Raw genomic sequence first — 56,914 nt, 5'->3', positions numbered from 1 at the left:
GCCGCCCCCGGCTCGTCCAGCCGGGCCACCGCGCCGCCGGGGCCCAGCACCTCCCCGTCGACCAGCAGGAACCCGACCCCCGGATGGTTCGCCAGCGTGGCCAGCAGCGCCGGATGGGTCCGCTCGATCCACGCCCGGTCGGCCCGCCCGGGCAGGTCCGGGAAGGAGACCAGCCCGAGGTTCCCGGACGCCAGCACCACCGGGTCGGAGCCGCCCGTCGGGTCGGCCTCCTCGCCCTCCTCCACCGGCCGGTGCAGGGCCGCGCGGACCGCCGCGCGCGCCTCGGCACCGCTGCGGGTGCCGCCGGCCCGACGGGAGACCGGGAGACCGCATCCCGCCCGGACGAGGTCCTTGAGGGTGAGGCCGTACCGGCTCAGGAAGGTCTCCCCCGGGCTCTGTCCGTGGTCCGAGAGCAGCACGATCCGGTAGGCCCGGGGCGCGTGCTCGGCGACCCGGGCGATCAGCGCGAGGCTCCGGTCGAGGCGGGAGAGCACCCGGTCGGTGTCCCGGCCGTGCGGGCCGGAGTGGTGCGCGACCTCGTCGTAGGCCACGAGGTCCGCGTAGACGCAGGCGCGGCCGGCGAGCATGTCCCCGATCACCGCCGCGACGACCACGTCCCGCTCGACGACGGTGGCGAAGGCCCGGATCATCGGGTAGAGGCCGCCGCGGCCCACGCGCGGCACCTCGTGCCGGATCCGGGCGCGGATCGACTGGCCGATCTCGCGGCCCACCTCGGCGACGAAGGAGAGCGCGGTGCGGACGGCGTTGGCCGGGTCGGAGAAGTACGCGAAGTAGCCCGCCCGGGAGCGGTTGGCGCGGCCCCGCCGCGCGGACACCGACAGCACCAGGGCGAGCTGGTCGGCGCCGCCGCTGAACAGGTTGCCGCGGCTGGCCCCGTCCAGGGTGAGCAGTCCCCCGTCGCCGGTCCGCTCGATGGCGCGGCGCTGGAGTTCGGCCGCGCTGGTGGGCCGGTTGCACACCACGATCTCGCCGGTGTCCTTCTCGTACCAGCGGAAGGCGGGCACGTCGAAGTTCGAGCCGTGCAGGATGCCGAGCTGGCTGGCGCCCGTCTGGCTGGACCAGTCCGTGCGCCAGGACATGACGCGGTGGCCGCGCTCCAGCCAGTCGCCGACGGTGGGCATCGCCCCGGATCCCGCGGCCCGGCGCAGCACCTCGTACCCGACCCCGTCGAGCTGGAGGAAGACCAGCCCGGGGGGACTCTCGCCCGCGCCGGGGGCCCCCGAGCGCAGTTGCCTGCGTCGGCGCCGGTCGGCGAGCCGGTAGAGCCGGCGGCGGTACGCCTCGTCGTCGCGGACGGCCAGGGCCGTGGACGTGGCGGACGCCACGGCGGACATCACCGCGGCGACCACCACGGCGGTCTCGGGGGCCACCTCCCCGCGCCCGTCCGGGATCAGGTTGAGCGCGATCAGCAGCAGCGATCCGTTGAGGAAGAAGACGAGCAGCCCCAGCAGCAGGGCCGGCACCAGCAGCAGGGCCCGGACGAGCAGCGGCCACACCAGCGCGCTCAACAGGCCGAAGGCCCCGGCGCCCCAGGCGGCGGTCAGCGCGATGCGGGTGACGCTGTCACCGTCGTCGGACTGGAGCCGGAAGTCCGGCAGGATCCCGGCCAGGGCGAGCATGGTGAGCGTGGACACCGCCCACACGAGGATCACCCTCACCAGCGCGCCGCCCGCCGTGCGCCACCGTCCGCGCCACACTCCGTACCCCCGTTCGTGGTTCACTGCCAGCGTCGCACAGCGCCGCGGACGCGGCCGGGCGACACAGATGGCGCACGAACGTACGGAAGCCGCCGGTCAGGTCGTGTTACGTACCGTCGTAGCCCGCCGTCGGCATGGACAGCCGGCGGTGCACTTCCGCCTTCATCGCGGAGGTGTACGTCGGCTCCTCCGGCCCGGCGGTCTCCAGCCGGATCCCGCGCCGCTCGCACTCGGCGGTGAAGTCCTCGACGGAACACAGCGCCCGGGCCAGCACCCGGTGGTTGGCGGCGACGAACAGGTCGACCCGTCCCGCGTCGACGTCGGACCACAGTCCGCAGTGATCGTGGCGCAGGCCGTAGACCAGCAGGTGCCGTGTGACGACGTAGCCGCGGTCCGCGGCCCAGCGGGCGCACATCGCGTGCTGGCCGCGGGTGTCCACGGCGAAGGGGTCTACGTCGAGTTCCTCGAGCGGGGCCAGGCTGGCGATCGCGGCCACGCGCAACTCATCCATGGCGCCCGACCCTACTCCGATCCGCGGTCGTCGAGGAGAGGGCTGTCGGGTTCCGATTGCGCGCGGTGGGACGGGACAGGATCTAAGGTCGACAGGACCGATCGAGGGAGGGAGCACCGGTGCCGGTGGAGATCACCTGGTGGGGGCATGCGACGTGCACGGTGGAGGACTCCGGACTCCGGTTCCTGACGGACCCGCTGTTCGCACGACGGTTCGCACACCTGCGGCGGCGGCGCGGGGCGGTGCCGCCGCCGCAGGCGGCCGAGGCGGACGTGGCGGTGGTCTCGCACCTGCACTCCGACCATCTGCACCTGCCCTCCCTGGCCCGGCTCGCGCCGGGGACCCGGCTGTTGGTGCCCCGGGGCGCCCGCCGGGCCGTACCGGGGCTGGCGCGGGTGGCGACGTCCCGGGGGCTGGCGGTCACGGAGGTCGCGCCGGGCGACGTGGTCCCCGTACGGGACGACGTACGGGTCCGGGCGGTCAGCGCGCGCCACGACGGACGGCGGCTGCCGTACGGGCCGCGGCTCGCGCCGGCGCTCGGCTACGTGATCGAGGGCGCGGCACGGACGTACTTCGCCGGGGACACCGGGCTGTTCGACACGATGGCCGACGAGGTCGGACCGGTGGACGTGGCGCTTCTCCCGGTCGGCGGCTGGGGACCGTACCTGGGGGCGGGGCACCTGGACGCGGGCCGGGCGGCGCGGGCGCTGGCGGACCTCGCGCCGGCGGCGGCGGTGCCGGTGCACTACGGGACGTACTGGCCGATCGGCATGGACGCGGTGCGGCCGCACGAGTTCCACGCGCCGGGCGAGGAGTTCGCCCGGTTCGCGGGGCGGCTCGCGCCGAAGGTGACGGTACGGGTGCCGGACCACGGCGAGCGGGTGCGGCTGCCGTGACCTGGCGCGACCTCCTCGCGGCGGCGGTCGGGCAGGTCCCGCCGGACGGCACCCGGCAGGCGGTCGGGTACCCGGCGCTGTTCCTGCTCGTGGCGCTCGGCGCCCTGGTGCCGGTGATCCCGACGGGGGCGTTGGTGAGTTCGGCCTCGGTGGTGGCCTTCCACCAGGACACCCTGCCGTTCGGGCTGCTGCTGGTGTTCGGCGTCTCGGCGTTCGCGGCGTTCGTCGGGGACCTCGCGCTGTACTGGCTCGGGCGGCGCGGGGTGCACTCGCGGGGCGGCTCGCGTTGGCTGGAGCGGCTGCGGGGGCGGGCCACCCCGGAGCGGCTCGAACAGGCTCAGACGAAGCTCGACGAACACGGCGTGCTGGTGCTGGTCGTCTCGCGGCTGCTGCCGGCGGGGCGCATCCCGGTCATGTTGGCGTGCCTGCTGGCGGAGATGCCGCTGCGCCGGTTCGCGCGCGGCGACGCGCCGGCGTGCCTGGCGTGGGCGGCGACCTACGGCCTGATCGGGATCCTGGGCGGTTCGCTCTTCTCGGAACCCTGGAAGGGCGTGGCCCTCGCGGTCGGTCTGACCCTGCTGATCAGCGCGGCGCCGGCGCTCTGGCGTCGCGTCCGACGCGGTTCGGCCTGAGAGCGCGGGGCGGCGCACGCGGGCCCCGGGGGCGGTGCGTCAGAACGTGCGGGAGGCGCCGATCGGCAGGTCCCACAGCAGCTCGCGGTCCAGTCCGGCCCGCTCCCAGGCCGCGCGCACCCGGTGCAGGGGCTCCATGACCGGCTCGGCGGACAGGACGAAGGTGGCCCAGTGCATGGGTGCCATCCGCCGGGCCCCGAGGTCGAGGCAGGCCCGCACCGCCTCCTCCGGGTCGGTGTGCACGTCGCGCAGCCACCATCTCGGGGCGTACGCGCCGATCGGCAGCAGTGCCAGGTCCATTCCGGGGTGGCGGCGGCCGATCTCCGCGAACCAGTGCCCGTAGCCGGTGTCCCCGGCGAAGTAGACCTTCTTGCCGTGCTCCGTGTCGGTGAGGATCCACCCGCCCCACAGGGTCCGGCAGCCGTCGAGCAGCGACCGCTTCGACCAGTGGTGCGCGGGGACGAACTCGAAGCGGACGCCGCCCAGTTCGGCGCACTCCCACCAGTCGAGTTCCGTGACCCGCTCGAAGCCGCGGCGCCGGAACCAGCGCCCGAGCCCGGCCGGGACGAAGCAGGCCGTGTGGCGGGGCAGCCTTCTGAGGGTGGGCGCGTCGAGGTGGTCGTAGTGGTTGTGGCTGATCACCACCGCGTCGACGGGCGGCAGGTCCTCCCAGCGCACGCCGACGGGGGTCAGCCGGGCGGGGGTGCCCAGGATGCGCCGGGACCAGACCGGGTCGGTGAGCACGGTCAGCCCGCCGGTCCGCAGGACCCAGCCGGCATGGCCGACCCAGGTGACGGACACCGTCCCGGGCCGGGCCTCGGGCACCGGGGCGGGGGCGCAGGGCAGGTCGGGGATGCCGCGCAGCCCTTCCGGGCCGGGTCGCAGGGCTCCCTCGCGGGCCAGTCGGGCGAGCGCGCGGACGCCGGGCAGGGGGGTCGTCAGCCGGTGCGCGAAGGAACGCGGCCACCGGCGGATCTCACCGAGCGGCCGGGGCACGGCCGCCTCGGGCGGGGCGATGGGGGCGATGGGGGCGGTGGCGGCGGCCGGGGCGACGGGGGCGGGATGGTCGGGACGGGCGGGGTGGTCGGGGTGGTCGGGCCGCACCGGTGTCCACCGGGTCGCGCCCGTCCTCGCGGCCCGGCCGGCTCCACCGGCACCACCGACACCACCGGCCGCACCGGCATCCGTCCGGTCCGTCATCGGGGAGCCTCCGTTCGCCGGCGGGGGTTCACTCGGCCAACCCGGCCAGCACGGACCGCAGCCGGTCCAGCACCTCCCGTACGTGCGGCAACTCCAGGGGATCGGGGGCCGTGAGGGCGGCCAGCCGTTCCCGCGGGGTGGCCCCGAGCAGCGGGCCCGTCGACAACCGGACGCGCAGCCCGACGGGTTCGTCCGCGAACCGCTGCCCGCCGGGCGTGGGCGAGCCCAACCGGCCGCCCAACCAGTCCTCCAGCTCCATCGCGTCGCCCACGCCCTGTCGGGCCAGCCCGGCCCGCAGCGGGGTCAGGTCGGCGTACAGGTGCCGGCCGGCCTGCGGGGGTCGGGCGAGCGCCCCGACGGCGAGGATCTCCCGGTGCGCGGCGGCGGCCACGGCGCCGTGCAGGGCCGCCGCCGCGTAGGCCCGGGCGGCGACGGCGTCGGACTCGTCGAGCGCGTGCGCGGCGGCGCCGGCGACCGGACCGGCGACCAGGGCGCCGGTGGCGGTCAGCACGTCGAGGGTGCGGGCCCGCAGCCAGGTGCCGCGGGCGGTGGCGGGGAAGCGGATCACGGCGGCGGGCCAGCCGGCGGGCAACAGCGCCCCCGACAGGTCGACGAGGACGGCGGCCTGCTCGGGGAGCATCTCGGCGGGGCTGAGGATCAGCGTGTCGTGCGGCCGGTGGACGGTGTCGCGCCAGCTCTCGTCGCTGACGACGAACAGTCCCGCCTCCTCGGCCGCCTCGCAGGCCTCGCGCAGCATCTCGGGCGGCGGCACCGTCGCGGTCGGGTCGTCGGCGACGGAGAGCAGCAGGACGCGCGGGTCCCCGCCCTCGGCACGGACCCTTCGCACCGTCTCCAGCAGGGCGTAGGGGTCGGGTACGCCGCCGCACTCGGCCGGGGTCGGCACGTGGAACGCCCGCCGTCCGAGCAGGCGTACCTGCGGGGTCCACCAGGCGGGACAGGGGCGGGGGAGCATCACGTCGCCGCCGTACGCGCCGAGCAGCGCGAGCAGCAGCGACGCGGCGCCGGGTCCGGCGGCCACGTTCTCCGGCGCGGTGGGCAGGCCGCGTCGGGCCCAGTACCGGCAGGCGGCCTCGCGTACGGACGCGCCGCCGCCCGGCGGCTCGGGCGCGGAGCGGTCCGCGGCCGCGGCGAGCACGGCGGTCAGCTCGGGCAGGACGGGCAGTCCGGGCGGGGGCGCGGGCGGCACGTAGCGGACGGGGCCGCGCCCCTCCGCCGTCGTGCGCTGCCACCCCGCCGTCCCCGCCATCCCCGCCGCCCTTCCCGTGCACACCACCGACCAGCCATGCCCTTTATACGGTTATTCGACCGGTTTCGCCCGTCAACCCCCGGCACCCGAGCCGCACCGGCGCCCGAGCACTCACCCGCAGACCCGGCGGCGCGACCGAAGCGACAGCCCGGTCGCTCGGCCCCTTGAGCCACAAGGCCGATGTCCGCATGTCGAAACGCACATCTCACATGACGGGCGAGGGATTACGGTGATCACAGCGCTTCCCAGAGACAGAGACGAACTCGACGAGGAGGAGTCACCGCCATGAACGCCATGAAGGAGACCGCCGTCTACACGCACGGCCACCACGAGTCGGTGCTGCGGTCGCACCGTTGGCGCACCGCCGAGAACTCGGCGGCCTACCTGATCGGCGCACTGCGACCCGGCATGTCGGTACTGGACGTGGGGTGCGGTCCGGGCACCATCACCGCGGACCTGGCGGACCTGGTGGCCCCCGGCGGGCGGGTGACGGCCGTCGACGCGGCGCCGGACGTACTGAGCCAGGCCCGGGCCTACATCGCGGAGCGCGGACCGGCCGGATCGGTCGAGTTCGCCACGGCGGACGTCCACGCGCTGGACTTCCCCGACGACTCCTTCGACGTGGTCCACGCCCACCAGGTGCTCCAGCACGTCGGGGACCCGGTGCGCGCCCTGCGCGAGATGCGGCGGGTGTGCCGGCCGGGCGGGATCGTCGCGGCCCGGGACGCCGACTACGCGGCGATGACCTGGTTCCCCGGGACGCCCGGCCTGGAGGAGTGGCTGAGCCTGTACCGCGCGGTCGCGCGCGCGAACGGCGGCGAGCCGGACGCCGGGCGGCGCCTGCTGTCGTGGGCGCGGGAGGCGGGCTTCACCGAGGTGGCCGCCTCGGCCGGCGCCTGGTGTTACGCCGCCCCGGAGGAGGTCGCGTGGTGGTCCTCCCTGTGGGCGGACCGTACGACGGCGTCGACGTACGCGTCGATCGCCACGAGCGGCGGCCACGCGACACCGGCCGAGCTGACAACGATCGCGGAGGCCTGGCACGCGTGGGGCGCCGCGCCGGACGCCTGGTTCTCCGTCCTGAACGGCGAGATCCTGGCCCGCGCCTGAGCCGCCGGTCGGGGCGACCCGTAGGGGCGGGCGGCGCCACCGGGACCCGTGCCGTGGCGCCGCGGCCGGGCCGCCGTCTCAGGGTTACGGCTTCGGCGGGCGCATGCGGAAGTCGTACGCGGGGGGCAGCGGGCGGTCGGTGAGCGTGGCCCACACCTCGGCCAGGGTGTCCTCCCCTTCCCGGAGGTCGGCGACTTCGAGGCCCTCCTCGAAGACGCGGCGGGCCGCGGCCACATGGCCCTCGGCCGCGAGGAGCCGCGCCGCGAGGAGCCGGAAGCGGCCCTCCTCGCGCCGCGCCGGCCGCAGTCGGTCCCACACTGCGCGAGCCCGGTCCGGCCGGCCGGCCGCCAGCAGGGCGGTCATGGCCTCCCGCCCGAGCGCGGACTCGACGGCCGGCCAACCGGCCTCCGCCCCGCTCTCGTCGGCCAGGTTCGCGAAGGCCTCCGCGTAGCGGTCGGCCGCCCGGTCGAGGTCGCCGGCCAACGCGTCGGCCTCCGCCAGGCACCTCAGCAGCGGCCACCGCGACGCCGCCGGCGCGAGCCCGCGCTCCCAACTGCGCACGGCCTGCGCGATGTCCCCGGCGTGCCACTGGGCCACGCCCAGGTGGTACTCGGTCAGCGGGTCGGCGGGCGCGGTCTCCAGCATGTCCCGCCAGTGCGGGGCGACCAGGCTGGGGCCGGGCGGGGCGGCCCGCCCGGGCCGGGGGAAGGCCCCGGAGCGCCACAACTCCAGCCAGGGGGCCTGTTCCTCCCCCAGGGTCGATTCCTCGAAGGGGGTGCCGGGCAGCTTGAAGCCCGCGCGCAGCACCTCCAGCGCGCCCCAGCCGGAGCCCGTCGCGAGTCGCTCGCCCGGTTCGGTGTCCGCGGAGCCTCGCCAGGCCTCGTGGGCCGCGTCCAGGCGTTCCCGGGGCAGTGCCGTCTCCAGGGCCGCCCCGGCCGCGGCGCGGGCGGCGCCCCAGTCGCTCCCGTGCACCGCCCCGGCGTCCGCCGACAGGGCTCCGTACGCCTCCAGCCAGCTGAACTCCGCCCCGCCGTCCAGGCGTACGTGTTCGAGTTGGGTGCGGGCCAGGCCGGCCTGGATCTCGGCGTAGCCGACCGTGCCCGGCTCCGTCAGCCACTCCTGCCAGCGCCGGCCGCCGGTGCCCGCGCCCCACGTGAAGAGCTTGCGGCCGCGCAACCGCCCGGTCGAACTCTGGACGAGCCCCCGCCCGTCGGCGTCGAGCGAGGCGATCCAGGGGCGGTCCGTGTCCTGTACCTCGTAGAAGTAGTCGGCCGGGTACGTGCCGCGCGGCGGGTACGTACGGTCGACGCCCTCCCACTCCGGTACGGGGACGCGGCGCAGCTCGCGTTCGTACCCGAAGTGCCAGGCCTCGTCCGCCGGGGCGAGGACACGGGTGCCGGCGTCCTCGGGGACGGCGATGTTGGACCACCAGTAGAGGGGCGCGGGGCGTTCGTGCGGGTTGCGCACGCGGACGCCGACGTACAGGAACTCCGAGTCCTCGGGCAGCCACAGGTCCACCTGGAACGGGGTCTCGCGCAGCCGCTCCCACTCCCACAGCCGGAGCATCGTGGCGCCGTCGGGCCCGGGGACGAGCGCGGCGTGCAGCGGGGCGCAGGCGAGGGCGCCGTGCCCGGTGGCTCCGATGTTCCATTCGACGCCGCCGGAGAACCAGGCGCCGTTGAGGGCGAGGTTGGCGGGTTGGAACACCGGGTTGCGGTAGAGGAGTTCGCGTCCGGTCGGCAGGTGGACGAGGGAGTGGATCCGGCCGCCGAGCCCGGGCAGCACGGTGACGCGCAGGTGCGCGTTCTCGATGACGATCGCGTCGTACTCGCGCGGCGCCCGCTCCCGTCCGTAGCCGTCGCGGATCCGGACGGGCAGCAGCGAGCGCAGCGGCTCGTACCCGATCTGTCGCGCCATGTCGCGGGGCAGACCCCGGCGCGACCGCTCGTCCAGTTCGTGCGCCCCGTCGGGCGCGCGCAGGGCGGGCAGTGGGTTCTCGGGGCCCAACGGGGCTCCGGGGAGGGTCAGTACGGCGCGTCGGACGGTGGTGGCCATGAGGGAATGGAACACGCCACGGGGGTCGGTGCACAGGGGTTCCGCGGATCACCACCGGTCAGGATTACGCAAAGCCCTGGCCTGCGGATGACGGGATCGGTGTCAGGCGAACGCTCCCGCCACCAGGTCGGCGAGCAGGGCCCCCGCGCGCCCGTCGAGGTCGAGGTCCGGGTCGTAGATCGTGACGTTGAGTCCGACGCAGCGCGGCGATCGGGCCAACACGCCGAGCAGTTCGGCGAGTTCGTCGGGAATCAGCCCGCCCGGGTCGGGGCTGTCGACAGCCGGCATCACGCTCGGGTCCAGGACGTCGGCGTCGAGGTGCACCCAGAAACCGGCGGTGTCCGGCGGGTGGAGTCCTTCCAGGGCGTCCCGGGCGACGGGGCCGGCGCCGCGTTCGCGGATCTCTCCGACGGTGGCCACCCGGATCCCGGCGGCGCGCAGCTCCGGGAGGTCCTCGTCCCCGTCACGGACGCCGAAGAGACGCACGTCCTCGTCGCGCAGGTACGGGCCGAGCCCTTCGAGGTCGGCGAGGTCGCCCTGGCCGCGTCCCGTGGACAGGGCCAGCTCCTCGCCGCCGGCGGCGCCGACCGGTCCGTTGACCGCGGTGTTCCCGGGGTGGCGGAAGTCCGCGGAGCCGTCGATGGCGGCCAGTCCGTACCGGCCGAGGCGCCGCATGGCCAGTGCGGCGCCGAGCTGGATCGAGCAGTCCCCGCCGAGCACGACGGGGAACTCCCCGTCCCGCAGGTGCGCCTCGATGCGGTCGGCGAGGGTGACGGTGTAGCGGGCGAGGGAGGCGGCGTGGAAGACCCCGTCGCCCTCCTTCCAGTCGCCCCGGTCGTAGCGCGGCGGCACCACGACCCCGCCCTCGCGCGCGCCGAGTCGGGCGAGGAGCCTCTGTTCCCGCAGGGCTCCCGCCAGCTTGTAGACGCCGGGTACGGTGCCGGGCGCGGGCGGGCGCAGGCCGAGGTTGGAGGGGGCGTCGAGCAGCACGATGGTTCGCATGTCCTCATCCTGGGCGACGCGCGCCCCCGGGACCAGGCATTTCGGCGGTCAGGGCCCAGCGCTCGTGGTCGCGCCAGGCTCCGTCGATGTGCAGGAAGTCCGGGGAGAGGCCCTCCAGCCGGAAGCCGCGGCCTCGGACGAGGGCGAGGGAGGCGGCGTTGTCGGGCTGGATGTTCGCCTCCAGTCGGTGCAGGCCGAGGCCCTGGCCGGCGGGTGCGAAGGCGTACCCGATCACGAGGTCGAGGGCCTCGCCGAGGAGTCCCCGGCCGGCGGCGTGGGCGAAGGCGGCGTAGCCGAGGGCTCCGCACTGGAAGCCCCCGCGGACGATGTTGTTGACGTTGACGAATCCGGCGATGGCCCCGCCGGCGCGCTCGCAGACGAGGAATCCGACCCGGCTGTCGCCGTCTCCGAGCCGGGCCGCCCAGGGCTCGTACGCCTCGACGGTGTCGGGCGGGAACATCCAGGGGCGGTGCAGGGCGCGGCTCTCGTGGACGCGGGTGACGAACTCGGGTCCGTCGGCCGGCCGAAAGGACCTGATCCCGACCCTGGCCCCCGCGTCGAGGTAGGTGGCATGCGACATCGGCCCAGGCTAGTGCCCTGACCGCGGCGGGTCCCTCACGGCTCCAGCGGCAGCCGCGGCACGTCCGTCCGCTCGATCCCGAACACCTGCGCGTAGAGCGAGAGTTCCGCTTCCAGGGCGCGGACCATGGTGTCCGCGCGGCGGAAGCCGTGCCCCTCGCCCTCGAAGGTCACGTACGCGTGCGGTACCCCCCGGCCCCGCAGGGCGGCGAGCAGCCGTTCGGCCTGGGCCGGCGGGCAGATCGGGTCGTCCAGGCCCTGGAGCAGGACGAACGGCGCGGTGATCCGGTCGGCGCGGGCCACCGGGGAGCGTTCGCGGCAGATCAGGTCGAGGGTGGCCGGCGGTCCGGCGAGCCCGTCGATGTAGCGGGATTCCAGGTCGTGCGTCTCGGCCGCGAAGCCGCGCAGGTCCAGGACGGGGTAGATGATCGCCGCGCAGGCGTACAGGTCGGTGGCGGCCAGGGAGGCCGCGGCGGTCCAGCCGCCGGCGCTGCCGCCACGGATCGCGAGCCGGTCCGGGTCGGCGGTGCCCTCGGCGGCCAGGGCGCGGGCCACGGCCGCGCAGTCCTCCACGTCCACCACGCCCCACTGCTCGCGCAGCCGCTCCCGGTAGGCGCGGCCGTAGCCGGAGGAGCCGCCGTAGTTGACCTCGACGACGCCGATGCCGCGCGAGGTGAAGTAGGCGATGTGCAGGTCCAGTACGGGTGGCACGTGGTCGGTGGGGCCGCCGTGCACCCACACCACGTAGGGGGGCAGTTCGTCGGCGGGGGCCGGCCGGTCCGGGTGGTGCGGCGGGTAGACGTGGGCGTGGATCTCGCGGTCGTCCGGGCCGGTGAAGGTCCGGCTCTGCGGCTCGGGGTAGTAGGACGGGTCGACGGGGTCGGCCGCCCGGGCGCCGATCACCCGGGCGTGGCCGGTGGCGGTGTCGAGTTCCACCACCTCGTATCCGCTGCGCGGACTGGCGGCGACCCCGAAGACCCGCGAGTCGCTGACGGCCAGGGTGGGTTGCCAGGACGTCCAGGGCCCGGCGGCGTCCACCAGGTCCCCGCTCTCGGGGTCGAGTACGCCGAGCACCGAGGAGCCCTGGCCGTGCAGGACGGCGACGAGCCCGTCCGGCAGCGGGGCCAGCCAGCTCAGTCCGGGCTTCCACAGCGGGCCGCCGAACTCCTCTTCGCGGGGGCACAGGTTGACGGCCTCGCCGCCGCGCGGGTCCACCCGGTACGGGTTCCACCAGCCGCCCCGGTCGCTCACCGCGAGAAGGGTCCCGTCGGGCGCCCACTCCACCTGGGCCACGGCCTCGTCGGGTCCGCCGAGCACGGTGCGGGGGGCGCCGATCGTGCCGGCCCCGGTGACCTCGGCGAGCAGCAGCTCGGTGCCGTCCCAGGGCATCCGGGGGTGGTCCCAGACGAGTCGGGCCACGGTGCGCCCGTCGGGGGACAGTCGGGGTCCGGTGGTGAACCGGTGCCGGTCGTCGGTCAACTCCCTCACGGCGTGGCGGTCTTCGGCGGCCGAGCCGTCCAGGGGGACGGCGGCCAGGACGCGCCGCACGTCGGTCGGCGCGGGTCCGGTGAACTCCTCCAGCACGCACCAGACCTCGTCGCCGCGCAGCACCGGGTCGACCCAGCGCAGTCCGCCGCCGACCGTGCCGACGGGGGTGAGCGGTCGGGGGGACGGGGCGCCGGGCGCGTCCGGTTCGTAGGCGTACAGCCTCTGGTCGGCGAAGTGGACGAAGATCAACAGCGGTCCGCCGGAGGCCCGTTCGACGCCGGCCCAGGGGCGCCCCCCGTACTCGGTGACCCTGCTGCGGACGTTCCAGGGCGCGGGCAGCACGGGCCGTTCGGGCCGGCCGTCGGCGGGGCGGCGCACGAGGGTGCGGCGGCCCCCCTCCTGCGGCCGGGGCTCGGTCCACCACACCTCGGGGCCGATCGTGCCCACGTACTCGGGCCGCCCGTCGAGTGCGGCGGCGAGTGCGGCGTCGATGGGCGAGGGCCAGCCGCCGTAGGGCCTGGGCGGGGTGAGGGGCGCCATCACCGGGTCCCCGTCACAGCGCGCGCAGGGCGCGGTCGAGGACGCGGACGCCGAAGTGCAGGGCGTCGACCGGGACCCGCTCGTCCACGCCGTGGAAGAGGGACCAGTAGTCGAAGCCGGGCGGCAGCTTGAGCGGGGAGTAGCCGTAGCCGGTGATGCCGAGCCGGGAGAACTGCTTGGCGTCGGTGCCCCCCGCCATGCAGAACGGGACCACGTGCCCTTCGGGGTCGAAGTGCTCCACGGCCTCGCGCAGGATCCCGAACGTCCGTCCGTCCACGGGGGCTTCGAGCGCCACCTCGCGGTGGTGGAACTCCCAGTGCACGTCGGGGCCGGTGAGCGCGTCGAGGGTGGCGATGAACTCCGCCTCCCCGCCGGGGAGCGTGCGGCCGTCCACGTGGGCGGTGGCCTGGCCCGGGATCACGTTCAGCTTGTAACCGGCGCTGAGCATGGTCGGGTTGGCGCTCTGTCGCACGGTGGCCTGTACGAGGGCGGCGGCCGGGCCGAGGGCGGCGAGCAGCTCCGTCAGGTCGAGGTCCTCGGCGCGCGGGTCCACCGACAGGCCTTCCAGGGCGGCGAGTTCGGCGATGCAGGCGATCACGGTGTCGGTGAGGCGCACCGGCCACTCGTACTCGCCGATCCTGGTGACGGCGGCGGCGAGACGACTGACGGCGTTGGCCCGGTTGGGCTTGGAGCCGTGCCCGGCGGTGCCGTGCGCGGTCAGCTTCAGCCAGGCGGTGCCCCGCTCGCCGGCGGCGATCGGGTAGAGGGAGCGGCCCGGGGCGGGGTGGATCGTGAAGGCGCCGGACTCGCCGAGCCCCTCCGTACAGCCCTCGAAGAGCTCCGGGTGGTGGTCGGCGAGGAAGCCCGCCCCGTCGATCGCGCTGTCCTCCTCGTCGGCGGTGTACGCGATCACGATGTCGCGGCGCGGCTTCACGCCCGCCCGCGCCCAGGCCCGTACGACGGCCAGCACCATCGCGTCCATGTTCTTCATGTCGACGGCGCCGCGACCCCAGACGACGCCGTCGCGGATCTCGCCGGAGAAGGGGTGCACGCTCCAGTCGGCGGCCTCGGCGGGCACCACGTCGAGGTGGCCGTGGACCAGGAGCGCGTCGGCTGCGGGGTCGCTGCCCTCGATCCGGGCCACCACGTTGGTGCGGCCCGGGGTGCGTTCCAGCAGGATCGGGGCCAGGCCGGCGCCGGCGAGCCGTTCGGCGACGTACTCGGCGGCCGGTCGCTCGCGGCAGTCGCCGCCGCCGCGGTTGGTGGTGTCGATGCGGATGAGGCCGGAGGTGTAATCGACCACCTCGTCGAGTGCCGTCGGGTCCACGGCTTCGCGGGGGCGGGTCTCCGTTGCGTGCATGTCAGCCATACTGCTCCTCCACAGCCGCCGAGACGACCGTCGTGACCGCCTTGAAGGTCCGGATCCCCTCGTACATCGTCTCGTTGGTGTACGCGACCCTGCGTTCGCCCGAACGTTCGACACCGGGAACCACGGTGGCGGCCAGACCCAGGTGCTCGGCGTCGAACTCCAGTTCCACCGTGAACGGTCCTCCCACGACGGGCTCGTGGCGGACCGCGAGGGCGACGGCCTCCGTCGCGGCGGCCCGGATGTCCGCGGCCGTGCGGGCGGGTGTGCGACAGACGGCCGCGTACCGCGAGACGTGGTCCTTGACCGCGACGGTCACCGCGTCCGGGGCGTAGCCGGCGGCGTCGACACAGGTCAGGTCGTCGCCGGTGACGAGGATGACCGGGACTCCGTACTCGGCGACGACATGGGCGTTGAGCAGCCCCTCGCTGGCGCGCACGCCGTTGATCCAGACACCGGTGATCGAGTTCGCGAGGTAGGTGTGGGCGAGGACGCCCTCCGTGCCGGCCCCCGTGTGGTAGCCGACGAAGGCGACGCCGTCCACGTCGCCGTACTGGACGCCCTCGACCATGGAGAGCGACTTGTGCCGGCCGGTGAGCATCTCGGCGCGGGCGTCCAGCTTCTCCAGGAGCAGGTTCCGCATGGTCCAGTGGGCCTCGTTGACGAGGACCCGGTCGGCGCCGCCGTCGTAGAAGCCGAGCACGGCGGCGTTCACGTCGGAGGTGAACATCGACCGGCAGCGCTCCCACTGGGGGGTGCCGGGCAGCACGTCGGCGGGCCAGGTGACGCCGGTGGCGCCTTCCATGTCGGCGGAGACGAGGATCTTCATCGGGTCCCCCGGTGGGTCGGGTCGCGTCCCCGGTGGGCCGGGCCGCGGACTCCTCACCCTAACCGCCCGGGCCTCTCCCGCCCCGGGGGCCACGCCCGGGTTCCGGCGGCTCACCCCCGGACGGAAGACCACCCGAACCGGTGAGCCGCCCGGCGCCGCCGGCGGGCAACGGCCTTGCTCAGCCCTCGACTTCACCGGCCAGGTTGGCGAGCAGGGTGTCGTGGATGCGGGCGAGGCCCTTCGGGGCGAAGGTGCGCTCGAAGAAGCCGCCGATGCCGCCCGCGCCGTTCCAGACGGTGCTGACGACCACCTTCGACCGGCCCTCGCCGGCCGGGGTCACCGTCCAGGTGGTGACCATGGAGGAGTTGCGGTCCTTCTCCACGAGCCGGCCCTCGGTGGGCTCGGTGACCTCCAGCAGGCAGTCGCGCACCCGCTTGCTGGTCGCCTGGAGCTTCCAGTGGACCAGGGTGCCCGCACCGTCGCCGCCCTCGCGCACCTCGTACTCGCTGTAGTGCTCGGGGAGCAGCTTGCCCCGGGTCCCCGAGTAGTCCGCCAGCGCGTCGAAAACGGTCTCCGCGTCAGCCGCGATGATCCGCTCCGTGGTGGCCTCGACCTGCGCCATAGCTGTTCCTCCAGCAGTCGTGTCCGCTCGTCGCGGCTAGACAACCACCTCCGGGGCGGGGGCCCAAATCCGGGGCGGACGCCACGTGGACCGGGGCGGGCCGAGCGTTCCCGCCGGCCGGCCGGATTCCACCCCGCACGATCATGGGAACGTTTGTTCTATTCTCGGGCCCGAGCCACCAAGGGAGGCGCACCATGCGCTGGAACCATCTGACCGAGGACACCGGGACCGAGGACCGCCCGAGCTCCGGGCCCGCCGCGCTCTTCGGGGCGGACTCGGTCGTCACCCGCACCTTCGACACCCCCGAGTTCCGCGGGATCACCTTCCACGAGGTCCGCGCCCGCTCGATCGTGAACCGGGTGCCGGGTGCCTCGCGCATGCCGTTCGAATGGACGGTCAACCCCTACCGGGGCTGCAGCCACGCATGTGTCTACTGCTTCGCGCGCAAGACCCACGGCTACCTCGACCTCGACACCGGCATCGGCTTCGACTCGCAGATCGTCGTCAAGACCAACGCCCCCGAACTGCTGCGCCGCGAACTCGGCTCGCGCCGCTGGACCGGCGACCACATCGCCATGGGCACCAACGTCGACTGCTACCAGCGGGCCGAGGGCCGCTACAGGCTGATGCCGGGCATCATCGAGGCCCTGCGGGAGCACGCCAACCCCTTCTCCGTCCTCACCAAGGGGACCCTGATCCTGCGCGACCTGCCGCTGTTGCGCGCGGCCGCCGAGGTCACGGAGGTCGGCATCTCCGTCTCCGTCGGATTCACCGACACCGCGCTGTGGCGCACCGTCGAACCCGGCACCCCCTCCCCCGCCGCCCGGCTGAACGTCGTACGGACCCTCACGGACGCCGGCATCGAGTGCGGGGTGCTGATGGCCCCGGTCATCCCCTTCCTCGGGGACTCCCCGGAGCAACTGCGCGACACCGTCCGGGCCGTCGCCGAGGCGGGTGCCACCTCCGTGACACCGCTCGTGCTCCATCTGCGGCCGGGCGCCCGCGAGTGGTTCACGGCCTGGCTGGGCACGCACCACCCGCGGCTGGTCTCCCGCTACGAGCGGATGTACGCGGGCGGGTCGTACGCGCCCACCTGGTACCAGCGCCGGATCACCCGACACGTCCACGAACTCGCGACGGAGTACGGCATCGGCCCCTCCCGCAGGGGCGGGTCCCGCCGGATACCGGTGCCCGAACGGCCGGCCGAGCCGGCGCACGCCGGTCCGACCCAGCTCACCCTCCTGTGATCCCGGACGGCCCCTGAAGGCTCATCACATCGGACCAATCGGCAGCCCAATCCCGCATTCCGGCCTTGGTTTCCGGGACGATTCCGCCCAGAACCCTCGGCTGGGAGGCCTCATGCTGCACCCCGTGACCAAGCGCGGCCCGATGAAGAAGCGCGCCGCCGTCCTGCTGTCGATCTCCACCGTGGCCGCCGCCCTCGCGAGCCCGGTCACCGCCGCCCCGGCGGCCGCCACGGCCCCGACGGCCCCGGCCCTGCGCTGGACCGACTGCAAGACGCCCCGCCACCCCACGCTCCAATGCGCCTCCCTCAAGGTCCCGCTCGACCACGACCGGCCCGCCGGCCGGCAGATCGCCCTCGCGCTGACCCGCGTCCCGCACACGTCCGCGACCTCCCGGGGCCCCCTCTTGGTCAACCCCGGCGGCCCCGGTGGCAGCGGGCGCGCCCTCGCCGGGTACATCGCCTCCGCGCTGCCCAAGGACGTGGCCGGCTCGTTCGACGTGATCGGCTTCGACCCGCGCGGCGTGGGCAGGAGCGAGCCCGCCCTGGACTGCGGCGCCGGGCACTTCACCCCCGTGCGCCCCGACTCCGTGCCCCTGGACCGGGCGACCGAGCAGGCCAACCTGGAGCGGGTCAAGACCTTCGCCGAGTCCTGCCAGACCAAGCACGCGGACGTGCTCCCGTACATCGGCACCGTCTCGGCCGCCCGCGACCTGGAGGTGCTGCGCACGGCGCTCGGCGCACCGAAGCTCAGCTATCTGGGGTACTCCTACGGGACCTATCTGGGCGCCGTGTACGCCCGGCTCCACCCTGACCGGGTCGACCGGCTGGTGCTGGACTCCGTCGTGGACCCGGCCGGCGTCTGGTACGAGGACAACCTCGCCCAGGACCAGGCCTTCGACGCCCGCCACAAGGCCTTCCTCGCCTGGGTGGCCCGGTACGACGAGAAGTACCGGCTCGGCACCGACCCGGCCCGGATCGAGGCGCGCTGGTACGAGATGCGCGACGCGCTGCGCGCGGCGCCGGCGGGCGGCAAGGTGGGCCCCTCCGAACTGGAGGACACCTTCATGCCGGGCGGCTACTACAACGGCTACTGGCCCCACCTCGCCGAGGCCTTCTCCGCGTACGCGGTGGACAAGGACCCCAAGCCGCTGGTGTCGGCCTACGAACGGTTCGGCGCGGTGGAGCCCTCGGCGGGCAACAGCTACAGCGTCTACACCGCGGTGCAGTGCCGGGACTCGGCCTGGCCGCGGAACTGGAACCAGTGGCGCGCCGACATGTGGCGCACGCACACCAAGGCACCCTTCATGACCTGGAACAACGCCTGGTACAACGCCCCCTGCGCGTTCTGGCCGACGGAACCCCTGCAGGCCCCGGACGTGACCAACACCGAGCTCCCCCAGGCCCTGCTGTTCCAGGCGACGGAGGACGCGGCGACCCCGTACGAGGGCGCGGTCAGCATGAAGGGCAAGCTCAAGGGCTCGGCCCTGGTGGTCGAGCAGGGCGGCGGCAACCACGGGATCGCCCTGAGCGGAAACAAGTGCCTGGACGAGAAGCTGTCCGCGTACCTGCGCACCGGCAAGGCCGCGGACGCCTCCTGTCCCGCGCAGCCCGCACCGACGCCGGCCGCCGCGACGCGCGCGGTCCCGCCCTCGGCGGGCGGCGCGGCGCTGCACGGCCTGCTTGGCTTCCGCGGCTGAGCCCGGGAGGGCAGGATGGGCGCATGATCACACCCCGCACCGACCACCTCACCCGCGTCGCCGCGCCCGAGGGCGTCGGCCCGAGCCCCCAGTACAGCCATGTCGTCTGGGGCACCGGCCGGTTCGTCGCGATCTCGGGGCAGTGCGCCTTCGACGAGGAGGGCGGGGTGGTCGGCGTCGGCGACGCGGCGGCGCAGGCCCGTCAGGTGTTCGAGAACCTGCGCCGCTGTCTGGCGGCCGCCGGCGCGACCTTCGCGGACGTGGTGAAGCTGACGTACTTCGTGACGGACGTCGCCCACCTGCCGGCGGTGCGGGACGCCCGGGCCGCCGTCATCCCGGCGGACCGCCTCCCGGCCTCCTCGGCGGTCCAGGTCGCCGCGCTGGTCCACCCGGAACTCCTCCTGGAGATCGAGGCCTTCGCGGTGGTTCCGGTCTAGGCCGGCTCTTTCGGGTCCTGCCGGTCCCGGTCGACCCGCTCCGGGCCGGCCGGCTCCCTCCGCTCCCGGGTGGCAGGGGCCAGTCGGCGCAGTGCCTCCGTCGCGGCCACCGCCAGGCGGGGGTGGGACTGGGCGCGGGTGAGGACCTCTCGGGCACGGGGGTCGGCGAGGGCACCGAGGCCCTCCACGCACGCCAGGGCGACCCGCCAGTACGGGTCGTGGGGCGACAGGAGCCGGGACAGGGTGCGGATCAGCGCCGGAACCGACTCGGGGGCCCGCAGCGCCGCCAACAACCGGACCGGGTGGAGGGCGTAGGCGGTGCGGAGTTCGTTCGTCGCCAGGGCGGCCGCCGCCCGGGCCGTACGCGGGTCCCCGAGAACGGCCAGCGCCCGCGCGGCGGCCTCGCAGCGCGGCGGGTCCCGGTGGTTGAGGAGCAGTACCAGCGACTCGAAGGCCCGCCGGTCGCCGGCCAGCCCCAGCCGGTAGGCGGCCAGTTCGCGGGCCCACAGCGGCAGGCCGGCACGGGTCAGGGAGGCCGCCAGCGCGTCGGGGTCCGCCGCGAGCAACTCCTCGTACTCCGCCGACTGCCCCGACTCTGTCCGCAGGCGTTCCAGCACGTCGTTCACGCGGCCAACCCTAGGGGGACGGGGCCGCCGCCACTCCGGGTTCCCGAGATGTGCGCACCCCTGATGATCGATGATCGATGATCGGTACATTTAGGCGTTACAGGTCACATCTCCGCGCTATGGCGCGCCAGTTACCGGCGAGTTACTCTCGCTTCAACACGTACGGGGCAGGCCTGGTGACGCAGCCACCTCGTACCAGTCGGTTCAGTACCCCAGGTACCCCAGGTACCGCATGTTCGTGATCGGCGTGATCCCCGGGACAGGGTCCGCCGCTCCACGCCCCCTCTTCGGGCATCTCGTGCGGAAATTCCGGTCCGCGTGCCGTGCGGCCGCGCGCCTCCCCTCAGTCGTCACCCTCTTCCACTGGAGTCCCGCGATGGACCTTCCGTCCACGTCCAGTCAGTCCACCCTGCAAACCATCGCCGTCGTCGGCCTCGGCACGATGGGCACCGGCATCGCCGAGATCCTGGCCCGGGCCGGCCGCGAGGTCATCGGCATCGACGTCAGCGACGCCGCCACCCGTCGGGCCGGCGCCGCCCTCGCGGCCGCCACGGCCCGCTCCGTCGCCAAGGAGCGGCTGACCGAGGCCGAGCGCGACGGCGTGCTCGCCCGCTTCCGCACCTTCACCGAATTGAGCGCGGCCGCCGACGCCGACCTGGTGATCGAGGTGGTCCCGGAGGACTACGCGCTCAAGCAGCGGCTGTTCCGCGAGCTCGACGCGATCGTCCGCCCGGACACGATCCTGGCCACCGGCACCAACGCCCTGTCGGTGACCCGGATGGCGGCCGAGTCCCAGCACCCCGAGCGGGTCCTGGGCCTGCACTTCTTCAACCCGGCGCCGGCGATGAAGCTCGTCGAGGTCGTCTCGTGCGTGCTGACCTCCCCGACCGCCGTCGAGGCCGTCACCGAGCTGGCCCGCGACCTCGGCAAGCAGCCCGTCGCGGTCGGCGACCGGCCCGGTTTCGTGGCCGACGGCCTGCTCTTCGGCTACCTCAACCAGGCCGCCGCGATGTACGAGTCGAAGTACGCCTCCCGCGAGGACATCGACGCGGCGATGCGGCTCGGCTGCGGCCTGCCCATGGGTCCGCTGGCCCTCCTCGACCTGATCGGCGTGGACACGGCCCGGACCGTCCTGGAGGCCATGTACACCTCCTCCGGCGACCGGCTGCACGCCCCGGCCCCGATCCTCGGCCAGTTGGCCGAGGCCGGCCTGACCGGGCAGAAGTCCGGGCGCGGGTTCTACACGTACGAGGCCCCGGGCAGCCAGGTCGTCGTCCGTGACCTCCAGACCCCGCTGGACGGTTCCCTGCTCGGCTCGGGCCGTCCGGTCTCCTCGGTCGGCGTGGCCGGTTCGGGGACGATGGCGAGCGGCATCGCGCAGGTCTTCGCGCAGGCCGGGTACGCGGTCGTGCTGGCGGCCCGCAGCCAGGAGAAGGCGGTGGCCGCCAAGGCCGCGATCGGCAAGTCCCTGGGCCGTGCGGTGTCCAAGGGCAGGCTGACCGAGGCGGCCGCCGCCGAGACCATGGAGCGGATCACGCCGGCCGGTTCGCTGGACGCCTTCGCCGAGGTGGACCTCGCCGTGGAGGCCGTCGCGGAGGACCTGGCCGTCAAGCAGGAGCTGTTCGCCGGTCTGGACAAGGTCTGCAAGCCGGGCGCCGTCCTGGCGACCACCACCTCCTCGCTCCCGGTGATCGCGGTGGCGCGGGCGACCTCTCGTCCGCAGGACGTGATCGGCATGCACTTCTTCAACCCGGCTCCCGCGATGAAGCTGGTCGAGGTGGTCCGGACCGTCCTGACGGCGGACGACGTGCACGCCACGGTCCGCGAGGTCTGCGCGAAGGTGCGCAAGCACCCGGTGGACTGCGGGGACCGGGCCGGGTTCATCGTGAACGCGCTGCTGTTCCCGTACCTGAACAACGCGATCAAGATGGTCGAGCAGCACTACGCGAGCCTGGACGACATCGACGCCGCGATGAAGCTGGGCGGCGGCTACCCGATGGGGCCCTTCGAACTCCTCGACGTGGTCGGCCTGGACGTGTCGCTGGCCATCGAGAAGGTCCTGCACAAGGAGTTCCGCGACCCGGGTCTGGCTCCGTCCCCGCTGCTGGAGCACCTGGTGGCGGCGGGCTGCCTGGGCCGGAAGACCGGCCGCGGTTTCCGTGAGTACGCCCGCCGGTAAGCCGAGCCCGGACCGGCGGACACCCGAGCCGGATGCGTGGGGAGGGCTGCTCGGGCCTGCCGGACCCTCACGGCAGGCGAGCCCTCCCGACGAGCACTGTGTGCGCAGTGCCGGCTCTCCCCCGCATCCCTCCCCGTCCCACCCCCCTCAGGCGCGCCCTGCCGCGCGAATGAAGTACTTTCGCTCTATGTCCCAGCCCGCCAAGACCTCGCCCCGCGCCGCCGCGACCTCCGACGCCCCGGAGAGCACGGCCGGCACCAAGGCGGCCGCGCAGCGGCTCAAGATGCGCCGCGAGCTGGCCGCGGCCGCCATGGAGCTGTTCGCCACCAAGGGGTACGAGGCCACGACGGTCGACGAGATCGCCGCGACCGCCGGGGTGGCGCGCCGGACCTTCTTCCGGCACTTCCGCTCCAAGGAAGAGGCGATCTTCCCGGACCACGACGACACCCTGACCCGCGCCGAGGCCGTGCTGGACGTGGCCCCGACGCACGAGCACCCGCTCGACACGGTGTGCCGCGGGATCAAGGAAGTCATGAAGATGTACGCCGCGTCGCCGGCGGTGTCGGTGGAGCGCTACCGGCTCACCCGCGAGGTACCGGCGCTGCGGGAGCGGGAGATCGCCTCGGTGGCCCGGTACGAGCGGTTGTTCACGCGCTACCTGCTCGCCCACTTCGACGAGCAGGACCACCACGACGGCAATGACGACCCGCTGCTGGCGGAGGTGGCCGCCTCGGCGGTGGTCACGGCCCACAACCACGTGCTGCGGCGCTGGCTGCGGGCGGGCGGGCAGGGGGACGTGGAGGCGCAGTTGGATCACGCCTTCTCGATCGTGCGCAAGACCTTCGGGTCGGGGATCGGGGCCGGTCGCACCGCGGCGGGCCCGCCCGCCGCGCCGGCGGCGGCCGTCCGCGCTCAGGGCGAGGTGCTGGTGGCGGTGGCCCGCACGGACGCCCCGCTCGACGAGGTCATGCGGACCATCGAAGAGGCGCTCAGGAACAAGCAGGACAGCAAGCGGTAGGCACACGTCGTTCACGCGGGTTACCCGCGTCACAGTGGCCGCTCCCGTTCCGGGGGCGGCCATTTGCGTTTGTCCGAGTTGTCCCTACTCGCGGGTAACCCTGATCGATCATCGCTCATCTGCGCAGGTCAAATGGCAAATGAGAGAAAGTTTTGGCACGCGGTGCCTTGCTGAGTGACACGGGGTGCCATACGTTGAATCTTGTCCGGATGTCCCCGCGGTCCTCGCCCACTCGGCACGAACCGCGCCCCGGATGCCTGCGTCACCAGGCACCAGCACGCCTCACCACGGGCGTCGCAGCACCACCGCTTCGCCGAACCGACGGCACACACCACACCCGTTCCGCGCACCCGCGTACCCCTCAGCGCACCCTCATCAGCGCTCGCCGGAGGCAACACCGTGAAGGACATCCTGGAAGCCATCCAGTCGCAGGCCGCCACGCCCGACGACTTCGCGGCCCTGCCGCTCCCCGACTCGTACCGCGCGATCACCGTGCACAAGGACGAGGCGGGGATGTTCGAGGGGCTCACGACCCGTGAGAAGGACCCCCGCAAGTCCCTGCACCTGGACAACGTCCCGGTGCCGGAACTCGGCCCGGGCGAGGCCCTGGTCGCCGTCATGGCCTCCTCGGTCAACTACAACTCCGTGTGGACCTCGATCTTCGAGCCGGTCTCCACCTTCAGCTTCCTGGAGCGCTACGGGCGCCTCTCGGACCTCAGCAAGCGCCACGACCTGCCGTACCACGTCATCGGCTCCGACCTCGCGGGCGTCGTCCTGCGCACCGGTCCCGGCGTGAACTCCTGGCAGCCGGGCGACGAGGTCGTCGCGCACTGCCTCTCGGTGGAGCTGGAGTCCTCCGACGGCCACAACGACACGATGCTCGACCCCGAGCAGCGCATCTGGGGCTTCGAGACCAACTTCGGCGGCCTGGCGGAGATCGCCCTCGTCAAGTCCAACCAGCTGATGCCCAAGCCCGACCACCTCAGCTGGGAGGAGGCCGCCTCCCCCGGCCTGGTCAACTCCACCGCCTACCGCCAGTTGGTCTCCCGCAACGGCGCCGGCATGAAGCAGGGCGACAACGTCCTGATCTGGGGCGCCAGCGGCGGCCTCGGCTCCTACGCCACCCAGTTCGCGCTGGCCGGCGGGGCCAACCCGATCTGTGTCGTCTCCAGCGACCAGAAGGCGGACATCTGCCGGTCGATGGGCGCGACCGCGATCATCGACCGCAACGCCGAGGGCTACAAGTTCTGGAAGGACGAGCACACCCAGGACCCCAAGGAGTGGAAGCGCTTCGGCAAGCGCATCCGCGAGCTGACCGGCGGCGAGGACATCGACATCGTCTTCGAGCACCCCGGCCGCGAGACCTTCGGCGCGAGCGTCTACGTCACCCGCAAGGGCGGCACCATCACCACCTGCGCCTCGACCTCGGGCTACATGCACGAGTACGACAACCGCTACCTGTGGATGTCGCTCAAGCGCATCATCGGCTCGCACTTCGCGAACTACCGCGAGGCGTGGGAGGCCAACCGCCTGATCTCGAAGGGCAAGATCCACCCCACCCTCTCGAAGGTCTACTCCCTGGAGGAGACCGGCCAGGCCGCCTACGACGTCCACCGCAACCTCCACCAGGGCAAGGTCGGCGTCCTCGCGCTCGCCCCCGAGGAGGGCCTGGGCGTCCGCGACCACGAGCTGCGCGCGACGCACCTCGACGCGATCAACCGCTTCCGTAACGTCTGAGACCGTTCAAGGGCCAAAGGGACAGCCTGAGATGACAGAGCGCCAGAAGGACCGTCCGTGGCTCATGCGGACGTACGCCGGCCACTCCACGGCCGAGGCGTCCAACGAGCTGTACCGCCGCAACCTCGCCAAGGGCCAGACCGGCCTGTCGGTCGCGTTCGACCTGCCGACGCAGACCGGCTACGACCCCGACCACATCCTCGCCCGCGGCGAGGTGGGCCGGGTCGGGGTCCCGGTCTCCCACCTGGGCGACATGCGGAGGCTGTTCCAGGACATCCCCCTGGAACAGATGAACACCTCGATGACGATCAACGCCACCGCCATGTGGCTGCTGGCGCTCTACCAGGTGGCCGCCGAGGAGCAGGGCGCGGACATCGCCCTGCTCCAGGGCACCACCCAGAACGACATCGTCAAGGAGTACCTCTCGCGCGGGACGCACGTCTTCCCGCCGGGTCCGTCCCTCCGCCTGACGACGGACATGATCGCGTACACGGTCAACCACATCCCGAAGTGGAACCCGATCAACATCTGCTCGTACCACCTCCAGGAGGCCGGGGCCACCCCGGTCCAGGAGATCTCGTACGCGATGTCGACCGCCATCGCCGTGCTGGACTCGGTCCGCGACTCGGGCCAGGTGCCCGAGGAACGCTTCGGCGAGGTGGTCGCCCGCATCTCCTTCTTCGTGAACGCGGGCGTCCGCTTCATCGAGGAGATGTGCAAGATGCGCGCCTTCGGCCGCATCTGGGACAAGGTCACCCTGGAGCGCTACGGCATCGACAACGCGAAGCAGCGCCGCTTCCGGTACGGCGTCCAGGTCAACTCCCTCGGGCTGACCGAGGCCCAGCCGGAGAACAACGTCCAGCGCATCGTGTTGGAGATGCTGGCGGTCACCCTCTCCAAGGACGCCCGCGCCCGCGCCGTGCAGCTCCCCGCCTGGAACGAGGCGCTGGGCCTGCCCCGGCCCTGGGACCAGCAGTGGTCGCTGCGCATCCAGCAGGTCCTCGCGCACGAGAGCGACCTGCTGGAGTACGAGGACATCTTCGCCGGCTCGACCGTCATCGAGGCCAAGGTGGACTCGCTGGTGACGGAGTGCCTGGCCGAGATCGACCGGATCGAGGAGATGGGCGGCGCCATGGCGGCCGTCGAGTCGGGCTACCTCAAGTCCCAGCTGGTCTCCTCGCACGCCGAGCGGCGGGCCCGGATCGAGGACGGCGAGGACAAGATCGTCGGAGTCAACTGCTTCCAGCAGACCGAGGAGAACCCCCTCACCGCCGACCTGGACGGCGCCATCATGACGGTGGACGGGGCGCTGGAGGCGCAGACCGTCGAGCGCATCGGCCACTGGAAGGCCGAGCGGCAGGAGTCCTCCGACCGGCAGGGCGGCGGCGACCCGTTCGTCTTCCCGACGGTGCGCCAGTCCCTGGACCGGCTGAAGGACGCCGCGGCGGGGACCGAGAACCTGATGGAGGCCACGCTGGAGTGCGCCCGGGCGGGCGTCACCACCGGCGAGTGGGCCGGCGCGCTGCGCGAGGTGTTCGGCGAGTTCCGCGCCCCGACCGGGGTCTCCTCGGCCCCGGTGGCGGTCACGGCCGAGGCGGGCACCCCCATGGCCCTGGTCCGCGCGAAGGTCTCCCGTACGGCCGACGAGCTGGGCTCCGGCCGGCTGCGGCTGCTGGTCGGCAAGCCCGGCCTGGACGGTCACTCCAACGGCGCCGAGCAGATCGCCGTCCGGGCCCGTGACGCCGGCTTCGAGGTGGTCTACCAGGGCATCCGGCTGACACCCGAGGAGATCTCCTCGGCGGCGCTGGCCGAGGACGTGCACTGCGTGGGACTGTCCATCCTGTCCGGTTCGCACAGCGCCCTCGTCCCCGACGTGCTGGAACGCCTGCGTCTGGCGGGGGCGGGTGACATCCCCGTCATCGTGGGCGGCATCATTCCCAATGCCGACGCGGTGACACTGAAGGCGGCCGGCGTGGCCGCCGTGTTCACCCCCAAGGACTTCGGCATCACGGAGATCATCGGACGTATCGTCGACGAGATCCGCAAGGCCAACAAGCTCCACCCCCTTGACGACGCCGACATGGTCGACATCGCCGACACAGCTGACATCGCCGAAAGCACGGAGGTCCCCGCATGACCACGCCCACTTCCCCGGTCAACCGGCTCCGGCCGCGCCGCTCCTGTCTCGCGGTGCCGGGTTCCAACCCCCGGTTCCTGGAGAAGGCCCAGGGCCTGCCGGCCGACCAGGTCTTCCTCGACCTGGAGGACGCCTGCGCCCCCCTCGCCAAGGAAGGCGCCCGCCACACCATCGTGGACGCGCTGAACAAGGGCGACTGGACGGGCAAGACCCGGGTCGTGCGTGTCAACGACTGGACCACGCACTGGACGTACCGCGACGTCATCACGGTCGTCGAGGGCGCGGGCCAGAACCTCGACTGCATCATGCTCCCGAAGGTCCAGGACGCGCAGCAGGTCGTGGCGCTGGACCTGCTGCTGACCCAGATCGAGAAGACCATGGGCTTCGAGGTCGGCAAGATCGGCATCGAGGCGCAGATCGAGAACGCCAAGGGCCTGGTGAACGTCGACGAGATCGCCGGCGCCTCCCCCCGGCTGGAGACCATCATCTTCGGCCCGGCCGACTTCATGGCCTCGATCAACATGAAGTCCCTGGTCGTGGGCATGCAGCCGCCCGGGTACGGCGCGGACGCCTACCACTACATCCTGATGCGGATCCTGATGGCGGCCCGCATGCACGACCTCCAGGCGATCGACGGCCCCTTCCTCCAGATCAAGAACGTGGACGGGTACCGCGAGGTCGCCGGCCGCGCGGCGGCCCTCGGCTTCGACGGCAAGTGGGTGCTGCACCCCGGCCAGGTCGACGCCGCGAACGAGGTCTTCTCCCCCTCGCAGGAGGACTACGACCACGCCGAGCTGATCCTCGACGCGTACGACTGGTGCACCTCCGAGGCCGGCGGCAAGAAGGGGTCGGCGATGCTCGGCGACGAGATGATCGACGAGGCCAGCCGCAAGATGGCCCTGGTCATCTCGGGCAAGGGCCGCGCCGCCGGGATGCGTCGCACCACCAAGTTCGAGATCCCGGAGGCCTGATCCCCATGCAGTTCGGACGCACGTACGAAGAGTTCGAGATCGGTGCCGTTTACAAGCACTGGCCCGGGAAAACCGTCACCGAATACGACGACCACCTCTTCTGTCTGCTGACCATGAACCACCACCCGCTCCACATGGACAGCAACTACGCGGAGAACACCACCGACTTCGGCAAGAACGTCGTCGTGGGCAACTACATCTACTCCCTGCTGCTGGGCATGTCGGTCCCCGACGTCTCGGGCAAGGCCATCGCCAACCTGGAGATCGAGTCGCTGCGCCACGTGGCGCCGACCTTCCACGGCGACACCATCTACGGCGAGACCACGGTCCTCGACAAGACCCCGTCGAAGTCGAAGAACGACCGCGGGATCGTCTACGTGGAGACCAAGGGGTACAAGCAGGACGGCACCCTCGTCTGCGTCTTCCGGCGCAAGGTGATGGTTCCGACGGAGACCTACATCAAGGAGCGCGGCGGCGAACAGCCCGGCCGGCCCACGCTGAAGGAACAGGGGAAGTAGAACCATGAGCCGACTTGCCCAGACCGCCGGCCTGACGGACGACCAGAGGGACATCCTCAAGACCGTCCGGGAGTTCGTCGACAAGGAGATCATCCCGGTCGCGACCGAGCTGGAGCACCGCGACGAGTACCCGCAGCAGATCGTCGACGGACTCAAGGAACTCGGCCTCTTCGGCCTGATGATCCCCGAGGAGTACGGCGGCCTGGGTGAGTCGTTGCTCACCTACGCGCTGTGCGTCGAGGAGATAGCGCGTGGCTGGATGTCCGTCTCGGGCATCATCAACACCCACTTCATCGTGGCGTACATGCTCAAGCAGCACGGCACGCAGGAGCAGAAGGACCACTTCCTTCCCCGCATGGCGCTGGGCGAGGTGCGCGGCGCGTTCTCGATGTCCGAGCCCGGGCTCGGCTCGGACGTGTCGGCCATCACCTCGAAGGCGGTGAAGGACGGCGACGAGTACGTCCTGAACGGCCAGAAGATGTGGCTGACGAACGGTGGCACCTCGACGCTGGTGGCCGTTCTGGTCCGAAGTGACGAAGGACACCCCGAGGGCACCGCCCCGCACAAGTCCATGACGACCTTCCTGGTCGAGAAGGAGCCGGGCTTCGGTGAGGTCCGTCCGGGCCTGACCATCCCGGGCAAGATCGACAAGATGGGCTACAAGGGCGTCGACACGACCGAGCTCATCATGGACGGACTGCGCATTCCGGCCAATCGGGTGCTTGGCGGCCAGACCGGCCGAGGGTTTTACCAAATGATGGACGGGGTCGAGGTCGGCCGCGTCAACGTGGCGGCGCGTGGTTGCGGTGTCGCCCAGCGTGCGTTCGAGCTGGGTGTCTCCTATGCCCAGCAACGTCACACTTTCGGCAAGGCCATCGCCGAACACCAGGCCATCCAGTTCAAGCTGGCCGAGATGGCTACCAAGGTCGAAGCCGCCCATGCGATGATGGTCAATGCAGCACGCAAAAAGGACTCCGGGGAACGAAACGACCTCGAAGCAGGGATGGCGAAGTACCTCGCCTCCGAGTACTGCAAGGAGGTGGTGGAGGACGCCTTCCGTATCCACGGCGGGTACGGCTTCTCGAAGGAGTACGAGATCGAGCGCCTCTACCGGGAAGCCCCGATGCTCCTCATCGGCGAAGGTACGGCCGAGATCCAGAAAATGATCATCGGGCGACGCCTGCTGGAGGAGTACCGACTGCAGGGCTGAAAGTCCCTTTCGTGGGGAATCGAGCAAAGATTCCCCACGCAAGAGTCACTACCAGTGACCGACTTACGGCCATCGACTCGGCTTCTGGCTTGCCCAGTTGTTGCGCGCAACCGATAGCATTCCAGTAAAGCCGCCGTCCCGTCCCCCCGTTTGCGGCGCGGCAATCACCCGCTACGAAGGTCATCCATGCCCCACAGCCAAACCTCTGCACCTCGCGTCGGCCTCCTCGGTGGACGTCTCGCACGCGGAGCATCGCCGTGGCTTCTGCCGACCGTCGCCACCGCGGCGCTCAGCCTCACCCGGGCGCGCAAGTCCGGGCGCTGGGCCGCGGCGGCCGTGCCCGCCACCGCGCTCGCCGCGGGCATGCTGTGGTTCTTCCGCGACCCCGAGCGTGAGATCACGCAGGGTCGGGTCATCTCCCCCGCCGACGGTGTGGTGCAGAGCATCATGCCGTGGAAGGACGGACGGACCCGCGTCGCGATCTTCATGAGCCCGCTGAACGTCCACGTCAACCGTGCCCCCCTGGCGGGCACGGTGACGTCCGTGGAGCACATCCCCGGCGGGTTCGTCCCGGCGTTCAACAAGGAGAGCGAGAACAACGAGCGCGTCGTCTGGCACTTCGACACCGAGCTCGGCGACATCGAGATGGTGCAGATCGCCGGCGCGGTCGCGCGTCGGATCGTCCCGTACCTGCCGGCCGGCACCAAGGTGGAGCAGGGCGAACGCATCGGTCTGATCCGCTTCGGATCCCGCGTCGACATCTACCTCCCCGAGGGTGTCGAGGTCGCGGTCGAGGTCGGACAGGCCACCACCGCGGGGGTGACCCGAATTGACCGTGACTGACCCTGAGACTCCTGCCACAGGCTGGGTGCCTGAGGCCAAGGACGAGGACGACGCCGAGGACATGCCGCTCTCCCTGCGGCTGTCGATAGCGGACACCCTCACCCTCGGCAACGCGACCTGCGGCTTCATGGCGGTGTACTTCACCACCACCGGGATCCTGATCCCGCACCTCACCGGCAGCGGCGAGTCGGGCATGGCCCGCAGCAGCGCCGCCACGGCGGTGATACTGATGCTGCTCGCCGCGGTCTTCGACCTGTTCGACGGGATCGTGGCCCGCAAGCTGCGCAGCTCGCCGATGGGCGCGGAGCTGGACAACCTGTCCGACCTGATCAGCTTCGGGCTGGCGCCCGCGTACTTCGTCCTCGTCTACGGCATGGTCGCCGACGACGCGGTCCAGAAGATGTCGGCGCTGGCGGCGATCGTGGTGCTGCTGGCCGTGGTGCTGCGTCTCGCGAGATTCAGCTGCGTGACGATGAAGGACGGCATGTTCCAGGGCATGCCGAGCCCCTTCGGCGCCCTGACGGTCGTCTCGATCGTGCTGCTGGAGCTGCCGTTCGTCCCGACGCTGCTGGCGATCGTCGGCGTGGCGTGGCTGATGGTGAGCCGGGTCGAGTACCCCAAGCCGCGGGGTGTCCTCGCGGTGGCGATGCTGAGTTGGATCGTCGCGGCGATGGGCCTGTTGGCCGCCTGGGCGTTCGACGCCCCCGGTGGTCAGCTGCTGCTCCAGACCGGCTGCGCGCTGCAGATCGCCATGGCGGCCACGATCCCGCTGTTCGCGACGACCCGTCGCGCGAACACCTTCCGCCACAACCGGCGCGAGGCCCGGGCCACCCAGGCTCCGTAGGCTCCACGCCGTGAAGCTGTCCGAGATGGCCCCCGATGCCGCCGAGGCGCCGGGGGCCCTTCTCGTGTCCCCGGGGGCCTGACGCGCCCGCGGGGGCCTTTCCGGGGGCCGCGGGGGCCTTCCCGAGGCCCGCGCAGGGCGGGGCCGCGCAGGGCGGGGCCGCGGGGCTTCCCGGGGCCCGCGCCGGACGGGACGCGCCGGACGGGCCCGCGCCGAGCGGGGCGGCCCCGTCCGGCGGTAGGGTCTCGGGCCCGACGGCACCGCCGGGTTCCCGGTGCGGCGGCCTCCCGGACGGCGGCGGGCGTAGCCTTGATGTCGGAAAACCGCCAGCCCCGCCCCGTTCGCACCGGGATCCTGGAGCCATGTACACCGACACCGACCGCTGTGTCAGGGCCGTGCAGTCGAAGGACGCCCGCTTCGACGGCTGGTTCTTCACCGCCGTCCTCACCACCCGGATCTACTGCCGCCCCTCCTGCCCGGCCGTGCCGCCCAAGGTCGAGAACATGTCGTTCCTGCCCAGCGCGGCCGCCTGCCAGCAGGCCGGCTTCCGGGCCTGCAAGCGGTGCCGGCCCGACACCTCCCCCGGGTCCCCCGAGTGGAATGCCCGCGCCGACGCCGTCGCCCGGGCCATGCGGCTCATCCAGGACGGGGTCGTCGACCGCGAGGGCGTGCCGGGGCTGGCCACCCGTCTCGGCTACTCGACCCGGCAGGTGGAGCGACAGCTCAACGCCGAGCTGGGAGCGGGGCCGCTGGCCCTGGCCCGGGCCCAGCGGGCGCAGACCGCGCGGCTGCTGATCGAGACCTCCGAGCTGCCCATGGCCGACGTCGCCTTCGCCGCCGGGTTCTCCTCGATCCGGACCTTCAACGACACCGTCCGCGAGGTCTTCGCCCTCTCCCCCAGCGAGCTGCGCACCCGCGGCGAGAAGGCCCACCGCGACACGCCCCGGATCCCGGGGACCATAAGCCTGCGGCTGCCGTACCGGTCCCCGCTCAACCCCGACAACCTCTTCGGCCACCTCGCCGCGACCGCCGTGCCCGGAGTCGAGGAATGGCGGGCCGGAGCGTACCGCCGAACCCTGCGCCTGCCCTACGGCACCGGCGTCGTCGCCCTCACCCCGCGGCCCGACCACATCGGCTGCCAGCTCGCCCTGACCGACCTGCGCGACCTCACCCTCGCGATCAGCCGCTGCCGCCGGCTGCTCGACCTGGACGCCGACCCCGAGGCCATCGACGAACAACTGCGCGCCGACCCGCTGCTGACCCCGCTCGTGGACAAGGCTCCCGGGCGCCGGGTGCCCCGTACCGTCGACGCGGCCGAGTTCGCCGTACGGGCGGTCCTCGGACAGCAGGTGTCCACCGCGGCGGCCCGTACGCACGCGTCCCGGCTGGTCGTCGCGCACGGCGAGCCGGTGGCCGATCCCGACCCGGCGGGCGGGCTGACGCACGTGTTCCCCTCCCCGCAGGCGCTGGCCGGGCTGGACCCGGAGTCCCTGGCCCTGCCGCGCAGCCGCCGTACGACGCTGACCACGCTCGTGGCGGCGCTGGCGGACGGTTCGCTGCCGCTCGGCATCGACAGCGACTGGGAACTCGCCCGGGCGAGGCTCGCCGAGCTGCCCGGGTTCGGTCCGTGGACCATCGAGGTCATCGCGATGCGGGCACTCGGCGACCCGGACGCGTTCCTGCCGTCCGACCTGGGGGTCCGGCGGGCCGCGCGGGGGCTCGGTCTCCCGTCGACGCCCGCGGCGCTGACGGCCCGGGCGGCCCGCTGGCGGCCCTGGCGCGCGTACGCCGTGCAGTACCTGTGGGCCACCGAGGACCACGCCATCAACCACCTGCCCGTCTGAAGGAGCCCGACCGTCATGACCAGCAAGCAGCACACCGTCGTCGCGAGCCCCTACGGCCCGCTGACGCTCGTCGCCACCGACGGCGTCCTGAGCGGCCTGTACATGGTCGGGCAGCGACACCGACCGGCCGAGGAGTCCTTCGGCGAGCGGGTCGCGCCGACCGAGTCGCCGTTCCCCGAGGTGGTGCGGCAGTTGACCGCGTACTTCGCCGGGGAGCTGAACGAGTTCACGCTGCCGCTGCGCATGGAGGGGACCGACTTCCAGCGCAGCGTGTGGGAGCAGCTGGTGCGCATCCCGTACGGCGAGACCTGGTCGTACGGACAGCTCGCGGACAAGCTGGGCAAGCCGGGCGCCTCACGCGCGGTGGGCCTGGCGAACGGCAGGAACCCGATCGGCATCATCGTCCCCTGCCACCGCGTCATCGGGGCCTCGGGCGGCATGACGGGCTACGGCGGCGGGGTGGAGCGCAAGGTGAAGCTGCTGGCCTTCGAGTCCGGCGCCCCCACCCAGGAGGAACTGGGCTGACCCGCCCGGGTCGCCCGGCCGCCGTCCCATGGGCCGCCGGATCCGGTGGCTATATGACGACCAGCGGCACCAACAGGGCGAAGCCGGCGCCGGCTTCCACCGCGTAGGCGTACAGCGAGGGGTGTTGGACGGGGGCGGCGAGCAGCACCACGCTCTGCTGCTCGCCGGCCGCGGCCACCCACGCGGCGTCGGCGCCGAGTTTGCCCTGGTACCAGCCTTCGCAGGCGCCGGGGCCGGTGACGGCGAGGAGGTCGTCCTCGCGGCGGTAGAAGGCCTGCCAGCCCTCGGCGGGGGTCGACCACCCCTCGAAGTCGCTGAACTCGGCCCAGCCGCCGTCGCGTATCGCGCCGTCGAACATCCACACCGGGGTTCCCTCGGGGGTGAACTCGCCGCTGGACTGGTCGTCGGTGGTGAAGTGGACCATGGGGAGGGCGTCGGGACCGTCGGCCGTGCTGGGCCAGGCGTACATCGTGATCATTCGCTGAATTCTGTCCTGGTCGAAGTAGGCCTGAGGTAACGGTGACTACGCGGCCGCCGGGCGGCGGCCGTTCTCCAGCTCGGCGGTGCTCTCGCCCGACTCCTCTACGCGGTACGCCTCTTGGGTGCGCAGGCCGAGCGATCCGAGCAGGTGGGAGGTGAGTTCGGCGGGCTCGACCAGCTTCCAGGAGAGCAGTTCCTCCTCCTGGAGCCTGATCGAGGCCAATTGTCCGGCGTCCAGCACGCCCCCGTCGTAGACGTAGGCGACCATCGGCGGGCGGCCCGGGCCCACGCTCCAGTCGACGGCGAGCAGCCTGCCGAGCGGGAGGTCCAGACCGATCTCCTCGGCGCTCTCGCGGCGGGCCGCCGTGCGCGGGGACTCGCCGGTGTCCGACTCGATGGTGCCGCCCGGCAGGGCCCAGCCCGCGCGGTAGTTCGGCTCGACGAGCAGCACCCGTCCCTCGGCGTCCCGGAAGAGCGCGGCGGCGCCGGCCAGCACCCTGGGCAGGCTCGCGATGTAGGTGGCGTAGTCATGGGTGGTGGTCACGCCCGCAACCCTACCCAGCCGCCGACGGTTGTGTGGATCACGTCCCGGAGGGGCCGCCTTCGCCGTCCGTACCGTCCCGCCCCTTGGACTCGGCGACCCGCCTGAGCCGCCGGTGGCCCGCCCGGCCCTGTTCGGTGACGGCGTCGCCGACCATCGCCTTGACGGCGTCGCGCATCCCGTGGAGCGGGTGCGTGCGGGCGGGGCCCGCGCCGGGGTCCTCGCGCAGTTCCCTCACCAGGGCCCAGCAGAGCAGCAACATGACGATGACGAAGGGCAGTGCGACCAGGATGGTCGCGGTCTGAAGGGATTTCAGACCGCCCGCGAGGAGCAGCGCGGCGGCCACACCGGCCATCAGGATGCCCTTGGTGACCACGAGCCAGGTGGGCGGGTTCAGGGAGCCGCGGCTGGTGAGCGAGCCCATGACCAGGGAGGCGGAGTCGGCGCTGGTGACGAAGTAGGTCATGACCAGGACCATGGCCACCCAGGAGGTGACGGTGCCCAGCGGCAGCGCGTCGAGCATCGCGAAGAGCGATGCCTCCACGCCCTCCCGGACCTTGCCCGCGAGGTCGGCGGCGCCGGTGGATTCGAGCCGGATGGCGGTACCGCCCATCACGCAGAACCAGATGACAGTGGCGCCGCTGGGCACCAGCAGGACGCCGATGAGGAATTCGCGGATGGTGCGGCCGCGCGAGATGCGGGCGATGAAAGTGCCGACGAACGGCGCCCAGGAGAGCCACCACGCCCAGTAGAAGATGGTCCACGCACCGAGCCAGGCGCTGTCGGTGAAGGCGCCGGTCCCGGTCGCCAGGGGCAGCAGTTGGTGCAGGTAGCTTCCGACGCTCGCCGGGATCACGTCGAGGATGTAGACGGTCGGACCGAGGACGAAGACGAAGAGCATGAGGACGGCGGCGAGCACGAGGTTGATGGTGCTCAGCCACTTCACGCCCTTGTGCAGGCCGGAGAAGGCGGAGAGCACGAAGGCGGCCGACAGCGAGCCGATGATGATCAACTGGACGGTGATCGTGTCCTCGACGCCGGCGGTGAGTTCGAGCCCCTTGGCCACCTGGAGCGCGCCGAGGCCGAGGCTGGTCGCGGTGCCGAAGACCGTGGCGAAGACGGCGAGCAGGTCGATGGTCCTGCCGAGCGGTCCTTCGGCCCGCCGCTCGCCGATCAGCGGGACGAAGGCGGAGCTGAGCCGGTTGCCGCGGCCCTTGCGGAACGTCGCGTAGGCGAGGGCGAGGCCCGCGATGCCGTAGATGGCCCAGGGGGTGAGGGTCCAGTGGAAGAAGGAGTAGTCGAGGGCCGCGCGGGCGGCGGCGCCGGTCCCGGGGGCCGCCCCGGAGGCGGGGGGCGGGTGCAGGAAGTGGGTGAGCGGCTCCCCCACGCCGTAGAACATCAGGCCGATGCCCATGCCGGCGCTGAACATCATCGCGATCCAGGACAGGTTCGTGAACTCGGGCTCGGAGTCGTCGGCGCCGAGTCTGATCCGGCCGAAGCGGCCGAGGGCGAGGACGACGCACATGACGAGGAAGACGTCGGCGGCGATCACGAACAGCCAGGCGAAGTTGCCCAGGACCCAGGCGAGCGCGGTGCTCGACGCGGTGTCGAAGGAGTCCTTGCCGAGCGCCGCCCACGCCACGACGGCGAGCACGGCGAGCACTCCGATCGCGACCACCTGGAGGTCGGGAGTGCCGCCTCCCGGGTCGTCCGGACCCGCGCCCGGAGGATCCGGACGTGGCTGTTCCAGCGAATCGGCGCTCATGCGGCCACACTATGCAGCCGTATATACCGATTTAGGGGATGCCGCGCCGGGTGTGGCCCAGGCCACCCATGGGCATAGGAGGATCCTCCGGATACGCTCATGGGGGCGCGACTGCACTGTTCGATAGCAAGGGATCAGCAAGGTGACGAGCGGAGCAGTAACTGAGACCGCGCGCGTGCTCATCGCCGCGGACAAATTCAAGGGCTCGCTCACGGCCGTTCAGGTCGCGGAGCGGGTGACGGCGGGCCTTCGCGGCGCCGTCCCGGGCGTGGAGATCGAAACCCTCCCCGTCGCGGACGGCGGCGACGGCACGGTCGCGGCCGCCGTGGCGGCCGGTTTCGAACGCCGGGAGGTACGGGTCACCGGACCCCTCGGCGACCAGGTCACGGCGGCTTTCGCGCTGCGCGACGGCACCGCGGTGGTCGAGATGGCGGAGGCCTCCGGGCTCCAACTGCTGCCCCCGGGCGTGTTCGCCGCGCTGACGGCGACCACGTACGGATCGGGTGAGGTGCTGAAGGCCGCGCTGGACGCGGGCGCCCGCTCGATCGTGTTCGGCGTGGGCGGCAGCGCCACCACCGACGGCGGCGCCGGCATGCTCGCGGCGCTGGGCGCGGTGTTCCTGGATGCGAACGGCGAACCCGTCGGTCCGGGCGGCGGCGCCCTGGCGTCACTGGCGTCGGCGGACCTGTCCGGCGTCGACCCGCGCTTCGCGGAGGTCGACTTCGTCCTCGCAAGCGACGTGGACAACCCGCTGACGGGCCCGAAGGGCGCGCCCGCGGTCTACGGCCCGCAGAAGGGCGCCTCGCCCGAGGACGTGGCGACGCTCGACGCGGCGCTGGCGCACTTCGCGGTCGTGCTGGAGAAGTCGATCGGCCCGAAGGCCGCCGAGTGCGCGGTGCTGCCGGGCGCGGGCGGCGCGGGCGGCATCGGCTACGGGGCGCTGCTCCTCGGCGCGACGTTCCGGCCCGGCATCGAGTTGATGCTGGAGGTGCTCGGCTTCGCGCCGGCCCTGGAGCGGGCCACGCTGGTCATCACCGGTGAGGGTTCGCTGGACGAGCAGACCCTGCACGGCAAGGCCCCGGCCGGGGTGGCGGCGGCGGCGCGCGCGGCGGGCAAGGAGGTCGTCGCGGTGTGCGGGCGGCTGCTGCTGGAGCGGGAGGCCCTCCAGGCCGCCGGCATCCGGCGGGCGTACCCGCTGACGGAGATCGAGCCGGACCCCGCGAAGTGCATCGCGAACGCCGGTCCCCTGCTGGAGCGGGTCGCCGCCAACATCGCCGCCGACGTGCTCTGACACCTCCGAAGGACCCGCGAGGCCCGGCCCCCGACCGACGTCCGGGGGCCGGGCCTGCGGCGTTCCGGCGTCTCCGGCAGCCGGGAGCCGGGAGCCGGGAGCCGGGAGCCCGCGAACAATGCGGTACCGGTCGGTCGGGCTCGGCTGGTAGGCAGGACCCGTGACCACATTGCCGACCGCGCGACTGCTGCTCGCGCCCCTGGACCGGGCCTCGGCCGAACACCTCGCGGCCGGGACGCCCCGGCCGCCGGACGACCGGTGGGGTCCGGGGTACCCGGATGCCGCGGATCGGGCGGGGGCGGAGCGGTTCCTGCGGCTGCTCGCCGAAGGCGGCGATCCGGGGCCGTTCGGCGCGTACGAGATACGGGGGCGCGAGGACGGCGTCGCGATCGGTGGGGCCGGATTCCACGGGCCGCCGGACGCGGCCGGACGGGTCACCGTCGGTTTCGGGCTGATCCCGGCGGCCCGGGGCCGCGGTCTTGCCGTCGAGGCGCTGCGCGCCCTGCTGGACCATGCCCGTTCGCACGGCGCCCGCGGGGTGGACGGGGACACCGACCGGGGGAACACGGCCTCCGGGCGGGTGATGGCCGCCGCCGGGATGCGGTTCCTGCGGGACGACGGCCGGCTGCGTCACTACGCGGTGACCTGGACCGGCTGACCCCACGGGCCCGGGACGGACCCACGCCCCCGGGCTACGCGGTGACCGCGCCCCGGACCGCGGAGAGGAGCCGGGCCGTGGTGGTCACGCGGGCGAACCCGCCGCCGTGGAGGTTGACGGCCGTGGCGGTGGCCAACGCGTCGGCGGTCAGGCTCAGGCCGTCCGGGCCTTCGAGGTCGAAGGTGTGCGTGGCGTCGAGGGGGACGAGGACCTCGTAGCCGAGGTTGCCGCCCACCCGGGCGGTGGTCTCGACGCACATGTTGGTCTGGATCCCGACGACGACGATCCCGCCGATGCCCTGGGCCTCGAGCCAGCGCGCCAGGTCCGGGGTGCCGTGGAACGAGGAGTTCACCGTCTTGGTGACCAGCAGGGCGGCCGTGTCCCGGCGGCTGTGGACGAAGTCCTTGAACGCGTGGCCGGGCTGGTCCTCGGCCAGGACGGAACCGGGGAGGACCGAGGTGTGCCGGACCAGGACCAGGGGGCGGCCCGTCTCCTGCCAGGCGTCCATCAGGTCGGCGATGTTGGCCTCGGCCTCCGGGTTGTTGCGCGGGCCCCAGAAGGACGCGTCGTCGAAGCCGCGCTGGACGTCGACGACCACCAGGGCGGTGTTGTCGGCGATCTCGATCGCGGGGCCGTTCGGGTTCGGGTTCTCGTTCGTCGTCATGGCCCCATCCTGTGCGCCGGGCGCCGGACCCGACAGGAGCGCCGCGGACCCGAACCGATGGGATCCTGCCACAATGGCAGTCATGCACCGGATCGCGATCGTCTGTCAGCCCGGCATCCGTGCCTTCGACCTGGCCGTCATCACCGAGGTCTGGGGGCCCGACCGCAGCCGCGCGGGCGTCCCGCACTTCGAGCTGCGGCGCTGCGCCCTGGACGACGGGCCGATCTCCCTGCCCGGCGGGCTGACGCTGGCGCCCGACCGGGGCCTGGACTGGCTGGCCCGCGCCGACCTGGTCGTCGTACCGGCACTGTCCGAGCCCTCCGACCCGACGCCCGAGCCCGTGTTGGCGGCTCTGCGGGAGGCTCACGCGCGGGGTGTGCCGGTGGCCTCGCTCTGTGCCGGTGCGTTCATCCTCGCCGAGGCCGGGCTGTTGGAGGGCCGCAGGGCCGTGACCCACTGGTGGCTCGCCCCCCGGTTGGCCGAGCGCCATCCCGGGGTGCTGGTCGAGGACGCACCGCTCTTCGTGGAGGACTCGGGCATCTGGACGTCCGCCGGGGTGGCCTCCGGCATCGACCTGTGCCTGCACCTGGTCCGGGAGGCGCATGGTTCGGAGGTCGCCGCGGCCATCGCCCGGTCCATGGTGACGGGGCCCTTCCGCACCGGGGACCACGCCCAGTACCTGGACCGGCCCACCCCCGCGGCGGACCGTACCGCCGAGGCGCTGGCCGCCGTACGCGAACGGGCCCTGCGCCATCTGCACGAGCCCCTGGACGTGGCCACGCTGGCGCGCTGGGCCGGCATGTCACCCCGCTCCTTCGCCCGGCACTTCGCGGCCGGGACCGGCACCACCCCGCACAAGTGGCTCCTCCACCACCGCCTGGACGAGGCCCGCAAACTGCTGGAGCGCACCGACCATCCGGTGTCGGAGGTGGCCCGGCGGGCCGGGTTCTCCGGCGAGGTGAACTTCCGCCAACGGTTCACCGCGCACGTCGGCATGAGTCCGCGTGCGTACCGCGCGGAAGCCGCCGCCACCCCCAAACCGCGGCGACAGTGTTAGAAATGGCTCATGACCGGACGTTCGGGTCGATCCCGGGGATCACCGCCGGCGGGCCACCCACCGGGCCTGCTCGCGCGTCTCTCCCTGGCCCCGGGCAGCGTCGCCGGTCAGGTGTTCGCGCTGCAGGCCGTGATCGTTCTGATGGTGATCGCCGCGGCGGCGCTGGCGCTGGTGTTCCAGGCCCGGTACGACAGCCGGCAGGACGCCGGCAACCGTTCGCTGGCGGCCGCCGAGGCCTTCGCGCGCGCGCCCGGCCTGCCCGCCGCGCTCAGGAGTCCCGATCCGACGGCCGTGCTCCAGCCTCTCGCGGAGGGCGCCCGCAAGGCCTCCGGGCTGGACTTCATCTCCGTCCTGAGGACCGACGGGGTGCGCTACACCGACTCCAGGCCCGAGCTGATCGGCCGGAAGGCCACCGGCGACCTCGATCGGGCCGTCCGGGGCGAGTCCTTCACCGAGTCCTTCAAGGGCGCCCCGAGCGACGCGGTCCGCGCCGTGGTCCCGGTGCGGGACGCGAGCGGCGCGGTCGTCGGCCTCGTCGCCACCGGCATCGAGGTCCAGAACGTCGGTGACGCGGTCGAGAACCAGCTCCCGCTGCTGATCGGCGCCGCCGCGGGCGCCCTGCTGCTCGGCACCGGTGGAGCCGCTCTCGTCAGCCGCCGACTGCGCCGCCAGACCAGCGGCCTGGGCCCCGCCGACATGGCGCGGATGAACGAGCACCACGAGGCGGTGCTGCACGCCGTGCGCGAGGGCGTGCTGATCATCGGGGCCGACCACCGGCTGCAGCTCGCCAACGACGAGGCCCGCCGGTTGTTGGGCCTGCCCGCCGACGCCGAGCAACAGCACGTGGAAGACCTCGGGCTGGACCCCCGTACGGCGGCCCTGCTGACGTCGGGGCGGGTGGTGACGGACGAGGTCCACCCGGCGGGTGACCGCCTGCTCGCGGTGAACGTCCGCCGCACCAAGCCGTACGCGGGGCGTCCCTCGGGCAGCGTGGTGACCCTGCGGGACTCCACCGAGCTCGCCGCGCTCTCCGGCCGGGCCGAGGTGGCCCGGGACCGGCTGCAGATGCTGTACGACGCCGGGGTGCGGATCGGTACCACCCTGGACGTGACGCGGACCGCGGAGGAGCTGTCGGAGGTGGCCGTCCCCCGGTTCGCGGACTTCGTGACCGTCGAGCTGTTGGAACCGGTGCTGCACGGCGAGGAGCCCTCGGTCCCCACCGGGACGTACACCGAGATGCGTCGGGCGGCCATGTCGGGGGTCCGCACCGACCAGCCGCTCCAGCCGGTCGGGGAGGTCATCCGGTTCGTCGTGCCGACCGCGCCGATGGCGGCAGCCCTGGCGGCGGGGAGCGCGGTGCTCGCGTCCGATCTGCGCACCGCCTTCGGCTGGCGGGCCCAGGACGCCGAGGGGACCCGGATCGCGCTGGAGTACGGGCTGCACTCGCTGATCTCCGTACCGCTCCAGGCCCGCGGGGTGGTCCTCGGAATGGCCAATTTCTGGCGGGCGGACACCCCCGAGGACTTCGACGAGGAGGACCTCTCCTTCGCCGAGGAACTCGGCGCGCGGGCCGCGGTGTCCATCGACAACGCCCGCCGCTACACCCGCGAGCACGCCACCGCCGTGACGCTCCAGCGCAGCCTCCTCCCCCGGGTGCTGCCCGACCTGACCGCCGTGGACGTCGCGTTCCGGTACCTGCCCGCGAAGGCCGGGGTGGGCGGGGACTGGTTCGACGTGATCCCGCTGCCGGGGACGCGGGTCGCCCTGGTCGTCGGCGACGTGGTCGGGCACGGCGTGCACGCGGCGGCGACCATGGGGCGCCTGCGCACCGCGGTCCACAACTTCTCCACCCTGGACATGCCGCCCGACGAGTTGCTCGGACACCTCGACGAGCTGATCGACCGGATCGACCGCAACGAGAACGGCCCCGACGCGGAGGACGGCGAGCCCGTCGAGGAGGCGGCCGGGGTCACGGGCGCCACCTGCCTGTACGCGGTCTACGACCCGGTGTCGGGCCGCTGCACGCTGGCGAGCGCCGGGCATCCCGGGCCGGCGCTGGTCCACCCCGACGGCCGGGTGGAGTTCCCGGAGCTGCCGACCGGGCTGCCGCTGGGCGTGGGCGGGATGCCCTTCGAGACCACCGAGCTGATGCTGCCCGAGGGAACCCGGCTCGCGCTGTTCACCGACGGCCTGCTGGAGGACCGCGACCGGGACTTCGACACCGGTCTGGGGCTGCTCGGCGAGACCCTGGCTCGGCCCGGGCGCAGTCCCGACCAGGCGTGCGCCGACGTGCTGGCGGCGCTGCTGTTCCCGACGCCGAACGACGACATCGCCCTCCTGATCGCCGACACCAGGCGGCTGGACGCCGGGCGGATCGCGGAATGGGACGTGCCCGACGACACGGCGGCGGTCTCGCGGGTGCGCAACGCGGGCTCGGCGCAGATCGCCGCGTGGGGACTGGAGGAGATCGCCTTCACTGCGGAGCTGATCCTCAGCGAGCTGATCACCAACGCCATCCGCTACGGGAGCGCGCCCGTCGGGGTGCGGCTGCTGCGCGACCGGACGCTGATCATCGAGGTGTCCGACGGCAGCAGCACGTCCCCGCACCTGCGGTACGCGGCCACCACCGACGAGGGAGGTCGGGGGCTGTTCCTCGTCGCGCAGTACGCCGAGCGGTGGGGCACGCGGTACACCGAGCGGGGGAAGGTGATCTGGGCGGAGCTCCCGCTGAGCGGGAACCCGGCGGAGCCGCTGGCGGCCCTCACGCTGGACCTGGACGAGCTGGAGGGCCTGGCCTGGTGACCGGGCCGCCGCGCCGGGTCAGGCGGGCGGGGGGTGCACCGTACGGGCCAGCAGGACGGCCACGTCGTCCTGCGGGGCGGCGGGCAGCAGGTCCAGGATGCCGTCGCAGAGCTGTTCCAGGGGCCGCCCCACCTGGCCCAGGGCGCGGGCCAGTCGTTCCATGCCGTGGTCGAGGTCGCGGTCGCGGGACTCGATCAGCCCGTCGGTGTACAGCGCCAGCAGGGTCCCCGGGGGCAGCGCCACCTCCTGGGTGCGGAAGTCCTGCCCGCCCGTGCCCAGCGGGGTTCCGGGCGGTCCGTCGAGGAAGGTGACCGTCCCGTCGGCGGTGACGACGGCGGGCGGCGGGTGGCCGGCGCGGGCGATCACACAGGTACCGCCGGCCGGGTCGTGGACGGCGTACACGCAGGTGGCCATCTCGTCCTCGCCCAGGTCGGCGACGACCGCGTCGAGGGAGCGGAGCATCAGGGCGGGCGGCACGTCGTGCCGCGCGAGGGTCCGTACCGAGGTGCGGAGCTGCCCCATGACGGCCGCGGCGTGGATCCCGTGGCCCATCACGTCGCCGATGACCAGGCCGGTCCGTCCGTTGGGCAGTTGGATGACGTCGTACCAGTCGCCGCCCACGTCGTGGTCGCTGGCGGGCAGGTAGCGGCCGGTGAGTTCGAGGCCGGTGACCTCGGGGAGGGCGCTGTTGGTGAGGCTGCGCTGGAGCGTGAGGGCCGCCTGGCGCTGTGTGGTGTACATGCGGGCGTTGTCGATGTTGAGGGCGGCGCGGGCCACCAGCTCGTCCACGAGCACGCTGTCCTGCTCGTCGAAGGGCTCGCGCTCGCGCACCCGGGTCACCGCCACGGCGCCGAGCACCTTGCCGCGCGCGACCAGCGGGACCAGCCGCGCCGACCCCAGGGTGGCGAGGTAGGCGCGCAGGGGCTCGGCCCTGGGGTCGGTGATCAGGGCCGGGATGTCGGAGAGGTAGAGGTTCATGGGCCGGCCGTCGGAGATGACCCGCTCGTAGACGGTCCCGACCGGGATCTGGAAGGTCTGCCCGGCGACGAGTTTCGCGGTGGGCGCGGTCGGGTCGGGGAAGGTGGCGGCCAGTCTGCGCAGGAGTCCGCGCGTGGAGGTCCCGCCGGTCATCTCGTCGGGGTCGAGGACGGCTTCCAGGAGCTGTACGTCGGCCGAGTCGGCGAGCTGGGGCACGAGCAGCTCGACGATCTCCCGGGCGGTCTGGTTGAGGTCGAGGGTGGTGCCGATGCGGGTACCGGCCTCCGCGAGGAGCGCGAAGCGGGTCCGGGCCCGTTCGGCCTCCAGTTGGGCGCGCTGGCCCTCGGTGATGTCGATGAGGGAGGCGATCAGGCCGAGCCTGCGACCGCTCCCGTCGAGCAGCGGGGCGTACGAGCAGGACCACGTCCGGTCGTGGTCGGGGTCGGCGGGGGTGCGGCCGGTGCGCCGGACGTCGACGACGGCGGTGCCCCCGTCGAGGACCTTGCGCATGGTGGCCTCAAGGGCCACCGCGTTGACCCCGGGGACCACCTCGGTGAGGCGCCGGCCGAGGTGCTCCGCCGCGGAGACCCCGTTCATCCGGGCGAGGGCGTCGTTGACGCGCAGGAACCGCAGGTCGGGGCCGAGCGTGGCGAGGCCTATCGGGGACTGGGTGAAGAGGCTCTGGAGGGCTACGAGGGAGTCCCGCATGTGCAGGACCTCGGAGGTCTCCACGGCGATGAGCATGGCGCCCTTGCGGCCCTGTGGGTCGGCGGCGGGCACGATCCACATCTCCATCGTCACGCGGTGCCCGTCCCGGTGGCGCACGGGGAGGGTGCCGACGACGGTCTCGCCCGCCTGCACCCGCCGGGTCAGGTCGTCGGCCAGCTCCCGGTTGGCGTCGGGGACCAGGACCGCGGTGCCGGGCCGGCCCAGGATGTCCTCGGGACGGTGGCCCAGCAGGTCCTGTGCGGCCAGCGACCACTCCACGACGCGGCCGTCGGCGTCCTCCCGCCACAGGGCGATGGGCAGCAGCTCGCGGAGCACTCCCGCATAGCCGACCGTCGCCACCGGCGGGTCCGGCACCTCGCTCGTCGACCGGTAAGTGTCCAACGCACCGACCTCGTCGCTGGTGGGCCTGTTTCCTTCCGAATCACCCTAGCCGAGGGCTCGCCCGGGGGCGCTGCGGTCGTGCCGGTCCGGGGCGCCCCGAGCCGGGCGCCCCGGCGCGGCGGCGACGGTCGGGGCCCGGCCCCGTCGGCCCGGCCCCGTCGGCCCGGCCCCGTCGGCCCGGCCCCGCAGCCGGTCGGGAGCCGCCGGCCGGCAGGGGCCCGTCAGAAGTCGGCGCGGACCAGGGCGTCGGCGCGGCCCACGGACTCCAGCTCCCAGGTCTTGCAGTACAGGCGGCGGATGTACTCGATGTCGGCGTCCCGCGCCCGGGCCTCGCCCACCGGGTAGAGGACCGTCAGCTCGTAGGACTTCTCCCGGTTGATGTCGCCCTCCTTGTCCCTCCACTGGCCGCGGGCCTCCTGGAGGGTGAGGCCGGACGGGAAGCGGGGGGTGATCACGTCGGTGACGAACTTGTCGAACTGCGCCTGCGTGATCGGCGGGTTGCCGTTGTGCCGCCCGGTGCCGAAGTAGAGGTGGGTGGACACGTAGGCGCTGCCCCGGGTGCCCGGCGCCTGCTCCTGGTTCGCCACCGAGGCGGCGGCGGGCGACTGCGGGGCCGTGTCGAGCGCGGGGCTGCCGGCGGCGAAGAAGAGCACGGCAGCCGTGAGGACGGCCGCCGCCGCGGGCATGGATATTCGGATGTGGCGCATGTGATCCCTGTCTGTGTGTGGGTCGCGATGATGCCCGGGGCGTCCCGGTAAGGGGATTCCCGGTGAACTGGTGGAGGAGGGGTCTCAGGCCGGGCGGTCGCTCCGCGCCGCCCGTGCGGGCAGGCACTCCAGGAGGTGGGCCGCCGCGTCCTTGAGCGAGGCGGGGACGCGCGGGCCTCGGCGCAGCCCGGTCGCGGCGTCGGCGAGGGTCCGGGTGGTGCGTACGGAACCGATGGCGGCGGCGCGCGGGGCCAGGTCCGCGATGAGGTCCAGCGCCTCGGTCCAGGCCCCGGCGCGGGCCAGGGCCGCGAGGAGCTCCGCGCCGAAGAGGTGTCGGTAGGACGGCCCGGGTGCGGTGGCCGCCCGGTGCAGCAGGGGCAGGGCCCGGTCCCAGTCGCCCAGCCGGGCCAGGACCCAGCCCTCGTGGCCGAGCAGTTCGCTCTCGTCGATCCACCAGGCCCAGTGCGGATCGCGGCGGGACAGGCCGTCGAGGAACCGGCTCCGGGCCCGCGAGATCAACCGGCGGGACTCGCGCCGACCGCCCAGCAGGGCGGTCGCGTGGGCCTGCCGGATCAGGACGAGGCTGTCCACCCGGGCGGGCAGGGGGCGCGGGCCGGCCACCCGGGCCGCCGTCTCCAGGGCGCCCCGGGGGTCTGCGGCGGCCGTCTGGAGCATGCTGTGGTTCAGCAGGGTGAGCCGCTCGGTCCAGCGGTCGCCGCAGAGCCCCGCGAGGGTGAGGGCCCGCGCGTTGGCGCGGTGGGCCTGCCGGTGGAGCCCCGCGTCGAAGAGGATCCAGCCGACGACCTCGCTCAGTTCGGCGAGGGCGGCGACCCGGTCGGCGTCCAGGGGCCGGGCGGACCCGGGATCGCCCGAGAGTTCGGGGAAGTCCCGCAGGGCCTCGCGTACGGCGGGCAGCGCGGCCGTCGCGCCGTGCGCGGCGTCCAGGGCCACGAGGCGCTCCACGGTGCGGGCGGCGGAGGGGGTCACGGCGTGCCGGTCCGCGCGGCGGGCCACCGGCCGTCCTGGCCCAGGGCGGTGAACGACGAGGCGACCTCGGTCAGCCACTGCACCTCCTCGCGGAAGTCCTCGTACGGCGGGCGGGCGGGGATCCCGGACGCGTCGTCCTGTTCCGTCCTCTCCTCGGGGGAACGGCTCAGGGCGGCCCGGACCTGGAGGGCTTCGCCCAGGGGCGAGGTCGGGTCGTCCGGGAGGTCCAGGGAGCGGGCGACCCGGGAGAACTCGTCGTAGGACAGCGACGTGCGCAGCATCAGCTGTCCGTCGCGTATCTCGATGACGCGCCGGTAGAGGCTGTAGTGCAGGTCCCTGGGCGGGAGGAGATCGCGCGCCCAGGACCTGGGCGGGGCCAGGGCGATGTCGGGCAGGGCCTGGTGGAGGGCCCCCCACAGGGGCCGCAGGCACAGGTACGCACGATAGCTGCGGACCCAGGCCCGTACGCGGGTGAGGTGGATCCCCCAGGAGGGGATGGTCCATCCGGTGACCTGGAGCAGGGCCCCGACGCTGCCGCACGTCCACTGGACGGGGTCGAGTGCCGCTCCGTCGAAGTCCAGTCGGGTCCCGGCGATCTGGATGCTCCGGGTGACGCAGTAGACCAGGATGAGGCTCGCGCCGAGGGTGACGGTGCGCATGCCGGCCGCGAGCCACTGCCGGTTGGCGACCTTGGTGAACCGCAGCGAGAGCCGCACGGTCTCCGCCTGCCCCACGGCGCAGATCAGCAGGTAGAAGAACATGTACAGCGCGTACCGGCCGTCTTGGATGCTCAGCAGGATCGTCGACGTCGCCGTCTCGGACTGTGCCACGGGGCCGACGGCGAAGGAGGCGACGACGAGCACGGCGAGCGCCGCGCCGAAGAACAGGACCCGCTGTCGGGCCATCCGTCGGGCCTGGTCGGGGGGCGCCGACCAGTGGACGAGCACGACCTGTTGCGCGGCCGTGAGGACGACCACCGCGACCTGCGTGATCAGCGAGGTGATGTTGGGCAGGCCGAAGAAACCGGAGATGTGCAGGCGGAGTTGGTCCAGGTCGACGAGGAAGCTGATGCCGGAGCACAGGAAGTACACGCACAGCGCCCACAGCGCGACGTCGTGCCGTCGGCGCAGCAGGTCCGGCAGCCGGTAGGCGAACGCGGCGAGTCCGACGAAGGCGCAGACCCAGGCGAGGACGGTGTAGAGGGTGGTCACTGCTGGTCCGGCTTCCCGAGGCCGCGTTCGATGCGGGCGAGGACGTCGGCGGCCTCCTCCGGGACGGCCCAGGCCTGTTCGACCCAACGCTTCGTGGCTCGGGCCAGGATGAGGGAGGCCATGGTCTCGGCCTCCTGCTCCTCGCCGTCGCTGTAGCGGGAGCGCATGAGCGCGCCCTGTACGGCCGCGGGGTCGACGTCCGCGAACAGCGGACCGGATTCGACGCCGTCCAGCCGCACGGACCCCCGGTGTGCGAAGGCGATGTGGGCCAGCTCGTGGGCGATGATGTGTTCCTTGTGGGCGGGCGAGGCCGACTTCTCGAAGGCAACCACGTCGAAGTCGTCCAACTTCAGCCAGATTCCGAGGAGATGGCGTTCGGGGAAGGTCGTCGGAACCAGGTGGATGGGCCGCCCGCGCCGTTCGCTCAGGTACCCGTGGAGTTCCTCGATTCCACAGCCGTGCTCCATGCCCCACTCCGCGAGCATCTCCTCGCAGGCGCGGCGGACCTTCTTGAGTCGCCGTCTGAGCCGCCTGTCCTCCGAGGCCGGTAACGCAGAGACAGGCACCTTCATCCTCAGTCCTCCGGCGAAACTCGGCGGCCGCCCTCGCGGCCCGAGGTTCGTGATCCCCGGGCAGACAACGCGGTCATGATGCCACACGCACAACTCACCGCCACGTGGCGTGGGTTCCATCCGGCCACGCGCGGACGCGGCCCGCCGTCGAGGGGCGACGGCGGGCCGGCCGGCGGGTCCGAGGAGCCGGCGCTCCCCCGCCGCCTACTGCCAGTCGTCCCAGGGGGCGTCGACCTCGTCCGTGTCGAAGGGCGGCTCGTCCTCGTCGCGCGGCGGCTCCGAGCCGTCCCGCGCCGACCCGTCCCGCGCGGGCGCCGCGGCTGCGGCGGTCGGGGCGTCCCGCGGGGCCGGCGGGGCCCCGCCGGATTCCGTCAGGGTGGCCAGGATGCCCTCGGCGTACTTGGTGAGCTTCGCCTCGCCGATGCCGTTGATCTCCCCCAGCTCGCCGGCGGTGCCGGGCAGCCGTGTCGCGATCTCCCGCAGCGTCGCGTCGTGGAAGACGACGTACGCCGGCACGCCCTGTTCCCGCGCGGTCTCGGCCCGCCAGGCGCGGAGCGCCTCGAAGACCGGTACGGCGGCCGCCGGCAGGTCGACGGGCACGCGCGCGCCCTTCCCGGAGCGGGACCCGGACTCCTTGCGGCCCGAGCCGGCCGGCGCGGCCTTCTCCTTGCGCAGCGGGACGGTGCGCCGGCCCCCCAGCACCTCGCCGCTGGCCTCGGTGAGGACCAGCGTGCCGTACTCGCCCTCCACGGCCAGCAGTCCGAGGGCGAGCAGTTGCCGTACGACCCCGCGCCACTCGGCGGTGCCGAGATCCGCGCCGACCCCGAACACCGAGAGGCCGTCGTGGTCGAACTGGATGACCTTCGCGGTCTTCTTGCCCTGGAGGATGTCGATGATCTGGCCGGCGCCGAACTTCTGCCGTCGCTCGTTGGCCAGCCGCCACACCGTGGACAGCAGCTTCTGCGAGGCGACCGTCCCGTCCCAGGACTCGGCCGGTGTCAGGCAGGTGTCGCAGTTGCCGCAGGGCTCGCCGGACTGGCCGAAGTACGCCAGGAGCCGCATCCGCCGGCAGTCGACGGTCTCGCACAACGCCAGCATGGCGTCCAGATGGGCGGCCAGCGAACGGCGGCGGGTGTCGTCGCCCTCGGAGCCCTCGATCAGCTTCCGCTGCTGGACCACGTCCTGGAGGCCGTACGCCAGCCATGCCGTGGCCGGCTCGCCGTCGCGGCCGGCGCGGCCGGTCTCCTGGTAGTAGCCCTCGACGGACTTCGGCAGGTCCAGGTGCGCCACGAACCGCACGTCCGGCTTGTCGATGCCCATGCCGAAGGCGATGGTGGCGACGACCACGACCCCGTCCTCCCGCAGGAACCGGGACTGGTTCGCCGCGCGGGTGCGGGCGTCCATGCCCGCGTGGTAGGCCACGGCGTCGATGCCGTTCTCCGCCAGGGCCGCCGCCGTCTTCTCCACGGAGGCACGCGACAGGCAGTAGACGACCCCCGCGTCGCCGGGGTGCTCGGTGCGGATCAGGTCCAGCAGTTGCCGGAGCGGGTTGTTCTTGGGGACGATCCGGTACTGGATGTTCGGCCGGTCGAAGCTCGCGACGAAGTGTCGGCCCTCCTCCAGCCCCAGCCGTGTCGCGATCTCGCCGTGCGTCGCCTCGGTGGCCGTCGCGGTCAGCGCGATCCGCGGCACCTTGGGCCAGCGCTCGTGCAGCATCGACAGGGCGAGGTAGTCGGGGCGGAAGTCGTGCCCCCACTGGGCCACGCAGTGCGCCTCGTCGATCGCGAAGAGCGACACCTTCCCCCGGTCGAGGAGCCGCTGCGTCCCCTCGGTGCGCAGCCGCTCGGGGGCCAGGTACAACAGGTCCAGTTCGTCGGCGAGGAAGGCCTGCTCGACCCCGCGGCGCTCGTCCGCGTCCTGGGTGGAGTTGAGGAAACCGGCCCGCACGCCGAGGGCGGTGAGCGCGTCCACCTGGTCCTGCATGAGCGCGATCAGGGGCGAGATCACCACGCCGGTGCCCTCTCTGACCAGCGCCGGGATCTGGTAGCAGAGCGATTTGCCGCCGCCGGTGGGCATCAGCACGAGCGCGTCGCCGCCGTCGACGACGTGCTCGATGATCTGCTGCTGCTCGCCGCGGAAGGAGTCGTAGCCGAAGACCCGGTGGAGCACCTGCAAGGCGTCGGGGATCTCAGTGGGCGCGTCCGAAAGGGTCATACCGGAAGCCTAGCGACCGTCTCCGACACCGGGGTCCATGATCGGCCGGCCCGCCGGTCCCGCCCGGTGCCGGGCGAGGCCCGCCGGCCGGTCGCGGTTCGGCCACACAGGCCGGACGCGGGCTCGGACGCGGGCTCGGACGCGGACCCGGACGCGGACGCGGACCCGGACGCGGATCCGGACGCGGACCGGGGCCCGGGCGCGGATCAGAGGGCCGCGGCGAAGGTCTCGTACGCCTCCGGCCCGAAGAGCACGAAGCGGACCTCCTCCACCGAGGTCCCGGACGCCCGCACCGTCTCGATCGCGATGCGCGCCCCGTCGTCCATGGGCCAGCCGTAGATCCCGGTGGAGATGGCCGGGAAGGCGACCGTACGGGCGCCCAGCTCGTCCGCGACGCGCAGCGACTCCCGGTAGCAGGACGCCAGCAGCTCCGAGCGGTCGTCGTCCCGGGACCAGACCGGTCCGACGGTGTGGATCACGTGTCGGGCCGGGAGCCGGCCCGCCGTGGTGGCGACGGCCCGGCCCGTCGGGAGGCCCTTGCCGTAGTGGGAGCGCCGCAGGTCCTCGCAGGCGGCGAGGATCTCCGGGCCGCCCCGCCGGTGGATCGCGCCGTCCACTCCCCCGCCGCCGAGGAGCGAGGAATTGGCCGCGTTGACCACCGCGTCCACCTCCTCGGTGGTGATGTCTCCCCGGACCAGGGTGATGCGCGTGGACATCAGGTCTCCTTCCGCAGGTGGCGCCAGACGGCCTTGGCGGCGTTGTGCCCCGACATTCCGTGGACCCCGGGCCCCGGCGGGGTGGCGGAGGAGCACAGGAACACCGCCGGGTGGGCGGTGGTGTACGGGGAGAGCGTGATCTTGGGGCGGAGCAGCAGTTGCAGGCCGGAGGCGGCGCCGCAGGCGATGTCCCCGCCGACGTAGTTGGCGTTGCGGGCGGCGATCCGGGGCGGGCCCGCGGTCGCGCGGGCCAGCACCAGGTCACGGAACCCCGGTGCGAAGCGCTCCAGTTGGCGCTCGACGGCGTCGGTGAGGTCGCCCTCCCAGCCCGCCGGCACGTGCCCGTACGTCCAGAAGGTGTGCTTGCCCTCGGGGGCCCGGCCGGGATCGACGAGGCTGGGCTGGGCCGTGATCAGGAAGGGGGTGCGGGGGGCCCGGCCGCCCGAGGCCAGTTGCAGGGCGGCGTCGATGTCGCGGGTGCGCGGGCCGATCTGGACGGTGCCGGCCCGGCGGGGTTCCTCGGCGGTCCAGGGCACCGGCCCGTCCAGGGCGTAGTCGATCTTGAACACGGAGGCCCCGTACCGGTAGCCGTCGTAGACGCGTCCCAGGCGGGCGATGCGGGCCAGCGCGGTCGGCGAGGTGTCGAAGACGTACGCGCGGGCCGGCGGCAGGTCGTCCAGCCGTTTGACCTCGAAGTCCGTGTGGACCCTTCCCCCGAGGTCGCGCAGGTACGCGGTGAGGGCGTCCGAGATGGACTGCGAACCACCGCGCGGCATCGGCCAGCCGCCCGCGTGTGCGGCGAGGGCGAAGACCAGTCCGACCGCGCCGGTGCCGATGCCGCCGAGCGGGGCGATGACGTGGGCGACGAGCCCGGCGAACAGGGCGCGGGCCCGGTCGTCCCGGAAGCGGCGCAGCAGCCAGGTGGACGGCGGCAGCCCGTCCAGGCCGAAGCGGGCCAGGGTGAGCGGGTCACGGGGCAGCGCGGTGGAGGGCAGCGACATGAAGTCCCGTGCCAGGGTGTCCCATTTGCCGAGGTACGGCTGGACGAGCCGGCGGTAGGTGCCCGCGTCGCGGGGCCCGAAGGAGGCGGCCGTCTCCGCGACGGAACGGGACAGCACCGCGGCCGTGCCGTCGTCGAAGGGGTGCGCCATCGGCAGCGGGGCGTGCAGCCACTCCAGGCCGTACCGCTTCAGCGGCATCGTCGCGAACACCGGGGAGCCGGCGCCGAGCGGGTGCACGGCCGAGCAGGGGTCGTGCCGGAAGCCGGGGAGGGTGAGTTCCTCCGTCCGGGCTCCCCCGCCGACGGTCCCCTTCGCCTCGAACACGGCCACCGAGAAGCCGCGCCGGGCCAGTTCGACGGCGGCCGTCAGGCCGTTGGGCCCCGCCCCCACCACGACTGCGTCGAGAATCGACGACACTGACAGCTCCTTCGTCCGGCGGCGGCTCCGCCCACAGGATGCGGCATCACGTCCAGGATATGGGTCGCGCCCGCACGGATCCGGGGCGCGGCGGCGCGCTCACGCTCCGCGCAGCAGGTCGCGGACGCGGACGGCGGTGGCCTCGTCGCGGCCCACGGCGAACGGCAGCGCGTTGTCCCGATCCACTCGGAAGGGGACCCCGTCGACGGTGGTCTGGGCGCCACCGGCCTCGGCGACCAGCAGCAGCCCCGCCGCGTGGTCCCACGCCGAGGGCCAGGTGAAGGCCAGGGCGTCCATCTCGCCGCGCGCCACCTTCAGGTACTCCAGACCCGCCGAACCGCACGGCCGGGCCGCGACCCCGGGGACGTCGAGCCGGGCGAGGCGCCGCTTGTCCTCCTCCGAGGTGTACAGCGGGTGCGCGATGGCGATCCGCAGGTCGGCGCCCGATTCCGGCGAACCGCTGTGGATGCGCGTGCCGTTGACGTGCGCGCCCTGCCCGCGCACGGCGGTGGCCAGCTCGTCCAGGGCCGGGGCGAAGGTCCAGGAGGCGAGGATCTCCCCGCGCACGGCCAGCGCCACCAGGGTGCAGAAGTTGGGGTCGCCGGCGACGAACTGCCGGGTGCCGTCGACGGGGTCCACGATCCAGACGGGCTCGTCGGCACGCAGCGCCTCGTACACGGTGGGGTCGGCGTGCACCGCTTCCTCGCCGACCACCGCCGAGCCGGGCAGCAGCTTCGTCAGGGCGGCCGTCAGGTGCTCCTCGGCCCTGCGGTCGGCGACGGTCACGAGGTCGTGCGGGCCGCTCTTCTGGTCCACCTCGTGATCAGCGAGCTGCTGGAACCTCGGCATGATCTCGACCGCGGCCGCCTCGCGGACGGCCTCCTCGACGGCGGACAGGTCATGGGCCAGGAATTCATCGATCATGTGTCCAGCAAAGCACGCCCGTCCGACAATCCCCACCGACGGTCCCCGACGGCGGCCCGGACACGGGGTGAAGCCGAGGTGAACCGGCCCGGGGGCGCCGCGGTGCGGGACGGCCCGCGGGGGTCGCGGGTCGTCCCGTGCCGGCGCCCTCCCGGCCTGCCCGTCGGTCGATGCCGGCTCAGCCGGCGAGTACCGGGATGACGTGCTCGCCGTAGGCGTCGATCACCGCCTCGCGCGCGTCGTGCATGGCGTACACCGCGAACTGGTCGACGCCGAGGTCGCGCAGGGTGCGCAGTTTCTCGATGTGGGCCTCGGGCGGGCCCAGGAGACAGAATCGGTCCACGATCTCGTCGGGGACGAAGTCGGCGGACGGGTTCCCGGCGCGGCCGTGGTGGCTGTAGTCGTAGCCCTGGCGGGCCTTGACGTACTCGGTGAGGGCGTCCGGGACCATCGCGGAGTGCTCGCCGTAGCGGGAGACGAGGTCGGCGACGTGGTTGCCGACCATGCCGCCGAACCAGCGGCACTGGTCGCGCGCGTGGTCCAGGTCGTCTCCGACGTAGGCCGGGGCCGCCACGCAGATGGTGATCGCGTTCGGGTCGCGGCCGGCCGCCGTGGCGGCCTCGCGGACCGACCTGACCATCCACTCGGTGAGGTAGGGGTCGGCGAGCTGGAGGATGAACCCGTCCGCCTTCTGGCCGGCGAGGGCCAGTGCCTTGGGTCCGTAGGCGGCCATCCACACGGGCAGTTCGCCGTCCCGGATCCACGGGATGCGCAGGCGCTGCCCGTCGACCTCGGCCTCGCGGCCCTCGGCGAGGTCGCGGATGACGTCGATGGCCTCGCCGAGCCGGGCCAGGGTGTTGGGTTTGCGCCCGGCGACCCGCATCGCCGAGTCCCCGCGGCCGATGCCGCACACGGTGCGGTTGCCGTACATGTCGTTGAGGGTGGCGAAGGTGGAGGCGGTGACCTCCCACGTGCGGGTTCCGGGGTTGGTGACCATCGGTCCGACGCGCATCAACCGGGTGTGTTCCAGGATCTGGCTGTAGATGACGAACGGCTCCTGCCACAGCACGGCGGAGTCGAAGGTCCAGCCGTAACGGAAGCCGTTGCGTTCGCCGCGGCGCATGAGGCTGACGACGCCGGAGGCGGGCGGGTCGGTTTGCAGGACGAGGCCGAAGTCCATGGGTCGGCTCCTTACAGGTACTGGCAGGTGGAGCGGGGGACGAAGGCCCCGTGGCCGGCTCGTCCCGTGTACTCGCGCCGGTCGATGACGAGTTCGCCGCGCGAGAGCACGGTGTCGACGCGTCCGGTGATCCGCTTGCCCTCGTACGCCGAGTAGTCCACGTTCATGTGGTGCGTCTCGGCGGAGATGACCTGCTCGGCGTGCGGATCGTAGAGGACGATGTCGGCGTCGGCGCCGGGCGCGATGGTGCCCTTCTGGGGGTAGAGGCCGAACATCCGGGCCGGGTTCGCGCAGGCGATCTCGATCCAGCGGCGGCGGCTGATGTGTCCGTCGAGGACGGCCTGGTGGAGGAGGTCCATGCGGTTCTCCACGCCGGGCAGTCCGTTGGGGATCTTCGAGAAGTCCCCGCGGCCGAGCTCCTTCTGGCCTTGGAAGCAGAACGGACAGTGGTCGGTGGAGACCACCTGGAGGTCGTCGGTCCGCAGGCCCCGCCACAGGGCCGCCTGGTGTTCGCGGGGGCGCAGCGGCGTGGAGCAGACGTACTTGGCGCCCTGGAAGTCGGGCTCCGCGAGGTTGTCGGTGGACAGGAACAGGTACTGGGGGCAGGTCTCGCCGAAGACGGGCAGGCCCTTGTCGCGGGCGACGGCGAGCTCCGCCACCGCCTCCTCGGCCGAGACGTGGACCACGTACAGCGGGGAGCCGGCCACCCGGGCGAGTTGGATGGCGCGGTGGGTCGCCTCGGCTTCGAGGAGGACCTTGCGGACCTCGCCGTGGTGGCGGGGGTCGGTCTCCCCGCGGGCGAGGGCCTGTTCGACGAGGACGTCGATGGCGATGCCGTTCTCGGCGTGCATCATGATCAGCCCGCCGTTGCCGGAGGCCCGTTGCATGGCGCGCAGGATCTGCCCGTCGTCGCTGTAGAACACCCCGGGGTAGGCCATGAAGAGCTTGAAGGAGGTGATCCCCTCCCCCACCAGGAGGTCCATCTCCTTGAGGGTGCCCTCGTTGACGTCCGACAGGATCATGTGGAAGCCGTAGTCGACGGCGCAGTTGCCGTCGGCCTTGGCGTACCAGGTGTCGAGGCCTTGGCGCAGGGACTGGCCCATCGTCTGCACCGCGAAGTCGACGATGGTGGTGGTGCCGCCCCACGCGGCGGCCCGGGTGCCCGTCTCGAAGGTGTCGGACGCGGCGGTCCCGCCGAAGGGCAGTTCCATGTGGGTGTGCGCGTCGACCCCGCCGGGGATGACGTACTTCCCGCTCGCGTCGATGGTGCGGTCCACCGTCGTGCGGTCGGGGGAGGCCCAGGCCTCGGCGGTGGCAGAGCCGTGGGCCGCGAGCGCCGCCACCCGGCCGTCCTCGATGAGGACGTCCGCGTGGAGCTCGTCGGCGGCCGTGATGACGAGGCCGTCGCGGATCAGGGTGCGGGTGGTCATGTACGTCTCCCCCGGAGGGCTAGAGGGCGGTGCGCAGGGCCTGTTCGAGGATGTCGGCGCCCTCTTCCGCCTCGGCGACGGTGAGGGACAGCGGCGGCGCGATGCGCAGCACGCTGGTGTCGTGCCCGCCGCCCTTGCCGAGCAGCAGGCCGCGTTCGCGGGCGGCCTCCAGTACGGCGGCGGCCGCTTCGGGGTCGGCGCGGTCGGTCCCGGGCTTCGTCAGCTCCAGGCCGGCCATCAGGCCCCGGCCGCGTACCTCGCGTACGGCGGGCACGCCGGCGGTGACGGCGCGCAGTCGCTCCAGGAGCAGGCCGCCGACGCGGCGGGCGTTGCCCTGGAGGTCGTGTTCCAGGAGGTACGAGAGGTTGGCGACGCCGGCCGCCATGGTGACCGGGGAGCCGCCGAAGGTGGAGATGGAGTTGGAGTCGACGCAGTTCATGACCTCGGCGCGGGCCACGACGCCGCCGATGGACATGCCGTTGCCGATGCCCTTGGCGAAGGTGAGGATGTCCGGCGGGCCGTTCTGGGCATGGGCCTGCCAGCCCCAGAAGTGTTCGCCGGTGCG

49 protein-coding genes (2 of these 49 only partly in view) are annotated in these 56,914 nt (G+C 73.0%); 21 read left to right on the top strand and 28 right to left on the bottom strand.

The window, feature by feature from the left end; translation table 11 throughout:
* Positions 1-1,718, bottom strand: partial view of a phage holin family protein gene (locus ACFYW3_RS02465; protein ID WP_389385613.1) — the 5' portion only. Its footprint begins 403 nt before the window's first position; the window shows 1,718 of its 2,121 coding nt (coding positions 1-1,718); it begins with the start codon at positions 1,716-1,718; its stop codon lies beyond the left edge, outside the window.
* A gap of 106 nt (positions 1,719-1,824) precedes the next feature.
* Complete coding sequence (locus ACFYW3_RS02460) at positions 1,825-2,229, bottom strand: hypothetical protein (RefSeq protein WP_351761246.1); 405 nt, start codon at positions 2,227-2,229, stop codon at positions 1,825-1,827.
* A 119-nt stretch (positions 2,230-2,348) separates the two neighbouring features.
* Here ACFYW3_RS02460 and ACFYW3_RS02455 point away from each other — a divergent pair, with 119 nt between their 5' ends.
* Both ACFYW3_RS02455 and ACFYW3_RS02450 read left to right on the top strand, forming a co-directional pair.
* Positions 2,349-3,125, top strand: coding sequence for an MBL fold metallo-hydrolase (locus tag ACFYW3_RS02455; RefSeq protein WP_351761243.1), 777 nt, complete (start codon positions 2,349-2,351; stop codon positions 3,123-3,125).
* The gene (locus ACFYW3_RS02450; RefSeq protein ID WP_389385292.1) at positions 3,122-3,757 is read left to right on the top strand and encodes a DedA family protein; all 636 of its coding nucleotides are present in this window, start codon (positions 3,122-3,124) and stop codon (positions 3,755-3,757) included. Before ACFYW3_RS02455 ends, ACFYW3_RS02450 begins: the two co-directional genes overlap by 4 nt.
* 39 nt (positions 3,758-3,796) lie before the next feature.
* On the opposite strand, the gene ACFYW3_RS02445 is transcribed toward ACFYW3_RS02450, so the two are convergent.
* Positions 3,797-4,957, bottom strand: coding sequence for an MBL fold metallo-hydrolase (locus tag ACFYW3_RS02445; protein ID WP_389385291.1), 1,161 nt, complete (start codon positions 4,955-4,957; stop codon positions 3,797-3,799).
* A 28-nt stretch (positions 4,958-4,985) separates the two neighbouring features.
* The gene (locus ACFYW3_RS02440) at positions 4,986-6,224 is read right to left on the bottom strand and encodes an aminotransferase class I/II-fold pyridoxal phosphate-dependent enzyme (RefSeq protein WP_389385290.1); all 1,239 of its coding nucleotides are present in this window, start codon (positions 6,222-6,224) and stop codon (positions 4,986-4,988) included.
* A gap of 285 nt (positions 6,225-6,509) precedes the next feature.
* On the opposite strand from ACFYW3_RS02440, the gene ACFYW3_RS02435 reads away from it, so the two are divergent.
* Positions 6,510-7,331: a methyltransferase domain-containing protein gene (locus tag ACFYW3_RS02435; RefSeq protein ID WP_351758843.1), complete on the top strand. Its 822-nt coding sequence runs from the start codon at positions 6,510-6,512 to the stop codon at positions 7,329-7,331.
* 84 nt (positions 7,332-7,415) lie between these two features.
* On the opposite strand, the gene ACFYW3_RS02430 is transcribed toward ACFYW3_RS02435, so the two are convergent.
* From ACFYW3_RS02430 to ACFYW3_RS02400, 7 genes are all read right to left on the bottom strand, one after another.
* Positions 7,416-9,386 carry a DUF5107 domain-containing protein gene (locus tag ACFYW3_RS02430; protein WP_389385289.1) on the bottom strand — a complete coding sequence of 657 codons (1,971 nt, stop codon included), beginning with the start codon at positions 9,384-9,386 and terminating at the stop codon, positions 7,416-7,418.
* Between the two features lie 102 nt (positions 9,387-9,488).
* The gene (locus tag ACFYW3_RS02425) at positions 9,489-10,388 is read right to left on the bottom strand and encodes an arginase family protein (RefSeq protein WP_389385288.1); all 900 of its coding nucleotides are present in this window, start codon (positions 10,386-10,388) and stop codon (positions 9,489-9,491) included.
* A 4-nt stretch (positions 10,389-10,392) separates the two neighbouring features.
* Complete coding sequence (locus tag ACFYW3_RS02420) at positions 10,393-10,968, bottom strand: GNAT family N-acetyltransferase (RefSeq protein WP_389385287.1); 576 nt, start codon at positions 10,966-10,968, stop codon at positions 10,393-10,395.
* A gap of 35 nt (positions 10,969-11,003) precedes the next feature.
* Entirely contained in the window at positions 11,004-12,995 is a 1,992-nt protein-coding gene (locus ACFYW3_RS02415) for a prolyl oligopeptidase family serine peptidase (RefSeq protein ID WP_389385286.1), read from the bottom strand.
* Between the two features lie 13 nt (positions 12,996-13,008).
* Positions 13,009-14,355 carry a M20/M25/M40 family metallo-hydrolase gene (locus ACFYW3_RS02410; protein ID WP_389385285.1) on the bottom strand — a complete coding sequence of 449 codons (1,347 nt, stop codon included), beginning with the start codon at positions 14,353-14,355 and terminating at the stop codon, positions 13,009-13,011.
* Position 14,356: 1 nt separating this feature from the next.
* A complete protein-coding gene (locus tag ACFYW3_RS02405) occupies positions 14,357-15,190 on the bottom strand; it encodes a M55 family metallopeptidase (RefSeq protein ID WP_351758857.1) in 834 nt (277 codons plus the stop codon).
* Between the two features lie 178 nt (positions 15,191-15,368).
* Positions 15,369-15,812, bottom strand: a complete 444-nt coding sequence (locus ACFYW3_RS02400; protein WP_351758860.1) for an SRPBCC family protein — start codon at positions 15,810-15,812, stop codon at positions 15,369-15,371.
* Positions 15,813-16,006: 194 nt separating this feature from the next.
* On the opposite strand from ACFYW3_RS02400, the gene ACFYW3_RS02395 reads away from it, so the two are divergent.
* The 3 genes from ACFYW3_RS02395 to ACFYW3_RS02385 all read left to right on the top strand — a co-directional run bounded on the left by ACFYW3_RS02395 (position 16,007) and on the right by ACFYW3_RS02385 (position 19,192).
* Positions 16,007-17,059 (top strand): Rv2578c family radical SAM protein, encoded by a 1,053-nt coding sequence (locus ACFYW3_RS02395; RefSeq protein WP_389385284.1) that lies wholly within the window; start codon positions 16,007-16,009, stop codon positions 17,057-17,059.
* Positions 17,060-17,201: 142 nt separating this feature from the next.
* Complete coding sequence (locus tag ACFYW3_RS02390; RefSeq protein ID WP_351758938.1) at positions 17,202-18,755, top strand: alpha/beta hydrolase; 1,554 nt, start codon at positions 17,202-17,204, stop codon at positions 18,753-18,755.
* Between the two features lie 23 nt (positions 18,756-18,778).
* The gene (locus tag ACFYW3_RS02385; RefSeq protein WP_389385283.1) at positions 18,779-19,192 is read left to right on the top strand and encodes a RidA family protein; all 414 of its coding nucleotides are present in this window, start codon (positions 18,779-18,781) and stop codon (positions 19,190-19,192) included.
* On the opposite strand, the gene ACFYW3_RS02380 is transcribed toward ACFYW3_RS02385, so the two are convergent.
* Positions 19,189-19,818: a HEAT repeat domain-containing protein gene (locus ACFYW3_RS02380; RefSeq protein WP_389385282.1), complete on the bottom strand. Its 630-nt coding sequence runs from the start codon at positions 19,816-19,818 to the stop codon at positions 19,189-19,191. The two genes, ACFYW3_RS02385 and ACFYW3_RS02380, sit on opposite strands and share 4 nt — an antisense overlap.
* A gap of 376 nt (positions 19,819-20,194) precedes the next feature.
* Here ACFYW3_RS02380 and ACFYW3_RS02375 point away from each other — a divergent pair, with 376 nt between their 5' ends.
* From ACFYW3_RS02375 to ACFYW3_RS02325, 11 genes are all read left to right on the top strand, one after another.
* The gene (locus ACFYW3_RS02375) at positions 20,195-21,997 is read left to right on the top strand and encodes a 3-hydroxybutyryl-CoA dehydrogenase (protein WP_351758871.1); all 1,803 of its coding nucleotides are present in this window, start codon (positions 20,195-20,197) and stop codon (positions 21,995-21,997) included.
* Between the two features lie 187 nt (positions 21,998-22,184).
* Positions 22,185-23,015 carry a TetR family transcriptional regulator gene (locus tag ACFYW3_RS02370; protein WP_351758873.1) on the top strand — a complete coding sequence of 277 codons (831 nt, stop codon included), beginning with the start codon at positions 22,185-22,187 and terminating at the stop codon, positions 23,013-23,015.
* A 399-nt stretch (positions 23,016-23,414) separates the two neighbouring features.
* Positions 23,415-24,752 (top strand): crotonyl-CoA carboxylase/reductase, encoded by a 1,338-nt coding sequence (gene ccrA / locus ACFYW3_RS02365; protein WP_351758876.1) that lies wholly within the window; start codon positions 23,415-23,417, stop codon positions 24,750-24,752.
* Between the two features lie 31 nt (positions 24,753-24,783).
* The gene (locus ACFYW3_RS02360) at positions 24,784-26,889 is read left to right on the top strand and encodes a protein meaA (protein ID WP_351758878.1); all 2,106 of its coding nucleotides are present in this window, start codon (positions 24,784-24,786) and stop codon (positions 26,887-26,889) included.
* Positions 26,886-27,860, top strand: a complete 975-nt coding sequence (locus tag ACFYW3_RS02355; RefSeq protein WP_267796087.1) for a CoA ester lyase — start codon at positions 26,886-26,888, stop codon at positions 27,858-27,860. The genes ACFYW3_RS02360 and ACFYW3_RS02355 overlap by 4 nt, the downstream gene beginning before the upstream one ends.
* 5 nt (positions 27,861-27,865) lie before the next feature.
* Positions 27,866-28,378: a MaoC family dehydratase gene (locus tag ACFYW3_RS02350; protein ID WP_053681718.1), complete on the top strand. Its 513-nt coding sequence runs from the start codon at positions 27,866-27,868 to the stop codon at positions 28,376-28,378.
* Positions 28,379-28,382: 4 nt separating this feature from the next.
* Positions 28,383-29,588, top strand: coding sequence for an acyl-CoA dehydrogenase family protein (locus ACFYW3_RS02345; RefSeq protein ID WP_267796086.1), 1,206 nt, complete (start codon positions 28,383-28,385; stop codon positions 29,586-29,588).
* A gap of 186 nt (positions 29,589-29,774) precedes the next feature.
* The gene (locus ACFYW3_RS02340) at positions 29,775-30,431 is read left to right on the top strand and encodes a phosphatidylserine decarboxylase (RefSeq protein ID WP_053681721.1); all 657 of its coding nucleotides are present in this window, start codon (positions 29,775-29,777) and stop codon (positions 30,429-30,431) included.
* Between the two features lie 61 nt (positions 30,432-30,492).
* A complete protein-coding gene (gene pssA / locus ACFYW3_RS02335; RefSeq protein ID WP_371591609.1) occupies positions 30,493-31,275 on the top strand; it encodes a CDP-diacylglycerol--serine O-phosphatidyltransferase in 783 nt (260 codons plus the stop codon).
* Between the two features lie 362 nt (positions 31,276-31,637).
* Positions 31,638-33,119, top strand: a complete 1,482-nt coding sequence (locus tag ACFYW3_RS02330; RefSeq protein WP_351758881.1) for an AlkA N-terminal domain-containing protein — start codon at positions 31,638-31,640, stop codon at positions 33,117-33,119.
* 15 nt (positions 33,120-33,134) lie between these two features.
* Complete coding sequence (locus tag ACFYW3_RS02325; protein WP_351758884.1) at positions 33,135-33,644, top strand: methylated-DNA--[protein]-cysteine S-methyltransferase; 510 nt, start codon at positions 33,135-33,137, stop codon at positions 33,642-33,644.
* A 49-nt stretch (positions 33,645-33,693) separates the two neighbouring features.
* On the opposite strand, the gene ACFYW3_RS02320 is transcribed toward ACFYW3_RS02325, so the two are convergent.
* Genes ACFYW3_RS02320 through ACFYW3_RS02310 form a run of 3 tightly spaced genes read right to left on the bottom strand, consistent with a single transcriptional unit; the run spans position 33,694 to position 36,430 of the window.
* Positions 33,694-34,122 carry a hypothetical protein gene (locus ACFYW3_RS02320; RefSeq protein ID WP_351758887.1) on the bottom strand — a complete coding sequence of 143 codons (429 nt, stop codon included), beginning with the start codon at positions 34,120-34,122 and terminating at the stop codon, positions 33,694-33,696.
* Positions 34,123-34,167: 45 nt separating this feature from the next.
* Positions 34,168-34,668 carry an NUDIX domain-containing protein gene (locus ACFYW3_RS02315; RefSeq protein WP_389385281.1) on the bottom strand — a complete coding sequence of 167 codons (501 nt, stop codon included), beginning with the start codon at positions 34,666-34,668 and terminating at the stop codon, positions 34,168-34,170.
* A gap of 37 nt (positions 34,669-34,705) precedes the next feature.
* Positions 34,706-36,430: a BCCT family transporter gene (locus ACFYW3_RS02310; RefSeq protein ID WP_389385280.1), complete on the bottom strand. Its 1,725-nt coding sequence runs from the start codon at positions 36,428-36,430 to the stop codon at positions 34,706-34,708.
* A 142-nt stretch (positions 36,431-36,572) separates the two neighbouring features.
* Here ACFYW3_RS02310 and ACFYW3_RS02305 point away from each other — a divergent pair, with 142 nt between their 5' ends.
* Positions 36,573-37,721: a glycerate kinase gene (locus ACFYW3_RS02305; RefSeq protein WP_351758895.1), complete on the top strand. Its 1,149-nt coding sequence runs from the start codon at positions 36,573-36,575 to the stop codon at positions 37,719-37,721.
* Between the two features lie 160 nt (positions 37,722-37,881).
* Positions 37,882-38,379 carry a GNAT family N-acetyltransferase gene (locus tag ACFYW3_RS02300; RefSeq protein ID WP_389385279.1) on the top strand — a complete coding sequence of 166 codons (498 nt, stop codon included), beginning with the start codon at positions 37,882-37,884 and terminating at the stop codon, positions 38,377-38,379.
* A gap of 34 nt (positions 38,380-38,413) precedes the next feature.
* Here the strand turns inward: ACFYW3_RS02300 and ACFYW3_RS02295 are convergent, their stop codons facing one another.
* Positions 38,414-39,043, bottom strand: coding sequence for an isochorismatase family protein (locus ACFYW3_RS02295; protein WP_351758901.1), 630 nt, complete (start codon positions 39,041-39,043; stop codon positions 38,414-38,416).
* Between the two features lie 73 nt (positions 39,044-39,116).
* Here ACFYW3_RS02295 and ACFYW3_RS02290 point away from each other — a divergent pair, with 73 nt between their 5' ends.
* Positions 39,117-40,100: a helix-turn-helix domain-containing protein gene (locus tag ACFYW3_RS02290; RefSeq protein ID WP_351758904.1), complete on the top strand. Its 984-nt coding sequence runs from the start codon at positions 39,117-39,119 to the stop codon at positions 40,098-40,100.
* Between the two features lie 9 nt (positions 40,101-40,109).
* Positions 40,110-42,902: a SpoIIE family protein phosphatase gene (locus tag ACFYW3_RS02285; protein ID WP_389385278.1), complete on the top strand. Its 2,793-nt coding sequence runs from the start codon at positions 40,110-40,112 to the stop codon at positions 42,900-42,902.
* Positions 42,903-42,920: 18 nt separating this feature from the next.
* On the opposite strand, the gene ACFYW3_RS02280 is transcribed toward ACFYW3_RS02285, so the two are convergent.
* The 12 genes from ACFYW3_RS02280 to ACFYW3_RS02225 form a co-directional block, all read right to left on the bottom strand.
* Positions 42,921-44,990: a SpoIIE family protein phosphatase gene (locus tag ACFYW3_RS02280; protein WP_351758909.1), complete on the bottom strand. Its 2,070-nt coding sequence runs from the start codon at positions 44,988-44,990 to the stop codon at positions 42,921-42,923.
* A gap of 221 nt (positions 44,991-45,211) precedes the next feature.
* Complete coding sequence (locus tag ACFYW3_RS02275; protein ID WP_351758911.1) at positions 45,212-45,697, bottom strand: DUF3574 domain-containing protein; 486 nt, start codon at positions 45,695-45,697, stop codon at positions 45,212-45,214.
* Positions 45,698-45,781: 84 nt separating this feature from the next.
* On the bottom strand, positions 45,782-46,711 hold the full coding sequence (locus ACFYW3_RS02270; RefSeq protein ID WP_389385277.1) for a DNA-binding protein: 930 nt from the start codon (positions 46,709-46,711) through the stop codon (positions 45,782-45,784).
* Positions 46,681-47,895, bottom strand: coding sequence for an MAB_1171c family putative transporter (locus ACFYW3_RS02265; RefSeq protein ID WP_351379188.1), 1,215 nt, complete (start codon positions 47,893-47,895; stop codon positions 46,681-46,683). Before ACFYW3_RS02265 ends, ACFYW3_RS02270 begins: the two co-directional genes overlap by 31 nt.
* Entirely contained in the window at positions 47,892-48,461 is a 570-nt protein-coding gene (locus ACFYW3_RS02260; RefSeq protein WP_351758917.1) for a toxin, read from the bottom strand. The genes ACFYW3_RS02265 and ACFYW3_RS02260 overlap by 4 nt, the downstream gene beginning before the upstream one ends.
* 210 nt (positions 48,462-48,671) lie before the next feature.
* Positions 48,672-50,681: a DNA helicase RecQ gene (gene recQ / locus ACFYW3_RS02255; protein ID WP_351758920.1), complete on the bottom strand. Its 2,010-nt coding sequence runs from the start codon at positions 50,679-50,681 to the stop codon at positions 48,672-48,674.
* 206 nt (positions 50,682-50,887) lie between these two features.
* On the bottom strand, positions 50,888-51,397 hold the full coding sequence (locus ACFYW3_RS02250) for an O-acetyl-ADP-ribose deacetylase (protein WP_351758923.1): 510 nt from the start codon (positions 51,395-51,397) through the stop codon (positions 50,888-50,890).
* Positions 51,397-52,821 (bottom strand): phytoene desaturase family protein, encoded by a 1,425-nt coding sequence (locus tag ACFYW3_RS02245; protein ID WP_389385612.1) that lies wholly within the window; start codon positions 52,819-52,821, stop codon positions 51,397-51,399. The genes ACFYW3_RS02250 and ACFYW3_RS02245 overlap by 1 nt, the downstream gene beginning before the upstream one ends.
* Before the next feature lie 93 nt (positions 52,822-52,914).
* Complete coding sequence (locus tag ACFYW3_RS02240) at positions 52,915-53,739, bottom strand: inositol monophosphatase family protein (protein WP_389385276.1); 825 nt, start codon at positions 53,737-53,739, stop codon at positions 52,915-52,917.
* 178 nt (positions 53,740-53,917) lie between these two features.
* A complete protein-coding gene (locus ACFYW3_RS02235) occupies positions 53,918-54,919 on the bottom strand; it encodes a TIGR03842 family LLM class F420-dependent oxidoreductase (RefSeq protein WP_351758929.1) in 1,002 nt (333 codons plus the stop codon).
* Between the two features lie 11 nt (positions 54,920-54,930).
* Complete coding sequence (gene hydA / locus ACFYW3_RS02230) at positions 54,931-56,349, bottom strand: dihydropyrimidinase (protein WP_389385275.1); 1,419 nt, start codon at positions 56,347-56,349, stop codon at positions 54,931-54,933.
* 19 nt (positions 56,350-56,368) lie between these two features.
* On the bottom strand, positions 56,369-56,914 hold the end of the coding sequence (locus ACFYW3_RS02225; RefSeq protein WP_267796127.1) for an aspartate aminotransferase family protein. The gene runs 708 nt beyond the window's last position; 546 of the gene's 1,254 nt are visible here — the last part of the coding sequence; the start codon falls outside the window, past its right edge — the gene reads right to left on this strand; it ends in the stop codon at positions 56,369-56,371.

The organism is Streptomyces sp. NPDC002602 (assembly GCF_042889445.1).
In the GTDB taxonomy this organism is placed as follows: Bacteria; Actinomycetota; Actinomycetes; order Streptomycetales; family Streptomycetaceae; genus Streptomyces.
Note: the sequence above shows the minus strand (reverse complement) of the source record. Positions and strands in the feature narration are given on the sequence as shown.

Bases quoted from the DNA above. Each gene is read 5' to 3' on its own strand.
- ACFYW3_RS02460 (WP_351761246.1), bottom strand. From the start codon at position 2,229: ATGGATGAGTTGCGCGTGGCCGCGATCGCCAGCCTGGCCCCGCTCGAG.
- ACFYW3_RS02445 (WP_389385291.1), bottom strand. From the start codon at position 4,957: ATGACGGACCGGACGGATGCCGGTGCGGCCGGTGGTGTCGGTGGTGCC.
- ACFYW3_RS02440 (WP_389385290.1), bottom strand. From the start codon at position 6,224: ATGGCGGGGACGGCGGGGTGGCAGCGCACGACGGCGGAGGGGCGCGGC.
- ACFYW3_RS02435 (WP_351758843.1), top strand. From the start codon at position 6,510: ATGAACGCCATGAAGGAGACCGCCGTCTACACGCACGGCCACCACGAG.
- ACFYW3_RS02430 (WP_389385289.1), bottom strand. From the start codon at position 9,386: ATGGCCACCACCGTCCGACGCGCCGTACTGACCCTCCCCGGAGCCCCG.
- ACFYW3_RS02425 (WP_389385288.1), bottom strand. From the start codon at position 10,388: ATGCGAACCATCGTGCTGCTCGACGCCCCCTCCAACCTCGGCCTGCGC.
- ACFYW3_RS02420 (WP_389385287.1), bottom strand. From the start codon at position 10,968: ATGTCGCATGCCACCTACCTCGACGCGGGGGCCAGGGTCGGGATCAGG.
- ACFYW3_RS02415 (WP_389385286.1), bottom strand. From the start codon at position 12,995: ATGGCGCCCCTCACCCCGCCCAGGCCCTACGGCGGCTGGCCCTCGCCC.
- ACFYW3_RS02410 (WP_389385285.1), bottom strand. From the start codon at position 14,355: ATGCACGCAACGGAGACCCGCCCCCGCGAAGCCGTGGACCCGACGGCA.
- ACFYW3_RS02405 (WP_351758857.1), bottom strand. From the start codon at position 15,190: ATGAAGATCCTCGTCTCCGCCGACATGGAAGGCGCCACCGGCGTCACC.
- ACFYW3_RS02400 (WP_351758860.1), bottom strand. From the start codon at position 15,812: ATGGCGCAGGTCGAGGCCACCACGGAGCGGATCATCGCGGCTGACGCG.
- ACFYW3_RS02395 (WP_389385284.1), top strand. From the start codon at position 16,007: ATGCGCTGGAACCATCTGACCGAGGACACCGGGACCGAGGACCGCCCG.
- ACFYW3_RS02390 (WP_351758938.1), top strand. From the start codon at position 17,202: ATGAAGAAGCGCGCCGCCGTCCTGCTGTCGATCTCCACCGTGGCCGCC.
- ACFYW3_RS02385 (WP_389385283.1), top strand. From the start codon at position 18,779: ATGATCACACCCCGCACCGACCACCTCACCCGCGTCGCCGCGCCCGAG.
- ACFYW3_RS02375 (WP_351758871.1), top strand. From the start codon at position 20,195: ATGGACCTTCCGTCCACGTCCAGTCAGTCCACCCTGCAAACCATCGCC.
- ACFYW3_RS02370 (WP_351758873.1), top strand. From the start codon at position 22,185: ATGTCCCAGCCCGCCAAGACCTCGCCCCGCGCCGCCGCGACCTCCGAC.
- ACFYW3_RS02360 (WP_351758878.1), top strand. From the start codon at position 24,784: ATGACAGAGCGCCAGAAGGACCGTCCGTGGCTCATGCGGACGTACGCC.
- ACFYW3_RS02355 (WP_267796087.1), top strand. From the start codon at position 26,886: ATGACCACGCCCACTTCCCCGGTCAACCGGCTCCGGCCGCGCCGCTCC.
- ACFYW3_RS02350 (WP_053681718.1), top strand. From the start codon at position 27,866: ATGCAGTTCGGACGCACGTACGAAGAGTTCGAGATCGGTGCCGTTTAC.
- ACFYW3_RS02345 (WP_267796086.1), top strand. From the start codon at position 28,383: ATGAGCCGACTTGCCCAGACCGCCGGCCTGACGGACGACCAGAGGGAC.
- ACFYW3_RS02340 (WP_053681721.1), top strand. From the start codon at position 29,775: ATGCCCCACAGCCAAACCTCTGCACCTCGCGTCGGCCTCCTCGGTGGA.
- pssA (WP_371591609.1), top strand. From the start codon at position 30,493: ATGCCGCTCTCCCTGCGGCTGTCGATAGCGGACACCCTCACCCTCGGC.
- ACFYW3_RS02330 (WP_351758881.1), top strand. From the start codon at position 31,638: ATGTACACCGACACCGACCGCTGTGTCAGGGCCGTGCAGTCGAAGGAC.
- ACFYW3_RS02325 (WP_351758884.1), top strand. From the start codon at position 33,135: ATGACCAGCAAGCAGCACACCGTCGTCGCGAGCCCCTACGGCCCGCTG.
- ACFYW3_RS02320 (WP_351758887.1), bottom strand. From the start codon at position 34,122: ATGATCACGATGTACGCCTGGCCCAGCACGGCCGACGGTCCCGACGCC.
- ACFYW3_RS02310 (WP_389385280.1), bottom strand. From the start codon at position 36,430: ATGAGCGCCGATTCGCTGGAACAGCCACGTCCGGATCCTCCGGGCGCG.
- ACFYW3_RS02295 (WP_351758901.1), bottom strand. From the start codon at position 39,043: ATGACGACGAACGAGAACCCGAACCCGAACGGCCCCGCGATCGAGATC.
- ACFYW3_RS02290 (WP_351758904.1), top strand. From the start codon at position 39,117: ATGGCAGTCATGCACCGGATCGCGATCGTCTGTCAGCCCGGCATCCGT.
- ACFYW3_RS02285 (WP_389385278.1), top strand. From the start codon at position 40,110: ATGACCGGACGTTCGGGTCGATCCCGGGGATCACCGCCGGCGGGCCAC.
- ACFYW3_RS02275 (WP_351758911.1), bottom strand. From the start codon at position 45,697: ATGCGCCACATCCGAATATCCATGCCCGCGGCGGCGGCCGTCCTCACG.
- recQ (WP_351758920.1), bottom strand. From the start codon at position 50,681: ATGACCCTTTCGGACGCGCCCACTGAGATCCCCGACGCCTTGCAGGTG.
- ACFYW3_RS02250 (WP_351758923.1), bottom strand. From the start codon at position 51,397: ATGTCCACGCGCATCACCCTGGTCCGGGGAGACATCACCACCGAGGAG.
- ACFYW3_RS02240 (WP_389385276.1), bottom strand. From the start codon at position 53,739: ATGATCGATGAATTCCTGGCCCATGACCTGTCCGCCGTCGAGGAGGCC.
- ACFYW3_RS02235 (WP_351758929.1), bottom strand. From the start codon at position 54,919: ATGGACTTCGGCCTCGTCCTGCAAACCGACCCGCCCGCCTCCGGCGTC.
- hydA (WP_389385275.1), bottom strand. From the start codon at position 56,349: ATGACCACCCGCACCCTGATCCGCGACGGCCTCGTCATCACGGCCGCC.